The 57531-nt window shown below is 36.8% G+C and carries 60 protein-coding genes and 1 tRNA gene (1 of these 61 cut by a window edge); 9 read left to right on the forward strand and 52 right to left on the reverse strand.

Going from position 1 to position 57531, the window contains the following annotated elements; all coding sequences use genetic code 11:
- Window positions 1-386: 386 nt before the first annotated feature.
- The 6 genes from KJ562_02875 (at window position 387) to KJ562_02900 (ending at window position 5656) form a co-directional block, all read left to right on the forward strand.
- The gene (locus tag KJ562_02875; GenBank protein ID MBU3964634.1) at window positions 387-2096 is read left to right on the forward strand and encodes a DUF2207 domain-containing protein; all 1710 of its coding nucleotides are present in this window, start codon (window positions 387-389) and stop codon (window positions 2094-2096) included.
- 14 nt (window positions 2097-2110) lie between these two features.
- Window positions 2111-2830, forward strand: coding sequence for a class I SAM-dependent methyltransferase (locus KJ562_02880; GenBank protein ID MBU3964635.1), 720 nt, complete (start codon window positions 2111-2113; stop codon window positions 2828-2830).
- 18 nt (window positions 2831-2848) lie between these two features.
- Window positions 2849-3313, forward strand: a complete 465-nt coding sequence (locus KJ562_02885; GenBank protein ID MBU3964636.1) for a tryptophan-rich sensory protein — start codon at window positions 2849-2851, stop codon at window positions 3311-3313.
- Between the two features lie 352 nt (window positions 3314-3665).
- Window positions 3666-4052, forward strand: coding sequence for an FKBP-type peptidyl-prolyl cis-trans isomerase (locus KJ562_02890; protein ID MBU3964637.1), 387 nt, complete (start codon window positions 3666-3668; stop codon window positions 4050-4052).
- A gap of 13 nt (window positions 4053-4065) precedes the next feature.
- The gene (locus KJ562_02895) at window positions 4066-4860 is read left to right on the forward strand and encodes a DUF3298 and DUF4163 domain-containing protein (protein ID MBU3964638.1); all 795 of its coding nucleotides are present in this window, start codon (window positions 4066-4068) and stop codon (window positions 4858-4860) included.
- 127 nt (window positions 4861-4987) lie between these two features.
- On the forward strand, window positions 4988-5656 hold the full coding sequence (locus KJ562_02900) for a GGDEF domain-containing protein (protein ID MBU3964639.1): 669 nt from the start codon (window positions 4988-4990) through the stop codon (window positions 5654-5656).
- Window positions 5657-5784: 128 nt separating this feature from the next.
- On the opposite strand, the gene KJ562_02905 is transcribed toward KJ562_02900, so the two are convergent.
- The 12 genes from KJ562_02905 to KJ562_02960 all read right to left on the reverse strand — a co-directional run bounded on the left by KJ562_02905 (window position 5785) and on the right by KJ562_02960 (window position 18276).
- Window positions 5785-6720 carry a tyrosine-type recombinase/integrase gene (locus KJ562_02905; GenBank protein ID MBU3964640.1) on the reverse strand — a complete coding sequence of 312 codons (936 nt, stop codon included), beginning with the start codon at window positions 6718-6720 and terminating at the stop codon, window positions 5785-5787.
- A gap of 264 nt (window positions 6721-6984) precedes the next feature.
- Entirely contained in the window at window positions 6985-7347 is a 363-nt protein-coding gene (locus KJ562_02910; GenBank protein ID MBU3964641.1) for a hypothetical protein, read from the reverse strand.
- 8 nt (window positions 7348-7355) lie between these two features.
- A complete protein-coding gene (locus tag KJ562_02915; protein ID MBU3964642.1) occupies window positions 7356-8939 on the reverse strand; it encodes a glutamate--tRNA ligase in 1584 nt (527 codons plus the stop codon).
- A gap of 24 nt (window positions 8940-8963) precedes the next feature.
- On the reverse strand, window positions 8964-10118 hold the full coding sequence (gene murG, locus KJ562_02920) for an undecaprenyldiphospho-muramoylpentapeptide beta-N-acetylglucosaminyltransferase (GenBank protein MBU3964643.1): 1155 nt from the start codon (window positions 10116-10118) through the stop codon (window positions 8964-8966).
- A gap of 18 nt (window positions 10119-10136) precedes the next feature.
- A complete protein-coding gene (ftsW, locus tag KJ562_02925) occupies window positions 10137-11246 on the reverse strand; it encodes a putative lipid II flippase FtsW (protein MBU3964644.1) in 1110 nt (369 codons plus the stop codon).
- Window positions 11243-12610 (reverse strand): UDP-N-acetylmuramoyl-L-alanine--D-glutamate ligase, encoded by a 1368-nt coding sequence (gene murD, locus KJ562_02930; GenBank protein ID MBU3964645.1) that lies wholly within the window; start codon window positions 12608-12610, stop codon window positions 11243-11245. The genes ftsW and murD overlap by 4 nt, the downstream gene beginning before the upstream one ends.
- Window positions 12607-13863 (reverse strand): hypothetical protein, encoded by a 1257-nt coding sequence (locus tag KJ562_02935; protein ID MBU3964646.1) that lies wholly within the window; start codon window positions 13861-13863, stop codon window positions 12607-12609. Before KJ562_02935 ends, murD begins: the two co-directional genes overlap by 4 nt.
- Before the next feature lie 134 nt (window positions 13864-13997).
- Complete coding sequence (locus KJ562_02940; GenBank protein ID MBU3964647.1) at window positions 13998-14195, reverse strand: cold shock domain-containing protein; 198 nt, start codon at window positions 14193-14195, stop codon at window positions 13998-14000.
- 175 nt (window positions 14196-14370) lie between these two features.
- The gene (locus KJ562_02945) at window positions 14371-15462 is read right to left on the reverse strand and encodes a phospho-N-acetylmuramoyl-pentapeptide-transferase (protein MBU3964648.1); all 1092 of its coding nucleotides are present in this window, start codon (window positions 15460-15462) and stop codon (window positions 14371-14373) included.
- Window positions 15456-16469, reverse strand: a complete 1014-nt coding sequence (locus KJ562_02950) for a serine hydrolase (protein MBU3964649.1) — start codon at window positions 16467-16469, stop codon at window positions 15456-15458. Before KJ562_02950 ends, KJ562_02945 begins: the two co-directional genes overlap by 7 nt.
- 5 nt (window positions 16470-16474) lie before the next feature.
- Window positions 16475-17902 (reverse strand): aspartate--tRNA ligase, encoded by a 1428-nt coding sequence (gene aspS, locus KJ562_02955; GenBank protein MBU3964650.1) that lies wholly within the window; start codon window positions 17900-17902, stop codon window positions 16475-16477.
- A gap of 14 nt (window positions 17903-17916) precedes the next feature.
- Window positions 17917-18276, reverse strand: coding sequence for a response regulator (locus KJ562_02960; GenBank protein ID MBU3964651.1), 360 nt, complete (start codon window positions 18274-18276; stop codon window positions 17917-17919).
- A 134-nt stretch (window positions 18277-18410) separates the two neighbouring features.
- Here KJ562_02960 and KJ562_02965 point away from each other — a divergent pair, with 134 nt between their 5' ends.
- Complete coding sequence (locus tag KJ562_02965) at window positions 18411-20774, forward strand: valine--tRNA ligase (protein MBU3964652.1); 2364 nt, start codon at window positions 18411-18413, stop codon at window positions 20772-20774.
- A gap of 160 nt (window positions 20775-20934) precedes the next feature.
- On the opposite strand, the gene KJ562_02970 is transcribed toward KJ562_02965, so the two are convergent.
- From KJ562_02970 to trpS, 3 genes are read right to left on the reverse strand one after another with little or no spacing between them, the layout of a single operon-like run.
- On the reverse strand, window positions 20935-21288 hold the full coding sequence (locus tag KJ562_02970; protein ID MBU3964653.1) for a DUF86 domain-containing protein: 354 nt from the start codon (window positions 21286-21288) through the stop codon (window positions 20935-20937).
- A complete protein-coding gene (locus tag KJ562_02975) occupies window positions 21281-21574 on the reverse strand; it encodes a nucleotidyltransferase family protein (protein MBU3964654.1) in 294 nt (97 codons plus the stop codon). The genes KJ562_02970 and KJ562_02975 overlap by 8 nt, the downstream gene beginning before the upstream one ends.
- Before the next feature lie 18 nt (window positions 21575-21592).
- Window positions 21593-22579: a tryptophan--tRNA ligase gene (trpS, locus tag KJ562_02980; GenBank protein MBU3964655.1), complete on the reverse strand. Its 987-nt coding sequence runs from the start codon at window positions 22577-22579 to the stop codon at window positions 21593-21595.
- Window positions 22580-22839: 260 nt separating this feature from the next.
- On the opposite strand from trpS, the gene KJ562_02985 reads away from it, so the two are divergent.
- Window positions 22840-22911: transfer RNA gene (locus tag KJ562_02985), tRNA-OTHER, on the forward strand.
- A gap of 42 nt (window positions 22912-22953) precedes the next feature.
- Here the strand turns inward: KJ562_02985 and KJ562_02990 are convergent.
- From KJ562_02990 to KJ562_03090, 21 genes are all read right to left on the reverse strand, one after another.
- Entirely contained in the window at window positions 22954-23796 is an 843-nt protein-coding gene (locus tag KJ562_02990; protein ID MBU3964656.1) for a class II fructose-bisphosphate aldolase, read from the reverse strand.
- Window positions 23786-24730: a carbohydrate kinase family protein gene (locus KJ562_02995; GenBank protein ID MBU3964657.1), complete on the reverse strand. Its 945-nt coding sequence runs from the start codon at window positions 24728-24730 to the stop codon at window positions 23786-23788. The genes KJ562_02990 and KJ562_02995 overlap by 11 nt, the downstream gene beginning before the upstream one ends.
- Window positions 24731-24813: 83 nt before the next feature.
- The gene (locus KJ562_03000) at window positions 24814-25533 is read right to left on the reverse strand and encodes a transposase (protein ID MBU3964658.1); all 720 of its coding nucleotides are present in this window, start codon (window positions 25531-25533) and stop codon (window positions 24814-24816) included.
- Between the two features lie 15 nt (window positions 25534-25548).
- Window positions 25549-27963 carry a phosphoenolpyruvate synthase gene (gene ppsA, locus KJ562_03005; protein MBU3964659.1) on the reverse strand — a complete coding sequence of 805 codons (2415 nt, stop codon included), beginning with the start codon at window positions 27961-27963 and terminating at the stop codon, window positions 25549-25551.
- 9 nt (window positions 27964-27972) lie between these two features.
- On the reverse strand, window positions 27973-29343 hold the full coding sequence (locus tag KJ562_03010) for a CoA-binding protein (protein MBU3964660.1): 1371 nt from the start codon (window positions 29341-29343) through the stop codon (window positions 27973-27975).
- The gene (locus KJ562_03015) at window positions 29340-29966 is read right to left on the reverse strand and encodes an acetate--CoA ligase family protein (GenBank protein MBU3964661.1); all 627 of its coding nucleotides are present in this window, start codon (window positions 29964-29966) and stop codon (window positions 29340-29342) included. The genes KJ562_03010 and KJ562_03015 overlap by 4 nt, the downstream gene beginning before the upstream one ends.
- A gap of 108 nt (window positions 29967-30074) precedes the next feature.
- Window positions 30075-30260 (reverse strand): hypothetical protein, encoded by a 186-nt coding sequence (locus KJ562_03020; protein ID MBU3964662.1) that lies wholly within the window; start codon window positions 30258-30260, stop codon window positions 30075-30077.
- Window positions 30257-31219, reverse strand: coding sequence for a type I glyceraldehyde-3-phosphate dehydrogenase (gene gap, locus KJ562_03025; GenBank protein ID MBU3964663.1), 963 nt, complete (start codon window positions 31217-31219; stop codon window positions 30257-30259). The genes KJ562_03020 and gap overlap by 4 nt, the downstream gene beginning before the upstream one ends.
- Before the next feature lie 49 nt (window positions 31220-31268).
- Window positions 31269-31508: a glutathione S-transferase N-terminal domain-containing protein gene (locus KJ562_03030; GenBank protein MBU3964664.1), complete on the reverse strand. Its 240-nt coding sequence runs from the start codon at window positions 31506-31508 to the stop codon at window positions 31269-31271.
- A 29-nt stretch (window positions 31509-31537) separates the two neighbouring features.
- Entirely contained in the window at window positions 31538-32548 is a 1011-nt protein-coding gene (locus tag KJ562_03035; protein ID MBU3964665.1) for a hypothetical protein, read from the reverse strand.
- 67 nt (window positions 32549-32615) lie between these two features.
- Window positions 32616-33368: a 2,3-diphosphoglycerate-dependent phosphoglycerate mutase gene (gene gpmA, locus KJ562_03040; GenBank protein MBU3964666.1), complete on the reverse strand. Its 753-nt coding sequence runs from the start codon at window positions 33366-33368 to the stop codon at window positions 32616-32618.
- Window positions 33369-33401: 33 nt separating this feature from the next.
- A complete protein-coding gene (locus tag KJ562_03045; protein ID MBU3964667.1) occupies window positions 33402-34022 on the reverse strand; it encodes a hypothetical protein in 621 nt (206 codons plus the stop codon).
- Complete coding sequence (locus tag KJ562_03050; protein MBU3964668.1) at window positions 34012-35232, reverse strand: enolase; 1221 nt, start codon at window positions 35230-35232, stop codon at window positions 34012-34014. Before KJ562_03050 ends, KJ562_03045 begins: the two co-directional genes overlap by 11 nt.
- A complete protein-coding gene (locus KJ562_03055; GenBank protein MBU3964669.1) occupies window positions 35219-35860 on the reverse strand; it encodes a hypothetical protein in 642 nt (213 codons plus the stop codon). The genes KJ562_03050 and KJ562_03055 overlap by 14 nt, the downstream gene beginning before the upstream one ends.
- A gap of 36 nt (window positions 35861-35896) precedes the next feature.
- Entirely contained in the window at window positions 35897-36829 is a 933-nt protein-coding gene (gene trxB / locus KJ562_03060; protein ID MBU3964670.1) for a thioredoxin-disulfide reductase, read from the reverse strand.
- Between the two features lie 2 nt (window positions 36830-36831).
- Entirely contained in the window at window positions 36832-37719 is an 888-nt protein-coding gene (locus KJ562_03065; protein ID MBU3964671.1) for a UTP--glucose-1-phosphate uridylyltransferase, read from the reverse strand.
- A 53-nt stretch (window positions 37720-37772) separates the two neighbouring features.
- Window positions 37773-39182, reverse strand: a complete 1410-nt coding sequence (locus KJ562_03070) for a cell division FtsZ family protein (protein MBU3964672.1) — start codon at window positions 39180-39182, stop codon at window positions 37773-37775.
- A gap of 129 nt (window positions 39183-39311) precedes the next feature.
- A complete protein-coding gene (locus KJ562_03075) occupies window positions 39312-40556 on the reverse strand; it encodes an endonuclease Q family protein (GenBank protein MBU3964673.1) in 1245 nt (414 codons plus the stop codon).
- Window positions 40557-40638: 82 nt separating this feature from the next.
- A complete protein-coding gene (locus KJ562_03080) occupies window positions 40639-41193 on the reverse strand; it encodes an HDIG domain-containing protein (protein MBU3964674.1) in 555 nt (184 codons plus the stop codon).
- Window positions 41190-41972, reverse strand: a complete 783-nt coding sequence (locus KJ562_03085) for a hypothetical protein (protein MBU3964675.1) — start codon at window positions 41970-41972, stop codon at window positions 41190-41192. Before KJ562_03085 ends, KJ562_03080 begins: the two co-directional genes overlap by 4 nt.
- A 101-nt stretch (window positions 41973-42073) precedes the next feature.
- A complete protein-coding gene (locus tag KJ562_03090; protein MBU3964676.1) occupies window positions 42074-42367 on the reverse strand; it encodes a hypothetical protein in 294 nt (97 codons plus the stop codon).
- Between the two features lie 5 nt (window positions 42368-42372).
- Between KJ562_03090 and KJ562_03095 the strand changes: the two genes are divergently transcribed.
- A complete protein-coding gene (locus KJ562_03095) occupies window positions 42373-42642 on the forward strand; it encodes a hypothetical protein (GenBank protein MBU3964677.1) in 270 nt (89 codons plus the stop codon).
- Window positions 42643-42836: 194 nt separating this feature from the next.
- Here KJ562_03095 and KJ562_03100 read toward each other — a convergent pair whose 3' ends face one another.
- From KJ562_03100 to xth, 16 genes are all read right to left on the reverse strand, one after another.
- Window positions 42837-43460, reverse strand: a complete 624-nt coding sequence (locus KJ562_03100) for a hypothetical protein (protein ID MBU3964678.1) — start codon at window positions 43458-43460, stop codon at window positions 42837-42839.
- Between the two features lie 59 nt (window positions 43461-43519).
- Complete coding sequence (locus KJ562_03105) at window positions 43520-45946, reverse strand: type IV secretion system DNA-binding domain-containing protein (GenBank protein MBU3964679.1); 2427 nt, start codon at window positions 45944-45946, stop codon at window positions 43520-43522.
- A gap of 5 nt (window positions 45947-45951) precedes the next feature.
- Window positions 45952-46365, reverse strand: coding sequence for a hypothetical protein (locus tag KJ562_03110; protein ID MBU3964680.1), 414 nt, complete (start codon window positions 46363-46365; stop codon window positions 45952-45954).
- A 114-nt stretch (window positions 46366-46479) separates the two neighbouring features.
- A complete protein-coding gene (locus KJ562_03115; protein ID MBU3964681.1) occupies window positions 46480-46644 on the reverse strand; it encodes a hypothetical protein in 165 nt (54 codons plus the stop codon).
- Window positions 46645-46771: 127 nt separating this feature from the next.
- On the reverse strand, window positions 46772-47128 hold the full coding sequence (locus KJ562_03120) for a hypothetical protein (protein ID MBU3964682.1): 357 nt from the start codon (window positions 47126-47128) through the stop codon (window positions 46772-46774).
- Between the two features lie 34 nt (window positions 47129-47162).
- Entirely contained in the window at window positions 47163-50225 is a 3063-nt protein-coding gene (locus KJ562_03125) for an ATP-dependent helicase (protein ID MBU3964683.1), read from the reverse strand.
- A gap of 104 nt (window positions 50226-50329) precedes the next feature.
- On the reverse strand, window positions 50330-50581 hold the full coding sequence (locus KJ562_03130; protein ID MBU3964684.1) for an acyl carrier protein: 252 nt from the start codon (window positions 50579-50581) through the stop codon (window positions 50330-50332).
- Window positions 50582-50649: 68 nt separating this feature from the next.
- Window positions 50650-51849, reverse strand: a complete 1200-nt coding sequence (gene tgt / locus KJ562_03135) for a tRNA guanosine(34) transglycosylase Tgt (GenBank protein MBU3964685.1) — start codon at window positions 51847-51849, stop codon at window positions 50650-50652.
- Window positions 51850-52358: 509 nt separating this feature from the next.
- Window positions 52359-52736: a metallopeptidase family protein gene (locus KJ562_03140; GenBank protein MBU3964686.1), complete on the reverse strand. Its 378-nt coding sequence runs from the start codon at window positions 52734-52736 to the stop codon at window positions 52359-52361.
- Between the two features lie 470 nt (window positions 52737-53206).
- Window positions 53207-53998 (reverse strand): nucleotidyl transferase AbiEii/AbiGii toxin family protein, encoded by a 792-nt coding sequence (locus tag KJ562_03145; GenBank protein ID MBU3964687.1) that lies wholly within the window; start codon window positions 53996-53998, stop codon window positions 53207-53209.
- Window positions 53995-54624 (reverse strand): hypothetical protein, encoded by a 630-nt coding sequence (locus tag KJ562_03150; GenBank protein MBU3964688.1) that lies wholly within the window; start codon window positions 54622-54624, stop codon window positions 53995-53997. The genes KJ562_03145 and KJ562_03150 overlap by 4 nt, the downstream gene beginning before the upstream one ends.
- Before the next feature lie 59 nt (window positions 54625-54683).
- Entirely contained in the window at window positions 54684-55343 is a 660-nt protein-coding gene (locus KJ562_03155; protein MBU3964689.1) for a CDP-alcohol phosphatidyltransferase family protein, read from the reverse strand.
- 53 nt (window positions 55344-55396) lie between these two features.
- Window positions 55397-56026 carry a hypothetical protein gene (locus KJ562_03160; protein ID MBU3964690.1) on the reverse strand — a complete coding sequence of 210 codons (630 nt, stop codon included), beginning with the start codon at window positions 56024-56026 and terminating at the stop codon, window positions 55397-55399.
- Between the two features lie 23 nt (window positions 56027-56049).
- The gene (locus KJ562_03165) at window positions 56050-56640 is read right to left on the reverse strand and encodes a hypothetical protein (GenBank protein ID MBU3964691.1); all 591 of its coding nucleotides are present in this window, start codon (window positions 56638-56640) and stop codon (window positions 56050-56052) included.
- Between the two features lie 87 nt (window positions 56641-56727).
- Window positions 56728-57228 carry an NUDIX domain-containing protein gene (locus tag KJ562_03170; GenBank protein ID MBU3964692.1) on the reverse strand — a complete coding sequence of 167 codons (501 nt, stop codon included), beginning with the start codon at window positions 57226-57228 and terminating at the stop codon, window positions 56728-56730.
- Window positions 57225-57531, reverse strand: partial view of an exodeoxyribonuclease III gene (xth, locus tag KJ562_03175; protein MBU3964693.1) — the 3' end only. 452 nt of this gene lie beyond the right edge of the window; only the last 307 of its 759 coding nucleotides appear in the window; its start codon lies beyond the right edge, outside the window — the gene reads right to left on this strand; its stop codon occupies window positions 57225-57227. Before xth ends, KJ562_03170 begins: the two co-directional genes overlap by 4 nt.

The raw sequence follows: 57531 nt of genomic DNA on the forward strand, positions 1-57531 counted from the left end.
CTTTGGACAAAGAACTATTTGAAAAAATCTCCGATAAAATCAGAGAAATATAATTGGCTCAATGTTTAGAGGTTCAACCTCTAAACATTTTTCTCTAAACATCTCGAGTCAGAGAAGGGTCAGAGGGTGAATGCATAGCATCCACCCTCATTAACACGCGCGTTGCGCCGAAGCGCAATTCAAAAGAACGGTTGAGTCGGTCATGCCTCTCCAGGCAGTGGTAGATTGAGAAAAATAGGACAAAGGAGTTTAGGGTGAGGCAGGGGACCGATTCAATTATATTTTAACTTATCAACAACATCTGTCAAGCGGAATAATCCACAATAATGACCAATATATCTTTTTAGGTCATTTTTTGTTAGAATAAAGGAAATAATATTGGAATTATGAAAAAAGCGCTTTTAACAGCAATTATTTTTGTTTCTCTGTTTGGAGCAGGTTTTGTGATGGCTTATGAGGCAATAGATAGTTTTGATGTGATTATTAAAGTTAATTCTGACAGCACTCTTAATATTGAAGAACAAATTAAATATAATTTTGGACTTGCTGACAAACACGGCATTTACAGGGATATTCCTATAAAGTATCAGGCAAGGGGAGGAAATTATAATCTTAGAATTTCTGATATTGAAGTGGTCAATGAAAATGGGCAGCCATATAAATTTGCCATTTCCTCTGAAGGCGAATACAAGAGAATCAAAATTGGCGATGCAGACAAATATGTTACTGGGCAGAAGACATATATTATAAGATATAAGATTGGGAGGGCGATAAATTATTTTCAGGACTACGATGAAATCTATTGGAATGCCACAGGCAATGAATGGCAAGTGCCTATTTTAGAATCATCAGCAAAAGTGATTTTGCCGGAAGCAACTAATATTCAATCAATTAAGGCAGATTGTTTTGCCGGAGCAATTGGAAGCATAGAGAAATGTTCCAGCGTTATTATCTCATCAGAGCCATCAGGAATGATTGAGTTTTCCCAGACAGCGCTGTCCTCATATCAGGGCTTAACCATAGTTGTTGGGGTGCCGAAAGGAGTAATTACGCCACCTTCCAAGTTTTCTGGAGCAATAGAGTTTTTGCGAGATAATTTGATTTTATTCCTACCAATAGTAGTATTCATTATTTTCTTCACTATCTGGTGGAAAAAAGGCAAAGACCCGAAAGGCAGAAAAACAATTATTGCTCAATATTATGCGCCTGATAACTTGACTCCCGCAGAAGTAGGAACAATTATTGACGAAAGGGTTCATAATAAAGATATTTCAGCAGAGATAATACATTTGGCGATTAAGGGATATTTAAAAATTAAACGGAATGAAAAAAAGATTTTATTCGCCAAATCAATTGATTATGAACTTATCAAACTCAAAGAAGATGATGGCTTGCAAAATGATTTTGACCAAAAATTGTTCAAAAGCATCTTCAAGACAAAAAACGAAGTAAAGCTTTCTGATTTAAAGAAGGATTTTTTCAAAAGCGTTAAAGAAATCAGGGACTTGATTTACAAATCAGTTACAAAAAATGGCTATTTTGTAAGCCATCCGAATAAGGCGCGTATAAGTTATATTTCTATTGGCATTATTTTTCTTTTGCCCCTTATGTTCGGAGCTGGGCTTCTTAGCAAGTCCACAGTAGTTATCAGTTTGTTAATAACAGGTCTCTTAATAATGGTTTTTGGTTTGATTATGCCGAAAAGGACATTAAAAGGAGTTTTAGCCAAAGAACATATTTTGGGATTAAAGGACTATATAGAAACAGCAGAAAAAGAGAGGATTAAGTTTCATAATGCGCCTCAAAAAAATCCAGAATTATTTGAAAAACTTTTGCCAATGGCAATGGTCTTAGGAGTAGAAAAGGAATGGGCAGTTCAATTTAAGGATATTTATCTTAACCAACCAAGCTGGTATGAGGGGCCAGTTGGTACTGGTTTTAACTCTATCATTTTTGTCGGAAATCTTAATTTTTTCGCATCAGCAGTTCGTGGGTCAATGGCTGCTCCGGGCGGGGCAGCAGGTGGAAAGAGCGGTTTTGGGGGAGGTGGTTTTTCAGGAGGCGGATTCGGTGGCGGAGGAGGTGGAAGTTGGTAATAAAATAAATGCGTATGTTAGATAATAATTTCAGGCAGTTTATAAAAGAGCAAATTGCTTTGCCGGAAAAGAAATGGAACAGCGTTTTTGTTGATTATATTCAAAAAAAACATCAGGAATTACATAGAGAAGTGGAGAATTTTTCTTCGGAGCAGAAGCTGGAAAAAGAATTCCAAAGATATCTTGAATGTCTCGATATCAGCAAAGATGATTTGATAGGTAAGCGCATTCTTGATTTAGGTTGCGGGGAAGGGGATTTTATTAAGCATTGTTTGGGGCAAGGGATAAGTAAAGAGGCCTATGGTTTGGATATTCTTATTGAGCCAGAGGAGATAAATTCCGGCTATCGTCAATTTTTTCTAAAACACGATTTTGAGAAAGCAATTCCGCTTAAAGATTTTGACTATATTTTTTCAGTGTCAGCTATTGATGCTCCTTATTCTAAAGAAATAGACGGGAACTTAAGGGAAACAATAATTTTAGCATTGGTTGCCTTGAAGCACGAAGGGGAAATTAGGATTTTCTCTGTGCGCAAAGCTCCGCCATCTAGCGGTTTGACAGGAATTGATTTTTCCCGAAAAAAATGGATAGAGCTTTTAGATGATTTAAAAACGAAAAATTGGATTAACTATGAGCTAAGGCCGATTGATATTAGAGTGGCTGGCAACAAGCCGGATGTTTGGCTTGAAGAAGTTTTGATAATAAGAAAAGAGCTGGTGAAAATTGATTTTTAAAATAATTATCATAAAAATATGAAAATATATTTAATAATAATTCCATTAATTACTGTAATAGTTGCTTTGTCTGGAAGTTTTGTGACAAGCAGGGGAATGGATTGGTATAATCAGATTAACTTGCCTGCTTGGACCCCTTCTGGCGATATTATCGGAATCGCTTGGACCCTGATATTTATCCTTGCAACATATTCGGCTATTTTATTTTGGAACAGGGGATTTAGAAATAAAAGATTTTGGATAGTCATTGCTTTATTCTTGCTCAATGGGGCGCTGAATGCTCTTTGGTCGTTTCTTTTCTTTGGGTTGCATTTTGTGGGCGCGTCTATTTTAGAAATGATAGCGCTTGAGACAACCATTATTTGTTTGATATTTCTAATCAAGCCAACTTCAAGATTGGCATCAATTTTATTATATCCCTATGCCATCTGGGTTGCTTTTGCAACATATTTGGCTTATTCTATTTTAATGCTTAATATGTAATTGATTTAATAATATGAAGAAAAACTTTCTAATTTCTTTAATTGTTCTTTTCTCTTTAATCATCATTGCCTTTATTGTTTGGGCAATATTGTCAATGAATTCTTTGAAGTGTGGAGAAAACAGAGCCAAGGAGATAGCGGCCAATTGGATTTTAGAGAATTCAATGACATATAAGTTTGATGGTTATGGTCTGGCGCTTGATAGCGTAGAGGATATGGATTGTGATAAATGTTATGAGTTTTCGTTCTGGTTCAATGCTCGTCATTCCGGCTATGGCAACAGGATAAATATGGTTTTAGCTCAAATTATTACTCCGCATAAAATGGTAATTAAAATTAATCAATGCAAAATTATGGAAGCAATTACTGATGGTCAATTTGATGAAATTAAAAATGAGCCAATTATTCCTTCTTCGCTCGGGATAGAGATTTTAAAACAAGGACAAGGAGCGCAGGCAAAAACAGGGGATAAGATTAGCGTTAATTATTCTGGAAAGTTGTTAAATGGAGAGGAGTTTGATTCCAATTTTGGCAAGGACAGTCCTTTTGTCTTTACTCTCGGAGCAGGACAAGTTATTCAGGGTTGGGATTTTGGCCTGCTTGGTATGCAGATTGGAGAGAGGCGAAAAATCACAATCCCGTCGGACTTGGGTTATGGCAGCAGGGGCGCTGGCGCAGGACTTATTCCTCCTGATTCAACATTGATTTTTGAGGTTGAACTTTTAAACATTAATAATTAATTTTTACAAAAAAATGAGCGATAAAAATTTATTAATATTAGGAATAGCAGGCATAATTGCGATAATGGTTTTATCTTATGTCTTATTCCCCGGAGCCAAGCGGTTTGTTGACGAAGATAGCAATGGGCTTAATATTGCTAATCAAGTAGGGACGAGCGATAAGATATTGACCACAGAGAATCAGGAGATTATAAAAGAAACGCCTATTTATACTGAAAACATTTCTTATCCCAAAATTGTAAATATGCAGGATATTAATGCGCAGGAGAAAACGAATAAGGCCATAGAGGATTTTGTTCTTGAACGGGTAGCTAATTTTGAAGAGCAGATAATGTCAGAAGATGTTTTTGAAGATTTTCAGGATTATTTACAGATACAGTATCTTGTTACTCTTTTAAACGAATCATTGGTTAGCATAAGTTTTTCAGCATCAGAAAATTTTGGCGGGGCGCACCCCAATAATTATGCAATAACTTTTAATTACGATATTACTGGCGCTAAGAAGGTTGAATTATGGGATATTTTCAAGAAAGGAGTGGATTATAAGGGAGTTATAAGCGAAATTTGCCAAGAGAAACTATTGGTCCAATTCGGCGAGGATGAAGCGCTGGAATCGTGGATAAAAGAGGGGACAGAACCGAAAGAAGGAAGTTTTGAGAATTTTGTATTGACCAATGCTTCATTAGTAATTTCTTTTAATCCATACGAAGTCGGACCATATGCCATAGGAATCCAAACAGTAGAGATATTTTTCACTGACATAGAGCAGTATTTGGATACACAGGGATTGTTGGTAGATTTGATATAAAGACAACTCAACTAAAAATCACAGATTATAAAATGCCAAGTTGCTATTGACGCTTGGCGTTTTTAGTGTTATGATTTAGACATCCTTTGTGTATCTAAAAATCAGAGGACCATAAGGAGGTTGAACTTTGAAAATTGATAAGGTTATAGAAGAAGCGATATTGGGCGCATTAAGAGACCCCGAACTTTTTAAAAAGATGTTTCGGGCGTTTTTGCAAAAACAAAAGCAGGTAGTTGAGGCGCTGTTTGCCTTGACGGACACAGAGCCGGAATTCGTAGAAGAAGAACCAATGTTGGGAGTGTTATTGTATGCGTTAGAGCATGGCGAAGACCTGTTCAATGACCCTTTAACAAGGGTCCGAGACGGACGGCTTTTCAGGGATGGGGTCTATGATAAGCTCATTGCTGAAGCCGAACGATACAAGCATCCGTTGAGCGTAGTAATCATTGATGTAGATGATTTTAAGGCCATCAATGACACCTTCGGCCATTTGGCTGGAGATAGAGCGTTGGAACGAGTTGCTTCAATCCTTTCCAAGGAAGCGAAGCGTGGCATAGATATTGTTATTCGCCACGGCGGAGATGAGTTTTTGCTCATTCTTCCTCATACAGAGGCAACAGGCGCTGGAGTCCTGATGGGCCGAATAGAGAAAGTGTTATCAACGCTATCTCCGAGGGTCTCAATCAGCTTCGGAATTAATTCCTGGATTCCGGGAAGTGATTCGATTAGCCTGGGCGCGATGGTGAAGGCAGCAGATATGGCCATGTATAAGCATAAGCAGGGCAAACGCACATAGCGGTTCAACCCACACACAATGCGGCGGAAGAGATTTTATCTCCCGCCGCATTATTCTTTTACATATCTATATTATGCGACATCACTAATAAAATAGGTGGTCGAGAGTAGTGGGGAATAAGTCATATTTTATCCGTGATATTTTCTATGTATTTCTTTTAAATGAGGTCTGGTGACATGGGTATAAATCTGGGTGGTGACAATATTCCTATGTCCCAAGAATTCTTGCACAACCCTTAAATCAACGCCTTTCATTAATAAGTCAGTGGCAAAGCTATGTCTTAATGTATGCGGAGTCGTGGTTATTGGTAATCCTGCCAGCACAACATATTTTTTTATTATCCGCTCAATTGTTCTAGTGGTAATCCTCCCTTGGACTTTTGGCCCCCTATAGGTCACAAACAAAGCTCTTTCTTTGTCTGCTCGTTTCACAAGATATTGTTGAAGCCAATCAATTGTTCTTTGTGACAGGAAAACTGTTCTTGGATGGCCTCCTTTGCCAACAATGCCAATTTCCAAGTCCTTTGTGGTCGGTTTAATAGTTATCTGGTCCCGATTAAGAGCAACTAATTCAGCAACCCTTAATCCAGTGGAAAATAGTGTTTCTAAAATTGTTCGGTCTCTTAATCCGTTTATGTCGTTTAAATTAGGGATTGCTAAGAGTTTTTCAACCTGTTCTAATGTAAGAAAATTAACAGTCCGCTCCTGTGATTGTTTGGTTAATTTTATTTTTTCCGGTGGCAGGGAAATGATGTCCTTATCAGCGAAATAGGTTAAGAGTGAACGCAGAGCGATTAAGTAGTAGTTTTGAGTATTTCGCTTAAGCGGTTTTTTGTCTTTTTTTAGGTATTGGCGCGATAAAAATGTCTTATATTTGAAAATATGGTCAGGAGTCATTTGGTGGGGTTTAAGGTTTTCTAATTTGTTTATTTTTGACCATTCTAAGAATTTTTGTAAAAACCTAGAATAGTTTTCTTGCGACTTATATGCAAGTCCTTTTTCAATATCAGTCCAGTCCAAAAAATCATTTATATGTTTTATAATTGGTTTTTCTGAATTATGCATATGTGTTATTTTTAAAAATTATGATAGGGAAGTAATTTGCGACTCACAATCAATATAGAGCACATTTTGCGATGTCAGGGCGCCATATTTTGCGACGTTTTAATGAATGTCGCAAAATATGGCGAACCTTAACGGACAAGCATTGTCCGTTAAGGTATATTGTGCGACAACCATATATCTATAATAATCCCTTATGATAGGGGTTGTCAAGAAGCTTTATATCACTCCCCTTATAATTATCAGTTATTTTAAGTTCAAAGGGGATTATTGTATTCTGATTTCTTGATTTAAATAATTATTCAAATCATACCAGCTTTTATTAAACCATGGCTTTGCCTGAAGAGACCACCAAGCGCCAATTTTTTGCCCAATATTTTCAAAAAAGGACTTAAACCATCCATTCCCCTCTCCAAATCGCTTTATTGTTTCAAAAGTTCCTTTAAAGCTGTCTTTTATTTTTTGCCAGAATGACTGGGCATCTTCGCGACTTGGTGGAGACAAGCTTAACCCAGTAGTTGTTGCATTTTGGGCTGCTGACACGAAAGATACAAAATAAGCATTGCCGAATAATAATGCTGCGCAAAACAGCGCAAAAAGAGTAATTTTTAAACCACACTCCCCTTTCATATTTAAATTTATTCTAATTTTTCCTTTGCTTGTTTTAATCTTAGCAATGTTTTTTCTTTTCCCAAAATTTCTGCTATGGCAAATGGCGGGGCTGAGGATTTTTTGCCAGAAAGAGCAACCCTAAAAGGCCATAAAAGATAGCCCTTATCCCCTTCTGGACCCATTTCTGTCGCCTTTTCCACGAGGATTTCCTCAAGATTGTTTCTACCCCAATCATTGGGCTTTATCGCCTCTACGACCCCTTCTAGGGCATCTATTGCCTTCTTAGTGTCTGCCTTTGCCATGTCTTTCCAGAATAGCAATTCCATCTGGTAATCCAATTCTTTTTTAAAGAAAAAATCAACCAATTCTGGCAGTTCAGATAAATATTTTAACCGTTCTTGATATAAGGCAATAATATTCTCCAGCGCAATTGGGTCTATTTTTTCCTTGGTTTCTGTTACCAGATATGTTTCCTCAATTTCTATTCCGCCTATGCCTGCCAAATGTCCACCTGTCTCAAAAATTGGCTGAATCAAATTTGCCTCTATTAAATAAGTGGTAGATAATTCCGTAAGCTTTTTTGGCGACTTGTTACGGATATAAAAGCCGTTTATCCAATCAAGTTTTTGGATGTTAAAAACAGCGGATGATTTTTGACAGTGTTCTAAAGAAAATTCTTCTACCAAATGATTGATTGCGTATATTTCTCTATCAGTATCAGGATTCCACCCCAAAAACGCCATAAAGTTTATCATTGCTTCTGACAAATATCCTTTCTCTCTATATTCATTTACCGACACAGCCCCATGTCTCTTGCTCAATTTACTCCTGTCAGCCCCGAGAATAAGTGGCAAATGCGCGTAGTCGGGATGAGGCAATCCAAGAGCATCCTGTAAAAGAATTTGTTTCGGCGTGTTTGAAATATGGTCTTCGCCCCTGATTACATGGCTGATTTTCATTTCATAATCATCAATCACCGCAGCCAAGTTATATAACGGCGTTTTGATGTCTTTAGCAATAGCCATATCTCCCAATAGAGCGCTGTTGAACTCTATTTTTCCTTTTATTAGGTCTTGAAAAACCACATTTTGAGCTGGAGTTCTGAATCTTATCACTGATGGCCTTCTCTCTTTTAGATATTGTTCAGCAGTTTCTTTTGGAATATCGCTGCATTTTCCGTCATACTTTGGCGCTTGCCCAATACTCATCTGGTATTGGCGCTGGGCTTCTAAGTCCTCCTTACTGCAAAAACAGTAATAAGCAGTCCCCTGCTCCAACATTTTCTTAATATATGATTCGTAAATATCAATTCGTTCGCTTTGTCTATAAGGACCAAAATCCCCGATATATTCTTTAGCGTCATCAGGATTGACTCCTTCATCCCAAGGAATTTTTAGCCATTTTAATCCCTCAAAAACATCGTCTTCATATTCTTTTTGAGAACGCTCTTTATCCGTGTCCTCTATGCGCAAAACAAAACTGCCATTGTATTTTTTGGCAAAAAGATAATTGAATAGCGCAGTCCTGGCTGTTCCAATATGTAAAAATCCTGTTGGCGAAGGCGCTATTCTTACTCTCGGATTTTCAATTTTTTTAGCAATTGCTTCCATAGTTTCATTCTATTTGAATTATCGTTATTTTTCAAGCGCATCTGGATATAAGTATTTTGTCAAGTGTTCAGCGATCGTTTTTGCCGCATCTGGCTTAGCGAACCCCAGGGCTGCCTTGCTCATTGCCAGAAGTTTTTCCGGCTGTGAGAAGATAAGCATTATTTTCGAGAATAAAAGAGCTGGAGTAGGATTTTTGGGCTCCATAATAATTGTAGCTCCAGTAGAAGCATAAGCATTGGCATTTTTCGCCTGATGGTCTTGAGATGATTCTGGCAAAGGAATAATGATGCTCGGCTTTCCTGTTGCAGCGATTTCAAAAATAGCGCCCGAGCCAGCCCTACTGATTATCAAATGAGCTGATTTGTACGCTTGTTTCATCTCGTCTTCTGTTAGGAAATCAAAAAGATGGTATCTTTTCGCCAATTGTTGTTCTTTGATTATTATGTCTGCCATTACTTTTGCTTCTTCGTAATTTTTTAATCCGCATTGATGGATAATCTCAAAGTTTTTAAGCAAATCAGGAAGAGCAGTAAGAGCCAATTCGTTCATCTCCTTGGCTCCTTGCGACCCACCACATATAAATATCACTGGCTTATCTCCGGACAAATTAAATAATTTCTTACCCTCTTCCTTATTGCCTGAAAGCAAATCGCTTCTTATAGGATTGCCAACGCATAACACCTTGGACGGAATAACATTATCAATTTTCGTTTCTTGGAAAGATGTAAAAATAATTGTTGCTGTTTTGGCAAACAATCTTGTTGTTTTGCCAGGCACCATATCTGATTCATGCAAAAACAAAGGGATTTTTAATGCTCTGGCAACGATATTGACTGGTACTGCCCCATAACCACCTTTGCTGAAAACAATATCAGGAGATATTATTCTGACAAAAATAAAGGACTGGATAAATCCAATAGGAATTTTGAATATTAGGTCAATTATATTTTGAATAATGCTTTTTGGAGTGATATATCGTCTGATTTTCCCTGCCAAGATTGCTTTCATCTCAACATTTTCTTTTCTAAGAAGTTCCTGCGTGATTTTTCCATTAGGACCGATAAAATATATCTTGATTTTTTTATCCTTTAAAACAGGACTGTTTTTCAATTCTCTAATAATAGCGATTATCGGGAAAAGATGACCTCCAGTTCCTCCGCCAGTAAAGAGTATTTTCATGTTTTTTAAATTTTTAATTTAAAAATTATTTTTAGGTTGTTTTGATATATTCAACAACAAACCGATTGCTATTAGTTCCATTACTAAATGAGAGCTTCCATAACTCACTAATGGCAACGGAATTCCTGTGAGTGGCAAAATTCCTATCATAGCGCCGATATTAATAAATGCTTGGAGTGTTATCCAAAATGTAATACCTATCGCTATAAGCTTAAAAAATATTTCCGAAGATTGTTTTGCTATTTTAAAACCCTGCCAAGCAAATATCAAAAATAATGATATTAATATGATGGCTCCAATAAATCCTGTTTCCTCTGCAAATACAGCGAATATACTGTCAGTCATTGGAGCAGGAAGAAATCCAGATTTTTGAACGCTCAATCCAAGTCCCTGCCCTATTATGCTGCCAGAGCCAATAGCTATAAGCGCTTGTTTCATTTGGTACCCGATTCCTAATGGTTGGGCGTCAGGCCGCAGGAAAACCAAGAGCCGATTTAGTCGGTATGGCGCGGTCTTGATTAATATAGCCAAGGCCCCGATTCCAGACAAAATCAGCAACCCGGTTTGCCAAAAAGGGGTTTCAGCGCTGAAGTACATTACCAATGTAATCGCTGCGATTGTGGCTAATGTGCTGATGTCCGGCTGTTTGATTAATAGAACGCAGACAACAGTTAAAATTATTATGAATGGCAAAAACAATTGGACCCTTTTTTTATTTTGCTCCTTATGCTTAGTGAGCCAGGCAGCAAGATAGACAATAAAGATTAATTTTAATAATTCGGACGGCTGAATCGTAATTGGTCCCAAGGAGACCCAACGGTTTGCCCCGCCTATTGGTACGCCGATTTTTGGCACGAATACAAGCATCATTAATATTATCACCCCGAAGAGCGCTGGCAGGGATATTTTTCTTAATGACTTTAAATTGATTTTATACGCCAGGAAGCCCAGTATAAGTCCTGGAAAATATCCGTATTTTATTTGGTGCATCAGGTATTGGAAAGAATTTCCATAAACTTTTTGAGATACTGTTAAGGAAACGCTGGCAAGAATCGCAAATCCTAAAATCAATAAAAGAGAGATAGTGAGCGAAAGTATTAGGTCGGGCTTGTTTTTTTGTTTTTTCATTTAGCGAATTGCTTAACGAATTTTTGAAATTGGTCTCCCCTGTCTTTATAGTCCTTGAATATTCCAAAACTTGCGCAACCCGGAGACAGCGCGCAGATTCCTTTTCTGGCAGTATGTTGATAGCATGCCTTGACCGCATCTCTCATATTATCTACAAGAATAAATTTTGGTTTTTCATCTGTTTCACCCATTGTTTCCATAATGGCTTGCTTGATTCTCTTGCCTGCGGGCGGAAAAACAATAATTGTTTTAATGCGGTGTTTGATAATTATTTTGGCTAATGAAGAGAAATTCAGTCCCCTTTCATGGCCTCCCAATATAATGGTCTGTGGGTTGATGGCTTTTATAGCGCTTATGGCAGCGATTGGCTCGGTTGCAAAGCTGTCGTCATAAAAAATAATTTCTTTAAATTTTCCTATTTTCTGTAAACAATGCTTTTGAGTTCTGTAATCAGATATTGATTTTTTGATTTTTGAAAAAGGAATATTAAATAAGCGGGCAGCGCATATTGCAGACATTATATCATATATGAAATGTTCTCCTTGCAGATGAATATCCTTCACTTTTGTAACCTTTTTTCCTTGATAAAATATTGCCTCTTGATTAAAATAGCAGTCGTTTGAATCATCTTTGCCAAAAGTGATTTTTCTGGCTTTGGTTTTTTCTGCTAAAGTTTTCAACCGAGGAGAATCAGAATTGAAAATAAAAAAATCGTTTTTTTTCTGCCAAAGGGTAATATTCTTTTTTGCCGCAAAGTATTCTTCGGTGTCTTTGTAATAATCTAAATGCCCCTCATGAATATTTAAAAATATTGCGATATATGGACTCACTTTTATATCCTCTAATTGATGAGAAGATATTTCAAAAATAAATGTTTTTTTGGATTTTCCGTCTTTAAAATAGTTTAAAACCGGCTTCCCGATGTTCCCGATAAGCTCTGCCTCATGATTGCTTTCTTCAAAAATTTTATAAAGCAAGCTCACAGTAGTGCCCTTGCCTTTTGTGGCGGTTACGCCGATAGTTTGTTTTGAATAATTTTGTAGAAAAATATCAGTTTGAGAGGCGATAGTTTGATTATTAGAAATATATGGGGCGAATATTTTTCTAGAGATGCCCGGGGTTTTGATTATAACATCATAATCCCCTATTGATTTCAAATAATTATTCCCTAAATGCAGCTTTGTATTCTCATCTTTCTTGATTTTTCTTTTCAGAGTTTTTGATAATTCTCTAAACTCTAATTTATCTGCTAAGCCAATAATTTTATCAGGAAAAATTTTCCGTAGAAACTTAAAACTTGACTCTCCTTCTCGGCCAAGCCCTAAAATCAGAATTTTTTTGTTTTCAAGCTGTGTTAGCTTCATCTCTTTATTGTTTCGCTTATTTTTTTCAGAACAATAGGTAGGTTGTGCCTTTCTTTTTCAATACAGGACTTAATTATTTTCTTTGATTCAGAGATTGTTCCCACGCATTCAAATGGCTTAAACGCTTTTTCCCCAATCAATTGCTCCATCAATGGGACAAGCTTTTTGTCTTCAAAAAGGTTTTTTCCAAATATTTTTATCATGTCTTTTTTTTCCACAAAAGCATAAAGAGCGCTGAACACAAATAGGCATTTTGCGCACTTCCCGCACCATCTCTTGGATGCGTTTTTTGTTTTATACGCATTATTGCAACTTAAAAAAAATGGGTGATATTGTTTTAATCCAGCAAATTTTTTGATAATCTCTATTTCTGACAACTTCCTCAATGGGCTGTAAATCTTAATATTTTTCAAAAGATATTTTTTAGCGTAATTTTGCATCATTTTTTCAAATTCAGATGACTTTGACCATTGATGGTTTATCCATTTGCCTTGGTATTTTACATTTCCTTCGTCAGCGCTTTTTTCCCATGAAAAAGCAATAGTCCCGTAGTCAAATATTTCCGCCAAAAGGATAGACAAGAAAGAAAGAAACGCTGAAAAAGGCACATGGCCATTTAAGAGCCCTTTCTTGTTAAGGGCGAAGAGCTTGCTATCTAACTTTCTTTCAATAAAAATATTTTCTTTAAGCCGAGCGATTCTTATAATATCTTTTTGCGGTTTAATAGCATTGAGGACAAATGAGCCAATATTCTTTTTTTGTTTGTCAAGCATTTTTAGCGTTACTGGAGCGTCTTTTCCCCCGCCAATAGGAACCAGAACCCTTTTATTATTCAGCTTTTTCTCTAATGGTTTGAATTGTGGTTTGTTTTTATTTACTATTATTTCTAAAAATTTTGGTTTTCTGAAATCAATTTTATTTTCATAAAAATACTGGCCCATTCCATTGATAATGATTCTTTTTAAAAAAGTAATCTGTTGTTTATCAAGATTGCCTGCCTCAATCTTTATTATCGGAGAGCAGGTCAATTTCCAATAATTGAGCATTTCAATCAATCCAAGATGGAATACTAAATTATCAATATCTTTGAGTTCTGATTTCTCAATGTTCTTGATTATGATTTCTGTCGTAAATTTCAAATCCGGGTTAATTGAAAAATTAAACCAGATTTTCAAATCTGTTCCGACTGTTTTATAGTCAAATCCCTTATAAACAAATTCTTTATGCTTTTTTTGGATTTCTCCGGCGTTCATTTTGCCTTTTTATTTAGTTAACTATTTTTTAATTCTATCATTTTACCCCTAAATGTCTATTAAGATTGATATTAAAATAGAATTGCCCCGACCTTGCGTCGGGGCAAAACTATTTTCGTAACTTAGATTACCGATTAAATTCGGGTTACTTTCACCGCATTTTCTCCTTTTGGAGAATCAGCTTTTTCGAAAGATACTTTATCACCTTCTCTAAGCTCATCATAGCTTACGCCAACGAGCTCATTACCGTGAAAAAATAAATCTTTCTCTTCGCCTTCGATTGCAATGAATCCGAATCCCTTATCAGTAAGTTTTTTGATTGTTCCTTCCATATAAGTAAAGATTAGATTAATTTATAATTTTTTAAGAGTTCATCCAAAAAGGATTCACTCTAAAGATTAGCGTCCTCAAGAAACTCGACGACTTTTCACTAGACAACTATACTTGTACGTACAGGATAGCACAGCAATTAAATCTTGTCAAATTTTTTACAAAGAAATACCCTTTTTAGCCCAGCAAACGGATGGCGACTCCGATAATGGCGGCAATTAGGCCGATGACCCAGAACCTCATTGTGATTTTGTAATGTGGCCAGCCCTTAGCTTCAAAGTGATAATGAAGCGGAGCAGCCAGAAAAATTTTGCGTTTGAGAAATTTTTTTGATAATTGTTGAAGTATAACTGAACCAGCTTCTGCCACTAAAAGAAGTCCAATAATCGGCAAAACCAAAACCGAATCAGTAAGAAAAGCTACGACCGTAAGGGCAGTGCAAAGCCCCATTGTCCCTGACTCTCCCATATAGAATCTGGCAGGAGGGATATTAAACCAGAGAAATGCGAGTAAAGCGCCTGCAACTACTGCGCAAAAAGCAGCGACATCTATCTGCCCTCTGAAAAGAGCAATAATAGCGTAAGCCCCAAAGATTGTTGAAAAACTGCTTCCAGCCAGACCGTCTATTCCATCTATCACTCCCCCAGCATATACAGCCATCATTACAAACACGAAAAATGGAATATACCAAGCGCCTATTAATAATTCTCCATTTCCAGGGATGTGCAAACTTATCCATCCGAGCTTTGAGTAAAACCACCATCCGCCTATTAGCCCTATTAAAAAAACTGAACCTAAGCGGTATTTTAAACTTAATCCACCGCCAATGTATTTCCCTTTGCCCCTCACCTGAAGCAGGTCATCTACTAATCCAACGATTGATGCTGCTACCATTGCAAATAAAGGCAACCAGGTCTGGGAACGGCTTAAAAAATTTAATTTTTGGATAAATGTGCCGTTAAATTCAGTCAAAAGAAAAAATACAACTGCCAATATCGGCGGAATGGTCCAAATCAAAATTCCTCCCAACCGAGGAGTTTTTACTTCTTGGTCTGAATGAAATTTTTTAAATACAGGCATTTCTTTCCCATCAATAGATTTCTCCCTGCCTGTTTTTTTCCAAAGTTTGTACTTATAAAGAAAGTGAGTAAGAAAAGGCGTCGCTAATATTGCGACGATAAAAGAGATGGCTCCTAATGTTAAAATTTTAAGCACACTAAATGTAAGGTCAGCATTCTGAAGGTTTTGAATTATGCTTATCCCTACCATACGAAAGCAGTATTAATCCAATTAATAATATTTTCCATATCCTTGAATCGGTCGCTTGACCCTAATACTATATTTATAACATGCCCACCATTTTTCGGTTGAGGCATTATCACTAACAGGCATTGCCCGGCAATTGGAGTTTGCCCTGTTTTGGCTCCGAATGTATTGGGGAATTCGCTAAGTAATTTATTGGTGCTTATCGCTTCATGATGAACCCGTCCGTTAGCAAGAGTAATTGGGTATTTTGGGTTTCTAGTAATCTCAAATATTCTTGCTATCTCGGGATTCGTATCTGCTTCTTGAAGAATATGTCTTACCATCATTGCTAAATCATTCGCAGTTGAATAATTATATCCTCCTCCAAAAAAATCAGGGTCCAGACCAATCGGGTCTATAAAATGAGTGTATTTCAAGCCGATTTCCTTAACTTTTTTATTCATAAGATTGACAAACTGTTGTTCTCCCATAATTTCTGCTAAAGCTCTGGCAGCATCGTTGCTTGATTCAATAAGAATTGAGTGAAGCAATTGGTCAACAGTGAATTTTTCACCCACCCAGAATCCGCCAATAATTTCTTCAGTGTCAACAGCTCTTTGGGATATAACAACCTCTTGGTCAAGCTCATAATTCTGCAGAACAATATAGGCAGTGAGCAGTTTAGTCAAGCTGGCGATTGGCATTATTTCGTCAGGCGACTTATCAAATATCATTCGTGGGCTCCCAGAATCAGTCACTAAACTTATGGCTGATTTGGCTTTCAGTCCCTCCAATTCTCCTGTTTTCCAATTCCTAAACGGTTTTAAAAAAGAATAATCCACTGGCGCGCTCACCACGGCAGCAGTATAAATATCTTTCGTTTTTTTCCAATAAAGATATTCATTGGCAATTTTTCCCAAAGCAATACTCCCTGAAATTGAGGCGAGCAATAATCCTCCTGCCACAATATTTTTGGTTTTTGGTAGGTTAAACTTAAATTTTGCCTTTGGATACCAGGTTTCCAAATTCATTTGGTCTAATCTTTTTTTATTATTTTAATTCCGAGTTCTCTTAACTGGTTATCTGAAACAGAAGAAGGAGCGTCCATTACAGAGGTGATGCCAGAAGTAGCAGTTGGAAAAGCAACTGTTTCCCTGATGCTCTTTTCGTTGAGTATGGTTTGTAATAGCCGATCAAATCCCGCGGCAATTCCTCCATGAGGCGGAACGCCATATTCAAATGCTTCTAAAATGTGTCCGAACCTTTCTTCTACTGCTTCTGGTTTATGCCCCAAGACCTCAAATGTTTTCTTTAAAACTTCTCTCTCGTGGGTTCTTATTGAACCGCCCATTACTTCCACTCCATTTAATGCCAAGTCGTATTGTTTAGCAATCAACCCAAGAACCTCTTTTCTTCCTTTTGGGCTCCTCAATTCCTCAACGCTCATTGTTTTGAATTTTTTAAGGTCTTCATCGCCAAGCGCAGTAAATGGGTGGTGGACTGCGTCGATTGAACCATCTTCAAGAACCTCAAACATTGGAAAGTCCAATACCCAACAAAAAGCTAATTCTCCACTCTCCTTATCTTTCCTTAAATCCGGTTTATCGCTTTTATATTTTTTCATCGCTTCTGCGTATGTGATTCTTGGGAAAGGTTTTTCTTGTATCTTTTTATTAAAAATATTTTCTGCTAAATCAATCATCATTTCTTCTATTAGGGCAAAAACATCTTCTTGTTCCACAAAACTCATTTCTATATCCATTTGCGTATGTTCAAATAACCGGTCAGCCCTTAAATCCTCGTCTCTAAACACATGGGGAAATTGGAAATATTTTTCAACACCAGCCACCATCAGTAATTGCTTATATTGCTGTGGGCTTTGAGGCAAGGCATAAAATTTTCCTGACTGTAGGCGGGAAGGCACCAAAAAATCCCTTGCTCCTTCTGGCGTTGACTTAGTCAAAATCGGGGTTTCAATTTCAAGAAATCCCCTGTCACTCAAAAAGTTTCTCATAAAAATAGCTGTCTTTTGGCGGGCAATCAGATTGTTTTTCATTCGCTCTCTTCGCAAGTCAAGATACCTGTATTTTAATCGCTTTTCTTCTTTAATTTCATAGCCATCATTGTCAATCGGGAAAGGCAGTGTTTTTGCTTCAGACAAAACATTGATTTCTTCGGCACATAATTCTATTGCCCCTGTCTCAATATTCTTATTCTCGGTATTGCCTTCTCGTTTTTTGATTGTTCCAGTTATTTCAATCACCCATTCTGGCCTTAATTTTTTCGCTGTTTCTAAAATACTTCCGCTTAAGTTGGGCAAAAAAATCACCTGCAAAAGCCCAGACCTGTCCCGCAAATCAATAAAAATCAGTTTTCCGTGCGAACGGTATGTGTGAATCCATCCTGATACTTTCACTTTTTCGCCAATATGTTGCGAGGTCTCTGCAATAAGCGTCCTTTTCATATTGATGTATTATATTAAATTAATTTTTTAACTAATTCCACAAGTTCTGTCGGCGTATAATCGGTTTTTAGGAAATAATCAGTTGCGCCCAGTTCCTTGGCTTTCTGTCGATATTCCTTGCCTTCTAAATTAGAAAGAATGAGAACAGGGATTTTATTTCCGGACTTGCGTAATCTTTCCAGATACAAAAGACCATTTTCTGCTGGAAGAATGATGTCCAAAACCATTAAATCAATATCTTCATTTTTTAAGATTTCATCCCCGTCTTTGGAGGTTATCGCAGTGATGACTGTTATGTCTTTTGTTTCCCGAAACTTAGTGACATAAATATCTCTCGTCATCTTTTCATCCTCAACCAAAAGTATCTTCTTCATATTTTTGGACGCTCCCCCAAGCGTTTGCTAATGTTTATTTATTTTACACGAAATCAAAAAAAACGCCAGTACAATTAAGCAATGATATTGCGAAAATTAGGAGTTTTGCTATAATTGAATTACTTTTGAAAAATATGCAGAAACAATATGATTTTAAAAAACAGGAACTGAAATGGCAAAAGTTCTGGGAAAAAGAGGGCTTATACAAATTTAATCCTAAAAAATCAGGCAAGATTTTTTCCATAGACACAGACCCGCCTACTTTGAGCGGGAAAATGCATATTGGCCATGTTTCTTCATACACACACGAGGATATTATCGCCCGCTATCACAGGATGAAAGGAGAAAACGTCTTTTTTCCTTTTGGGGTTGATAATAATGGCCTGCCAACTGAAAAATTGGTTGAGTCTATTAATGGCGTTACTTTGTTTGAGGTTGGCAGGAAGAATTTTGTTCAGCTTTGCCAAAAAACGATTAGCAAGATTTTGCCGGAATTTGTCTCTGGTTGGAAAAGAATTGGCGCATCTTGTGATTTCTCAAACATTTACTCAACCATTAGTCCAGAAGTACAGAAAATCAGCCAACAGCACTTTTTGGAACTTTTTAAACAAAATAGGATATACCAGAAAGAATCCCCTACTCTTTTCTGCCCGTCTTGCCAAACCGCCATTGCGCAGGCAGAACTTGAAGACAAGGAAAAGCAAACTATTTTTAATGATATATATTTTGAACTGGAAAACAAAAAGAAAATAATAATTTCAACTACTCGGCCAGAGCTTTTGCCAAGCTGTGTTGCTCTTTTCGTTCATCCGCAAGACAAAAGATATATGGATTTAGTCGGAAAAACCGTTATTGTCCCGCTTTTTAAGCAAAAAGTTAAAATTTTACAAGATAACAAAGTTGATAGAGAAAAAGGAAGCGGAATTGTAATGTGCTGCACATTTGGAGATACCGCTGATTTGGATTGGTATTTTAAACATAATTTACCTTTAAGAATATCAATTACCAAGCAGGGAGAACTTAATGAGCTTGCCAAAGAGTTTAAAGGATTTTCTGTAAAGTCAGCGCGCAAGATGATTATAGAAAAACTTAAAGAAAAGGGACTGCTGGCTTCCCAGAAGACCATCAATCATTCGGTTAATGTCCACGAGAGATGCGGGACAGAAATAGAGATTCTGCCTACCAAGCAATGGTTCATAAAGTATCTTGATTTAAAGGAGCAGTTTTTAAAACAATCGGATAAATTGAATTGGTATCCCAAATATATGAAAATCCGATTGGATAATTGGATTAATGGCCTGCGTTGGGACTGGTGTATTTCAAGACAGAGATATTTTGGTATTCCAATACCAGCTTGGCATTGCAAAAAATGCGGAAAAGTTATTACAGCGTCAATCAATGACTTACCAGTTGACCCGCTTCACTCAAACCCTACAAAAAAGTGCAGCTGTGGGAGCAATGAATTTGTTCCAGAAACAGATGTTTTGGACACTTGGGCAACAAGTTCTCTTTCCCCGCAAATTGCCTTGTCTTTAGTAAAAGACAAGAAAACAAGAGAGAAAATATTTCCAATGTCTTTGAGGCCACAGGCACATGATATTATTAATTTTTGGTTATTTTATACACTTGCCCGTTCTTATCTGCATTACAAAAAACTTCCATGGCATGATGTTTTTATCTCTGGACATGTTCTTGATTCAAAAGGAGAAAAAATGTCTAAATCAAAAGGCAATACAATAGACCCTGAAACGATTCTGGAAGAATATGGCACTGATGCTGTTCGCTATTGGGCAAGCCAAGCAGGAATGGGAGATGATTTTAGATTCAGCGAAGAGGAAATCCGACAAGGCAAAAGGACTGCTACCAAGATTTGGAATGCTTCCAGATTCGCGCTTATGCATTTGACAAATTATTCATTGAAAAGCAGTGATGCCAAAAATTTGGAAGATGAGGATAAATGGATTCTCACAAAACTAAATACTACTGTTAAGGATTATGTTAGCAAAATGGATTCATATCAATATCCGAGAGCCAAGGAGATTATAGACAGCTTTTTCTGGAAGGATTTTTGCGATAATTATCTTGAAATTGTGAAAACAAGGGTTTATGAGCCGAAAAACGAGGAAACATTAAAAGCAGCACAATTTACGATTTATATCGTTGTCTTAGGAATATTAAAACTTTATGCGCCAATTATGCCTTTTGTAACAGAGGAAGTGTATCAGGATTATTTCAGAAAAACAGAAAAAACAAAAAGTATACATTTAACGCTTTTGCCGAATATAGAGAAACAGTTTAATTTCCCAACAGTTGCCAGCGATTTTGAAACAGCGGTTGATGCTATTGCCCAAATCAGAAAATACAAATCAGAGAACCAACTCTCAATGAAGGCAGAGATTGAGTCGGTGTCAATAAAAGTCAAAAACAAAACAAAAATAAAAAAATACTTGCCCTTGATTAGCAAATTAATGTCAGTTAAGGCGATAAAATTAGTATAATTTCCATATATTAATATTACAAAATAAAAACAGCGGAGGACCCGCTGTTTTTATTATTTCATCTTTTGATAATTCAGTATTTCATTTTCATTGATTGTTTGACAAGCGATAGGGTTTCTGTTGCTCTTTATTGATGTCTGTTGAGGAAATAAGGATATAGTTAAAGTAGTTTTTTCCTGCCTTTTTGGATTTGTGCCACAAGTGGTTTGAGCGGAGATAAATCTTCTTTGATCGTTTTCCAAAGAACTTTTTTATCCACGCCGAAATATTCGTGTACTAATTTATTGCGCATTCCGGTCATAATTTTCCATGGAATATCAGAATGTTGTTTTTTTATATCTGAAGGGATACGCCTTGCAGCCTCGCCTATTATTTCGAAGTTTCTAATAGTTGCGTCTACTGTCTTAAGGTCTTTTGAGAATTCGCTAAAATCTAATTTTTCCGTATATCTTTCTATTTTTTCTATTGCCTCAAGAATATCATCAATATATACTTTATAATCCCTTTCAGACATAAACAGTTTCTTTAATGATTCCGTCCTTGATTCTGGATTTAAGCGCATCTTTCATTACTAAATCAACTTTTAGTTTTAGTTGTATTTTTAGATAATTTTCAAGCCCGATGAAGCTGAACAAACTGATTGGTTCCGAGAACTCTACTAAGAGATCTAAATCGCTAGATTTTTTCTGTTTATTTTTTACATAAGAGCCAAAAACACCGATTTTTTTTACTTTAAACTTGTCTTTTAAAATCGGCTCTAATTCTTTAAGGTTTTTTTGAATCTGAATAAGCTTAGCCATACTACTATTATAACTTAATTAAAGGCGATAATCTATGCTCATTGCTTGTTTCACGAGCGCTAGTGTTTCTACTGCTCTTTTTTGGGTCTTTTTTCTCCCTTGTTCCAAAATCTCTTTTATCAAATTTGGTTTTTTGGCAAATTGGCTTCGCTTCTTGCGAATTGGGTCTAAAAATTCGTTCAACATCTCTGCCAACTGTTTTTTGCAGGCAACGCATCCGATTTTGCCTGTTTCGCATAAGGATTTAATGTCCAAAGCTTTTTCTGGGAAAAAAGCTAAATAATATTGATAAATATTACAAATTTCTGGTCTACCCGGGTCATCTATTCGTATTTTTTTAGTATCAGTAATTGCTTTCATCACTTTTTCTTCCACAATCTTGGGACTGTCAGATAAGAATATGGCATTGTTTCTTGATTTTGACATTTTCTGGCCATCTAATCCGGGTAAAGTTGGCGTTTGTCCGATTATTGCTTCTGGGACAGGAAACACTTTGCCGAATAAACGATTGAATGTTGTAGCGATTTCCCTCGTAATTTCAATATGTGGCAATTGGTCTTTGCCCACTGGTACTGCATCAGCTCTTACGCACAAGATATCAGCTGCCTGGGATACAGGATAACCAATAAATCCCAAACTCGCTTTTTTAGTGCCTGACGCTCTTATCTCGTCTTTGACGGTCGGGTTTCTCTCCACTCGCGCCATTGTTATCAGCATTGAAAACAAAAGTGTTAATTCCGCGATTTCCGGTATTTGGGATTGGATAAATATGGTTGATTTACTCGGGTCAATGCCAACAGATAAATAATCCAGCACAATTTCTTTGATGTTTTTTTCTATATTTTCAACCTTAGACAATTGGTCTGATAGAACCTGATAATCAGCAATGATAAAATATGAGTCGTATTTGTCTTGAAGTTCCACTCTGTTTTTAAGCGAACCGACATAATGGCCAAGATGTAATGGTCCAGTCGGCCTATCCCCTGTTAAAATCGTTTTTTTCATAAAATTACTTGACAAATTTTTATTTATTTATTAGGCTTATAACATTACGGAGGTAGCTCAGGGGTAGAGCACTCTTCTAACACCGATTAAGGTAGCGCAATTCTAATCCACCAAGACTGTTGGTGCGAGAAAAGGATAAGCGAACCTAGCTTGATGTCTGGCAGTCACCATGAAGGACTGATAGTCCCAGCTCAAGTTCGGAAGAACAAGAGAGGCCCGGGATTCGAATTCTCGCCTCCGCACCAGCACACTACTAAGAAGTGGCGATAGCTCGCTGGCAAGAGCACTCGGACATATCCGATAGATTGAAGGTTCAAATCCTTCTCGCCACTTCAGCGCATTACAAGGGATCTCTATGAGATCCCTTTTCTCTTTTATTTAAACAACTTAATTTTTTCTTCTACTTTTTTCTGAACTGCTTCAATGACTTTCGGATAAACTTCGTATGGCTTAATTGTTTTCTTTTTTAACTCCTTTTGCAAGGCCTGCTTCCAAACAATTCGCAATTCAGTATTGATATTTATTTTAACAATTCCATTTTTAATGGCTTTCTTGATATCGTTCTCATCAGTCCCTGACCCCCCGTGCAGAACTAAAAATACTTTAATCTCTTTATTGATTTTTTTCAACAAATCAATATTAAGCCTTATTTTATTCCGATATGTTCCGTGAACATTACCAATATTTATTGCCAATGAATCAATGCCAGTGGCTTTTACGAATTTCTTCGCCTTTTCTATATCCTCATAAAATGACTCTTTTGCCTTGAAGCTTTTTTTATGGGTTTCCGAGCTTCCTTTGATTGATTTTATCTCGCCCTCAACCAATACCCCTTTTCTATGCGCATATTCAACGACTTTTCTCGTTTGTTTTATATTCTCCTCGAATTTCAAACCAGACCCGTCAAAGTGAACAGAGTCATATCCGTATTGAATCGCCGTTTTAATGATGTTTATGCTTTTCCCGTGGTCTAAATGCAGAAAAAGATTAGGGTAAGGTTTTCTAAAATTGTCCATAAATTTTCTGATTCCTTCTATGCCCAAAAAATCCGCCTCGCTTTCGCTGGTTCCAAGTATAACAGGGACATTTTTCTTCATTGCTGCCTTGACTATTCCATTAAATTGAACAATTGAGGAAAAATTGAATTGACCTATCGCCCATTTCTCCTTATGAGCTTTCTGTAAAAAATATTTAAGAGAATTATTTTTAGAGCTCATATTTTTTGATTTTAATTTTCTGATACTTCTGACCCTTTTTCAATAATCCGTCTTTTGCTCCCCATTCTTTGACACAAGCAACAGTATTTGCGCTTCCAAATTGGATTGCTTCTATCATGTTTTTCTTTTTTATGAGCCATGCCACAAGGCCAGAACCAAAAGCGTCTCCTGCTCCAGTCAAATCAGAAATCTTACTTTTAAAAACATCCCCTTTATAAACAAATTTTCCGTCAAAAGCCATAAGTCCATTCTCCCCTCCTGTCACGAATAATCCCTTTAAAAATGGTTTGATTTCCCGGAATATATCCTCTGTCTTGCGGTTTCCAAAAAGCATTTTTGTTTCTTTTTCATTAGTAAGCAGGATATCAATTTTTGGCAACAGGGCTTTAAAAGATTTTTTGTACATTTCAATTTGTTCTCTGCTAGGGTTGATAGCCACCTTTATTTTATTCTTATGCGCAAAATCAATAATTTGTTTTGTCTTTTTGGCGCATTCGCCAGCAAGAGGGGCTAAATAAAACCAGTGCGCTTTCAATTTATCAAAATTAAAGTTTTTAGGGATATAATTTGAGGCATCCCTGTAAGCAAGAATGACCTTGCCCTTTTCTTTTTTACTAAGAATAACAGAATGATTTGTGGTTTTATTGTTTAAAGAATTTAGAAATTCTGTTGATATTTTTCGTTTTTTCAAGTCCAAAAGCACAGAAAAACCAGCATAGTCCTTGCCAACGCTCCCACAAAAAGCGACTTTCAATCCTTGTAGGGCAAAAGTCGCTGCAGTATTAGTCCCTCCTCCGCCAGTGCGAATAATCAAATTTTCTACATCCATCTTATCGCCCAATGGAAAGCAGAATTTCCGGTCAAAAAACTCCTTTGAAAAAACGAATATGTCTTCGCTGGCAGACCCAAATGTTATTACATCATATTTTTGCATAATCCTTATATTTATTCATAATCCTTTTTGCTTTTTTCTATTTCCGCCGAGATCGTTTCTCGGCGGATTTCAGTTAGATTCTCCTATTCTATTACTACCTCTTCAAAATCAACTAATTCTTTTTTAAACTTAAGCCAATTATTAACAAATTCTCGGCAACCATCTGCACCTTCCATTATTTTCTCTAAAAATTCCCTATTTGTCAAAGAAGGGAAATTTTTCTTTCCTAAATAATCTGGATAACTTGACCATTTATATTTATTTTCTAAAAAATCAATTGCCGCATCTATGTTTTCTATTTGCACTCCTTTGTTTTTCCATTCCAGAATTATTAATGACATTGGATTTGTGTGTATATAAACAAACACAGTTTCTAATCGCTCTTCTGTCTCGATACGAACTATCCTGTATCTTCCTTGAAAAAGATGTCCATTCCTCTCATATTTTTTATTATAGTAACCACTATAACCTGCTCCAATCTTATGCATTAATTTGCTGATTCCGTTATCGCAAGTTTGTTTTATTAACAAATGAATATGATTTGGCATTAGGCAAAATGCCAAAATTTCTACCAAAAGTTTCCTTTTCTTTCTATTCTCGCCGAGATCGTTTCTCGGCAGAGATAGCGGAGATAAGTTTCTTCTATAATCTCTGGATACTGGATTTTCGTCGTTAAATTCAAAAAGGTTGTTTATCATTCGAAAATAATCTTTATCGCCACGAAAAAGGTCTATCCCCTCTATTGTTCGGGTGACGATATGATATATTTCTCCATTTACTATTTCAGGTCTTTTTGATGGCATTCATCTATTATTGATTCAATCTTGCCGAGAAACGATCTCGGCAGATTGTTTTTTATCTTTTAAGCTTATCAGTGTTTTGACCACAGCGTCAGGGCTTAAAGACATTGATTCAATCCCCTCTTTTGCCAAAAATTCCGCGAAATCAGGAAATGTAGACGGCGCTTCTCCGCAAATGCCCACATATTTTTTCCTTGCCAAACATTTTTTTATCACTATTTTCAATGACTCCTTCACTGCCTCGTTTCTCTCGTCAGCAATATGCGCAATTTGGGCATTGTCCCTATCTATTCCCATTGTAAGCTGGGTCAAATCATTGGACCCAATGCTCATTCCGTCAAAAATATCCAAAAACTTATCAGCTAAAATTACATTAGACGGAATTTCACACATCACATATATTTTCAATCCGTCCTTTTCTTGCTTAAGACCGAATTTCTTCATCAACTCAATTACCCTTGCTCCTTCTTCTGGAGTTCGGCAAAAAGGAACCATCACTGAAACATTTTTTAATCCGAATATATCTCTTACTCTTTTGATTGCTTCGCATTCCATTCCAAATGCAGGCGCATATTTTTCGTCATAATACCGCGAAGCGCCTCTCCAGCCAATCATTGGATTTTCTTCTATTGGCTCGTACTCTTTACCACCTATCAATTGAGCATACTCGTTTGTTTTAAAATCAGAAAATCTAACTATCGCTTCTTGCGGATAAAAAGCAGCTGCAATTTGAGCAATGCCTTCTGCCAACTCCTTTACAAAATATTCCTTTTTGTCCTTATGCTCTACGGTTAATTCTTCAATTTGCTTTTTTAATTTTCCATCCCTTATTTTATTGAAATTATATAGCGCCATTGGGTGACATTTTATTTTCTGTGCGATAATAAATTCTTCTCGCGCCAAACCAACTCCATTTACTGGCAAAAAAGATGTCTTGAAAGCTAATTCTGGCGCTCCGATGTTGACGCTAATTTTTATTTTCGTTTTAGGCACTTTTTTAAGATTGTATACTTTGACTTCATAAGGAATCTTGCCAGCATAAATCCTGCCATTTAATCCTTGGGTGCAGTCAATTGTTATGTATTGTCCGTTCTTTAAAATCTTAGTAGCTTTTTCTGTTCCCACAATACAAGGTATTCCTAATTCTCTGCTTACTATCGCTGCGTGTGCGGTCTTAGAGCCCTCGTCTGTTACAATTGCTGATGCCATTTGCATAACTGGAACCCAATCAGGGTCTGTCATCTTAGTAACCAGAATTTCTCCTTTCTTAAATTCGCTCATCTTCTTTACATCAGAAACAATCCGCACTTTTCCTTCGCCGATTTTATCTCCAATAGCAATACCCTTGAGTATTGGCTCTACTTTGGCATGAATTGAATATTCTGTGTATGTTGTTTTCGTTTCCGAGCGATGAACTGTTTCTGGCCTTGATTGGACAATAAAAAGTTTTCCTGTTTTTCCATCTTTCGCCCATTCCAAATCCTGTGGCATCCATTTTTTATTTAACCCGGAATAATAATCTTCAATCGTGCATGCCCATTTCGCCAAAGTAACAATATCATTATCAGATAAAGAAAATTTTAATTGCTCTTCCTTTTTTACAGGAATTTCTTTTAGTCCGCCATTAACACTATAAATTAGTTTCTTCGTTTTCCTGCCAAGATTTTTGACAATTATGGATTTGTATCCTTCTTTGAGAGTTGGCTTGAAAACGAAAAATTCGTCAGGAGTTATTTGTCCTTTTACAATCATTTCTCCCACTCCCCAGATAGAATTAATTAATACCACATTAGGAAATCCTGTTTCCGTGTCCAATGTGAACATTACACCTGAAGAGCCGATTCCGGAATTGACCATTTTCTGCACACCAACGGATAAGGCAATCTGCAAATGGTCAAAACCCTTCTCCTGCCTGTAAGCAATTGCTCTGTCTGTGAAAAGCGATGAAATACATTTTTTGACTGCTCTTAAAACCTCTTGTTCTCCTTTAATATTTAAATATGTTTCCTGCTGACCAGCAAAACTGGCTGTTGGCAAGTCCTCTGCAGTTGCAGAGCTTCGCACAGCAACAACAACATCTTTCTCTTTGTATATTTGGCAGAGTTTTCTGTAATACTTAATAATCTTCCTTTCCAATTTTTTGGGGAGTTCCGCTCCTAAAATCAATTCCCGAGATTTCTTGCCAGTTTCCTGCAAGCTCTTGATATTATTGGGTTTAAAGTTTTTGAAAACTTTTTTTAATTGGTCATAAACGCCGGTCTCTTTTAAAAAGAGAAAATAGGCATGAGAGGTGAGCGCAAACCCATTCGGAATATTTATTCCTTCAGGAACCAAATGTCTAAACATTTCTCCAAGAGAAGCATTTTTTCCTCCGACTAAAGGAACATCCTTGATTCCAACATTTTTAAACCAAACAATATATTTTTTAAGCATAGATAATTATTAATTACTGATTAATGATTTTATCGCAATCACTGCCCTTCGCGGGTCAGGATAATTCGGGATATGATTCTTTTCCAAAATTTTCACTGCTGGCTCGGTTAATTCACCTCCTATAAAAGCAGCAACAATCGGTTTTTGGGGCCATTTCTTTTGCGCCTCTATTATAATTTTAGCATTTTTAATTGGTTCAGTCATTGTTTGCGGAGTTTGAATTACAATTAAACCATTAATATCTTTTTGAGCCATGATCGCGCTTATAGCAATTTCGTATCTGTTAGAAAGCGCATCCCCGACTATATCCATTGGATTGCTTTTAGAATATCCGGGGTGCATTAGTTTTGAATTCTCTATTTTTTTTAATGTTGCCTGATTTGGTTTAGGCAAATTTATTCCAAATTGATAGCAATAATCAGCAGCAAGGATTCCAGCCCCTCCGCCATTAGTTATGATAGCAATTCCATTTTTGCATTTTGCATGCCATGATAATACCTTGGCAATATCTAAAAGTTCTTCTATAGAGGAGACCTCTATAAGTCCAGCTTGTTTAAAAGCAACAGAATATATTTGGCTCTCTCCTGCCAAAGCGCCAGTATGTGAAGAAACCGCTTTTTTTGAATTAGGATTTTTTCCTCCTTTCAAGATTAAAACTGGTTTCTTTATGGCTGTTTCTTTTGCTGCTTCAAAAAATTGTCTGCCGTTTTTCAGTCCCTCTAAATACAGGGCGATTACCTTTGTTTTTGAGTCGTTTTTCGCCCAATTCAAAAAGTCCACCAAATTCAGGCCAGCTTCATTTCCATAAGATATTATGGCAGAAAAACCCCAGGACTTGCCATTTGAGGCATCAATAATAGCGTCTATAAGAGCCCCTGATTGGGATATAAGGGCGATGTTGCCTTTGCTCGGGGTTAGCGGCGCAAAGGAGGCATTGAGCCCTGTACAAGGCCTTAAAATGCCCAAGCAATTAGGGCCCACAAACGCTGTGTTGGCGCGGGTTAAGGCCTGTTTTACCTTATCCTGTAAAACAGCACCTTTTGTGCCTGTTTCAGCAAATCCAGAAGAGATAATAATGACTGATTTTACCTTTTTTTGAATGCATTGTTCTGTTACTTTCAACACGACTTGGGCTGGCACAGCGATTACTGCCAAGTCAATCTCTCCTTTTATTTCCAAAACAGAAGGCAATGTTTTAATGCCAAAAACTTTTTTCCTGTTGGGGTTTACTAAAAAGATTTTTCTCCTCGCCCCGGCTTTGGCGGATGTCTCTTTTCCTGATAATAGATTTTTCACCAATCCCCTGCCCACCGAGCCAATTTTGTCGGTTGCACCGATAACAGCGATTGTTTTTGGATTGAAAAGATAATTTAATTTCATAAGATAATTTTTGCATCAATAACCATTGCCCCTTTCTTGTTCGCTATTACAGGATTCAGGTCAATTTCCTTGATTCTTTGTTCTCTTGAAATCATCAAAGAAAGTGATAATAAAATCTCCTCTAATTTTAGGAGATTAACCAACTCTCTATTCCTATATCCCTTAAGAATTTTATTTCCTTGAATTTCGCTTATCATTTCTTTCGCCTCTTTCTTGTTAATGGGCGCGAGTCGGAACGAAATATCTTTCAATATTTCTACAAATATTCCGCCAAGACCGAAAGCCACTACTGGCCCGAAAACAGAATCTCTTTTGGCGCCAATGATAATTTGCTCTCCAAAAATCATTTTCTGAATAATAATTTCGGTTTTTTTGGCTTTAGCGATTTTCTCAATTTTTACCCACGAAGTTAATAAATCCTTTTCATTTTTAATATCTATAATCACTCCCCAAATATCTGTCTTATGGATTATTTTCGGAGAAAAAATTTTTAAAACCACTGGAAATTCATTCTGTTTTGAAAACAAAATTGCCTCCTTAACGGTTTTAACAATCTTGGCCTTAACTTGCGGAATTTTGTATTTCGCAAGCAGTTTTTTTGTTTCTTCAAGTCCCAGAAGCATATTTTAATTCAAGAGTATATTAATTTCTTTAATTGTATCTCATATTTCCAAAAATGAAAACAAAACCGCAAAATTAGCGGTTTTGTTTTTGTGTAATATAAATATAATTTAGGAAATCTTTTCTTTTTTTCTTTTTTTGTTTTCGGATTCTATGAATTTATGTTTTTCTAAAAATTTTAAAATGGGAGCTCCGCATTTTTCACAAAGTTCAACTATACGAAAAAACCCGACTCCAGCGGTCACCGGTGTTCCTTTAATTTGCTTTTTACATATGTCACATTTGATTATTCTCATAATTTTTTTCCCACAAGCTCCGCAAATTCGGCTAATCGAGCTGCGTAGGCATATTCATTATCATACCAAGCAATCACTTTTACCAAATTCTCATTAACTTTTGTAGATAAAGAATCAATAATTGCAGAATAAGGGTTTCCTTTGAAATCCATTGAAACCAACGGCTCATCTTCAACCGCTAAAATATTCTTTAACTCTTTTTTAGCAGCTGATTTGAAAACAGAATTGACATCCTTTGCTGTTGTCTTTTTATCCACAAGGCAAACAAAATCAATCAGAGAAACTGTTGTAGTTGGCACTCTTATTGCCATACCATCCAACTTGCCTTTCATATTTGGCATAATTTTGCAAATTGCATTTGTTGCTCCTGTTGTAGTAGGAATCATATTCATTCCCGCAGTCCTTGCTCTTCTTAAATCATTATGAACTAAATCAAGTATTCTTTGGTCATTGGTATAACTGTGGACAGTTGTCATAAAGCCCTTTTGAATACCAAAATTGTCATCCAGAACCTTAACAACTGGAGCCAAACAATTAGTAGTACAGGAACCCATATCAACAATATCTTCATCTCCTAAAGCATCGTCGTTCACTCCCATAACATAACCCTTGATATCATCTGTTTTGGCAGGAGCGGAAATAATTACTTTTTTAGCGCCTGCTTTTATGTGTTTTGAGGCGAGTTCTCTTGTCTTAAAAGCGCCCGTGCATTCCAAAACAATATCAACGCCCAAATCCTTCCAAGGAAGTTTTTCTGGGTCTGGTTCAGAAAAAAACTTGGCTTCCACTTTTTTGTCATAGATTCCGTAAGAAGAATCATACTTAAAAAGATGAAGCAAAGTTTCTCGGTCTGCCAAGTCATTTATAGCAACGACCTCAATGTTTAAATCGCTTTGCAGAATATGGCGCAAAGTAAGTCGGCCAATTCTTCCAAAGCCGTTTATAGCTATTTTTACCATGGGCGTTTTTACGAGACCCGGCCTCATCAACGAGGCCGGGTCTCGTTGATTAATCTTTAAGGCGGAGTAACTCCATTATTTTTTGCTTATCAAAACCAATCACAATCTCATCATCAATTTCTGTTACAGGCACTGCCATTTTGCCTGTTTTTTCAAAGATATAGTTTTGCGCCTCCTCATTGTCGCTCACATCAATAACTTCAAACTTTACACCCTTCTCATATAGGAATTGTTTCAATATCTCGCAATAAGGACAACTTGGAGTTGAATATATCTTCACAATAGCCATAACAAATAATTAATAATTATTTATCATTTTTATTCACAGCTTCCTGGGTCAACCGCATTCCCGGTTTCATCTATTATTTGACTGCATTCATCAGGAGCATTATTAAAGGCAGAACAAATAGCATTTTTGTAGTCCTCTGCGCCTCTGGCGCCATCATAAATTATTCCATTGATGACTATGGTTGGAGAACCCGCTATCTTATCTGTCTCCAAACCTTTATGACTAGCTGGATTTTGCACAGAATATTGCTGGCTTGTAAGCTCGCTCTCGTGCGCCAATATATCTGTTGCTTCATTCAGCTCGCATCGCTTAATCCTATCCACATCAACCCCTGCTCCTCTGGCGATTGATTCCCATTTGCTATCAACATCCTGATAAGTCGCTTGGTCATTAATCGCTTCAATAAAATTCCACAATTTATCTGGCTGATATTTCTGGACGCATAATTCTCTTATTCCCTGATTTAACTCCTGAATTCCATGCATTGAACAATACTGTTCTTCTTTATCATAGCAATAGTCGGGAAAATTATAACCTTGATCTTTACTATAAAGGATATAATGAAGCTGTATGTCCACCTTGTCCCCCAAAAGCTTGGCAACAGGACTCATCAGAGCTTCTGCCTGATTGCCATAAGGGCAAAATGACATCACAAACAAACCAACTTCCGGCTTGTCTGTTTGGGTGAGCTCCTTTTCTTCAGGAGGATTCATATCAAAAGAATTGAGAAATAAAATTTTTCCGTCTTTTGTGACATAGACCTTTTCGTTCTGTCCCATAACATCAAATCTTATTTCATAAACGCCGTTCTTTTCATCGCTCCCAGTCAAAGTAAATTCCGTGCCCGGAGAAGCTAAATTTTCTTCAATGTAGGTAATTGCTTTCTGCGCCGCATCATCCTTAGTCAATTCTCCGCTTACTCCTGTGCTATTATTGAAAGTTAGGGCGCCAGGAACGAAATTCTGATACAGCAAAATCGCTAACAAGATTGCCGAAATTCCTCCCAAAAAGATAGTTGATGACCCCTTTTCTTTGTCCATAGTATTAACAGTTAATGATTATTAATTAATTGTCGGTTAATTGTAATTGATAATTTTAACACAATACCTAATTTTTGAAAACCTTTCCTTGATTAATCACCTCTTTGGTGGCTTGCTTAATCTTTTGCGAATCGCCGAGATAGTAATGCTGAATCGGTTTTAGATTTTCATCCAATTCATAAACAAGCGGGATGCCAGTGGGGATATTTAATTTCGGGATTTCTTCGGGAGAGATATTATCAAGATGTCTTATCAATGCTCTCAAGCTGTTCCCATGCGCGCAGATTAAAACCTTTTTTCCTGATTTAATCGCTGGAATTATTTTCTCTTCCCAATACGGGAGCAATCTTTTCTCTGTATCTTTAAGCGATTCAGCTAAAGGGATTTCTTCTTCTTTAAGGTCTTGGTACAAAGGGTCTTTGCCTGGATATCTTTCATCCTCTTCTGTGATGGCTGGCGGTCTTTGGTCATAGCTTCTTCTCCATAACAGAACTTGTTTTTCTCCATATTTTTCAGCTGTATCCGCCTTGTTTAAGCCCTGCAATGCGCCGTAATGCCTTTCATTTAAACGCCAGGACTTTTCCACAGGCATATTTTCCAAACCCATCTCTGCCAAAACAATCTCCAATGTTTTAGTTGCCTTTTTCAAAACTGATGTGAATGCCATATCAAAAAAATATTCTTCTTGCTTAAGGATTTTTCCTGCCTCAATCGCTTCTTGCTCGCCTTTTTCTGTTAGACCAACATCAGTCCATCCGGTAAAGCGATTTTCCTTATTCCAAACACTTTCCCCATGCCTTAATAAAACCAATTTATACATTTTCATCGATAAATTTAAGAGTAAATCATTCTATTATTCTATTATTACATCGTCAACGGAATAAAGAAATTGAGAACTGTCAATCATCAGATTATATATGTCTATATACTGATTGTCTAAAAGCGTAATTTCTAAATAGCCGTTTTCCACGGGCACAATGACATCTGTAATGATATCCCCTGCCTTGAATCCCATAGACGCATCGCGGAGATATTCTGTTTTATACTGCGGAACTTCTACCTCTAAATCGCCGACCATAATTTTGTCTAAAACAACATTTTTGTCCTCATCTGTCTTGCGAAAAGGAACAATAATTTCCTCATATTGCTGAATTGTCCGGAAATTAATAGCAAACATCAAATCCTTTGCCATAGTAATACTACAATCATTGGCCTTCAGGGCTTCAACTTTTTCCTTGGGTCCGAACACTATGGTCTTGGCGCATTTATCATTTGCCCAGATTTCAGGATACTTTATTTCATACCCATACTCTTCATTGGTATATGTCTGCCAATTTGTAATATCTTCTACTATTGGCGCTGGTGTTGGATTTGGTGATAGAGTTTCTCCCTCTGGCCAAAACTGCCAAATTAAGAAAGCTGTAACAATAATTCCGAAAACAAAGACAAGATACAAAATGTTTTTACTTTTCATTTTCTTTTTCTTCAATTAATAATAATCTATTATACTTTGCCAGTCGTTCAGGCATAACTGGCGCGCCTGATTTAATGAAATCAGCGCCAACCCCGATTGCAAAGTCAGCAATGAAATCATCCATTGTTTCTCCTGAACGATGAGAAACCATTATTTTCCATTGATGCGCTTTTGCCAATTTTATTGCCTCTATTGCTTCGCTAACTGTTCCTATTTGATTTACTTTAATAATTACTCCGTTGCAAGCTGTTTTTTCAATCGCTTCTTGTATTCTCAATGGATTTGTGACCAATAAATCATCCCCGATAATTGTCATCTTACTCCCCATCTTATTATAAATCCCTTGAAATCCCTGCCAATCATCTTCTGCAAAAGGATCTTCAAAACCAATAATAGGATATTTTACAATCAAATTATTATAAAATTCAAGCAATGCGCTTCTGCTGAAAGGCAGGCCTTCAAGCTGATAATTTTCTCCATCTTGGAAATGAGTGGCAGCACAATCAAGAAGAAATCCAACTTCTTTTTTATTAAACCCAGCTTTAACCACCGCTTCTTGCAAAAAATCCAATGCTTCAATAGTAGAGGGAATCATCGGAGCAAATCCTCCTTCATCCCCTATCGGAAGTTTATCAAACTTCCTGCTTAAAATTCCTTTTAGTGATTGATAAATATCTTTTGCTGACTGAAAATTTTCTGAAAAACTATTCATTTGGGGAACAATCATAAACTCTTGAATATCTAAATCATTATTAGCGTGAGCTCCCCCATTGATGATATTAAAACAAGCTAAAGGCATCTTAAAATTTTCAATGTTTAGAGGTTCAACCTCTAAACATTGGGAGATGTGTTTGTAGAGAGGGATGTTTTTAGTTTGAGCGCCGAGCTTGGAAATTGCCATTGAGACCCCGACAATTGCGTTGCCACCAAGCACCGATTTATCAGCTGTTCCATCAATCTCAAGCATTAAATTATCTATTTCTTTTTGATTTGTTGGGTCCTTGCCAATTAATTGCGGGGCAATGATTTCATTTACATTTTTAATCGCTTTTGGAACATCTATGACTTTTGCTTCCAGCTTACCAGTGGAAGCGCCAGAAGGAACCCCTGCTTTAACAGAAAAATCAGAGGTTTCTGCTATAACCTCTATTGTCGGATTCTTTCGCGAATCCAATATTATCTGCGCTGTAATTGATTTAATCTTCACCATTTTCATTAATAAACTTAAATGTGGAAAGGATTTGTTCAAATGTATTAAGCTCCGGACTACAGTTTGGATAATAACTAATTTCAATTATATTAATGTCTTTTTTGAATAACACGATTATATTATCGTTGGGATATCCTCCTATTTGGTAAAATTTTAAAGCTTCTTGGTCACTAACGATTGTTTTTTCGAGTTGCGCTTCTTTAGAATTGAAATAAGATTTACCGCTTTCTTGATGCACATCGGTCCCAAATTCAGCCTCAGTAGAATTATCTGCGAACCACTCTTCTAAACTCTTATTTAATGGGTTTGACTTAATATAAATAATAAACTCGCATCCTCCAGATGGATTCTCTTTGTATTCTTCGTTTCTAAAAAGAACATAGTCAGATTTTTCGCTGATATAATAAAAGTTCGGATACCTTATCTCATATCCATATTCCTCGTTTCTGTATGTCTCCCAATCCGTGGTTTCGTCAATGGGCGGAGTTGATGTTGGTGTAGTTGCGGACACTGGTGGTGTTGGGGACGGTATTTCTTCTCCTGGCCCTGACCAGAACTGCCAGACCAAAATTCCGCCGATGATTACGACAAAAAGACAAATGATTAAAATGCCGATAGGTTTAATCATATTATTATTGATTATTGATAAATGATTATTTATTAATTATTTATTCAAGTCGCGGAGATAATCATAAACAGAAAGCGCTGCCTTGGCGCCTTCTCCTGCAGCAATAACAATTTGATTGTATTTCACATCCGTGACATCCCCGGCGGAGAACAGTCCTGGTGTTTTTGTCTGGCAGGTCTTGGGGTCAATAACAATCTCGTCTTTCTCATTGAAATCAACCATTTCTTTAATAAACGAAGTGGCTGGCTGAGTGCCGACTGACACAAAAACCCCTTCCACATTAAGATTTTTCTTTTGTTTGCTTTTCACATCCTGATAAGTTATCTTTTCAACCTTATTCCCTCCTTCAATGCTTTTAAGCGCAGATGAAGTAAGAATTTCAATTTTCTCATTATTCCGCGCTCTTTCCTGTTCCAATTCATCCGCAGCCAATTTGTCTTGAAATTCAAGCAAATAAACCTTGGAAGCGTAATTGGTCAACTCTATCGCTGCCTTAACCCCAGAGTTGCCTCCGCCAATAACAGCCACTGGCTTGTCTTTGAAAAACGGAGCGTCACAGGTTGTGCAATAAGTTACGCCCTTACTGATAAACTCTTTTTCTCCCGGAACTTCAAGCGGTCTTGGGTCTGCTCCTGTGGCAATAATCACAGAAAGAGAAATAAATCGGTCGCCTTTTTTGGTAATAAGTTCAAAAATTTGATTTTCCTTATCAATCTTGATAACTTCGTCGTCAATGATTTTCGCTCCATATTTTTTAATATGGTCTTCAAATTTCTTAGCCAAATCCATTCCATTAATATCAGGCATACCCGGATAATTTTCCACAGACACTGCCCACTTCATTTGTCCTTGAAAATCCTTGGAAATAATCAATGTTCTTAATTTCTTCCTTAGAGCGTAAATACCGGCAGTGACGCCTGCCGGACCTCCACCGATAATTATTAAATCATATAAAACCTGATTTTCCATATTTAAATTAAATTATTTTCTTTTGCGAATTTTTTAAGTTCCGCTCCGTAGCGCGGGTCTTTTAAGGTCAAATAAAGGTCGGTTTTCAGCCAAGCCATTTTGTTCCCGCACTCAAGCCATTTTCCCTCAAATTCATAGCCATATATGCTTTTGCCTGCTTGAAGCATTTTGTCAAAAGTATCAGCCAAAATAATCTCCTGTTTTTCATTGGGTTTGGCTATTTTTAGAAAATCAAAGACCTCTGGAGTTAATATATATTTCCCAACAATAGCCAAGTCAGACGGTTCTTCGCCTGGTTTGGGTTTTTCAACAATTTTCTTTACCTTATAAACCCGGTTAGCGATTTTTTCCACTTGGACTACTCCGTATGAAGGAAGTAATTCTTTCGGCAGACGGCAAAGCGCTAAAACTGGTCTTTGGCAGGTTGCGTAAACATTTATAAGCTGCTGTAAGCAAGGAACATCTGAATCAACTATGTCGTCGCCAAAAAGCACTCCGACTGGCTCTTTTCTTATTTTCGGAAGCGCCTGTAATATAGCATGCCCATCGCCCAACGGCCTCTCTTGTATTACTGAAGAAAATGTTATGCCTTTAATCAGTTCTTCTAATCCCTCCAAAGCGTCAATTGCTTCTGTTTTTTTTCTGCTGTGAAGAATCTTTTTTAATGATATTGGAGAATTCTTAAAATAATCAAGAATAATTTTTTTGTCTTTGTTGGTTACGAAAATTATTTCTTCAATTCCTGACGCTTTTGCCTCTTCAACAATAAACTGTATTGCTGGCATATCAACAACTGGCCAAATTTCTTTTGGCATTATTGTTGATAACGGTAAAAACCGTGTGCCTAATCCTGCAATCGGCAGAATCGCTTTTTTAATTTCGCTGTTCATATGTTCATAAAAGATAATTATTTATAAATTACAGAGGTCAGTCCTTTATTATGTTATCGATTATTGACCTTGCGGAGGAATGCTGGAATTTCCCACTTATTTTCTTCTTCAAGCATCTTTTTTTCATCATCAACCGCCTGCTTCTGCAAATCCAAAGCATTCCTGCGAATATTTGTCTTTTTGACAATCTGAAGCTTTTTAACCTTGTTCTTCTTTTTTATTATTTTTGGCTTCTCTTCTTTGTTGTCTGGTGCCTGTGGTATTTTTACTTCCTCTAATTTTTCCTTAGGTTTAGCGATACTTGCTTCAGAGGGCATTTTTTCTTCTTCCTTTTTCTGCTCCGACTCATTAATCGCCCCTGCTTTGATTTCATCTTTCTGTTTTCTTATTATTTTCTTTTTTGGCTTGGGCTTTTCCTTTGCGCCGCAACCAACAGCCATTAAAGTAATTTTTAATTTTCCTTGATGTTGAGCGTCCTGCATTACTCCAAAAATGATTTTTGCCTGCGGGTTATAGGCCTCAATTTTTTTGCAGATTTCCTCAACTTCGCTCATCTTCATATCTTTGGAGCCCACGATGTTGAATAGCATTCTTTCAACCCCTGAAATATCATAATTCATCAAAGGATTATTTAAAACCGCTTCTGCCACCTTTTCTGCTCTGCTTGCGCCGCTGAACTCTTGCGAATTGAGATAAGTTAATTGGCCTTCTTTTTCTAATACAGCCCTAAAATCGGAAAAATCAAGATTAATCAGACCAGGGAGATACAATGTTTCAATAAAGCCCTCTAAAATCTCGACTAATGCATTATTCATCACTGACAATGACTTATGAATCGGTGTTTTTTCGTCAATAATTTTAAAAATCCTTTGGTTTGGAATTATGGTAAAAGCATTTATGTTCTGCTTTATTTTCTCAAGAGAAGCCCTAGCTATTCTTCCCCTTTCATTGCCTTCAAATGCGAAAGGCATGGTAAATATCCCGAGTGATAAAATACTCAAACTCTTAGCAATTTCCGCAAACACTGGCGTTGCCCCAGAGCCAGTTCCTCCACCTAAGCAGGAAATGAATATACAAAAATCACAATTTTTTAAAAGTTTCTCTATTGATTTCTTATCTTGTAAAGCGGATTTTTCTCCAAGTTCAATATTCATTCCACAGCCAAGCCCTCTTGTTATCTCCTTGCCGAAATAAAAAGCTCCTGCTTGTTTAGGAACCATTTTGATTGCTTGATAATCAACATTAGCAACAATGAACTTAATCTTGTTTAAGTGAGGCAATTTTTTTCTGTATATTGTTTTGGCGATTTCTCCAACAATGGAACCGCCTCCCCCGCCAATTCCAATTATACCTATCCTTGGATGGAAAAATGTTTCCTGTTTCAGCTTCTTAGGCACGACACCCACAACCTTGGCCTTTGCTCTAATTTTGGATTTTTCGTTTTGGATTTTGGATTTGGACATTTATTTGGACATTTATTTGGATTTTGGGATTTGAAATTTCTATCTTCAATTTAACCCTAAAAATCAATTCAGTCAATGTTGTAGGCCAATTCGAGAAACCCATTTTGGAAACCTGGTTTCCAAAAGATATTAAATAAGGACTTTTTGCTTGATGAGATTCTTTTTTTCCAGTTCAGAGAAAATTCTGACTTTTCCGAACACGCCATCATAACCCGGTTCAATATTCACCCTTCCTTGTCTTGCCCTTATTATTCCTTCGGCGATATGAATTGAAGCAATGTTTTCCAAATCGCTTTGCTCAACATTAAGCAGGATATTAAATTCATTTTTAAACTCGTTTATCAGTTTGTCATATTCAATAACAACTTTCTTCGCGCTTACTCCGCAACCAAGGGCTTCAGCAATAACCTCTTTCAGTGGAATCAAGCTCTTGAATGGGACAGCTCCTTTAGGAATGAATCCTTCTTCTTTGTCAGATAGTTTGCTTATCCGGTTCACAACCCCAAGAGTAAGTGGCTTTCCGCAGACAGGGCAAACATTATTGTATTTTTTTGATTCTATTGGGGACAAAGAAATTTCGCAAGCCCTATGCCCGTCATAATGGTATTTTCCCTCTTCAGGGAAAAACTCAATGGTGTAGAGAAATTTTTTAGGGTCCTTGGATTTAATCGCTTCAATAATTCCGGCATAACTCAAATCCGTGTCAAAAACATTTGCCTCTCTGCCTAATTTTTCCGGCGAATGAGCGTCAGAATTTGAAATCAAAGCCACTCGCCTGCCATCAGGAATCCTCCATATCATTGAAGGGTCAGCAGACAGGCCTGTTTCTAAGGCGAAAATGTATTTAGAATAATCGTCAAAACATTCTTCTATTGAATCAAATCCTGATTTTGAGCCAAAAATAGCAAACCACGGAGTCATACAATGAGCTGGCACAAAAAGGCAATTCTCATCCGCTTCCAATACAATTTTTAAAAGTTCTTTTGAATTTAATCCCAAAATAGGCCTTCCATCTGAATGAATATTTCCTATTTTTGAAAGCGTCTTATTGATCTTCTCAACTGCTTCCAGCGAAGGAGCAAAAATAATATTATGGACTTTTCGCACCTTTTCCTTATATGAATAAATACAGCTTATTTCCGAACTTAATAAAAAACGAATCTCATCTTGAGATTTTTTTAACTTAAACAGACCTTGCTCTGCTGGTTCTAATTTTTCTTCAATTTCTTTAATCCATTCAGGATGAGTAAAGTCCCCTGTGCCAACAACCCGTATCCCCTTAATTTTAGCTGATTCAGCAATATGCTCTAAATCCGCGCTTGGAGAAGTGGCGCGAGAGTATTTTGAGTGGATATGGAGGTCAGCTATAAACATAGAATATGAATTTCTAATTTTTAATTTTTAATCAATGATTTAATGACTTAATGTTTCAAAATTCAAAATTCAAAATTGTAAATTATAATTCAATCTCTTTGCTTATTTCCTTCATCGCATCTAAAGAAATCTTTACAAACTCTTCCAGCGACAGTCCGAGAAGCAGTTCACATTTTCCAATTATCTCTCGGTTAGCTCCTCTGGCAAACGCCTTTTCCTTAAATCTATTCAGCACATTTTCCGTGGTAAGCTCTTTGATATTTTTTGACGGAAGAACCAAGGTAGAGGCAACAATTAATCCGCTTATCGGGTCGCAGACAAACAATGCTTTTGCCATAAGCCCTTCTGGCGCGATAGAGTGCGCTTCATTATGCGTTTTAACTGCCTCACAGATTTCTTCGCCGAAGCCCAAGTTCTTGAGCATTTCTGCGCCAATTAAAGAGTGCTTTAGCGGAGCGTCTTTTGTCTTTTCATAATCAATATCATGCAACAATCCAGCAATCCCCCATTTTTCAGAATCTCCGCCCAATCGCTTGGCAAGCCCTCGCATAATCGCTTCAACTGCCAAACAATGCTTGAGAAGATTGTTGTTAAACAAATTCTCTTTTAATAATTTATGCGCTTCCTCTCTGTTCATAATAATGACTGGATAATTTTTGTTTTTGGATAATTTTCTATTTGTTTAAGATGGCTCTTGTTGCACCATTCCCAAAGCCGTTTAGCGCCGATAAACCCATCAATATCGTGATTAAAATCCTTCAATTCCTTAAACTCAAACTCCCCTCTTGCTGGCGAAAATTTATGATAGCAACTTGTCTTGCCTCCTCTAATTAAAATTTTTCCTCCTTTTACTCTTTTCTTTGCTCCACAAAACTTACATTCCTCAAATTGGTCTAATCGAAGAATCCATCTTGTTTTTGCCATCCTTTTTGAAGGAACGGATTTGTTATAGGCGCCCATATATGCGGCAAGTTGCAAGGAATATTCGTCCCAAATGCCAGAACCGGTCTTAATATCTAAGACACCCAAAACACCTTTAATTTCAACTAATGCATCAAGAGTGCCTGCATACCGGTCTTCTAAATCATAAACCTTTCTTTCTACATCATTTTGGACATCCAAAATTTTTGCCTTGTACTCTTTTTTCCATTTTTTAAACGCTTGAATTGACGGAATAATTATCGGGTCAACTTCATATTCCTCCCCAGTTAAAAATTTTTCCACTGCCTGATGTGTAGCTGTCCCCCAACTGGCTGCATTATCAAGTGTTTGTTGCGCTGCCATAAAATTTGGCTGTTGGGCATAGTACCTTAAAAGCCCGGGCTTAAAGACCACATTCGTGATGCTCGTTACTCTTGGCAACCAATAACTCTCTATATCATATCCGTTTTTTTCTTTGAATTCCTGTAGGGACACGTTCCTTCGCTTCGCTCAGTCAAGCGCAAAGTGCAAAACGCAAAATGCAAAACTGCGAAGCAAAAATTAAAAATTAAAAACAAAAAATAAAAAAGAAAAATTTAATCTTTTTTCTTGATGATGATTTTATAAACATTGTCCAGAAAATCTCCGCCTGCGTAGCCGACCACAAAAGCAATGGAAGCGGAAAAACCAATGGTCAAAATATCGTTGCTGATATTATTGATTGCTATCGCGCACAATGTTCCCACTATTCCTGATAAAAACATCATTGAAAAAAAATAAGGCAGATTAAAGCCAACATTTTTATATGAATACTGGTGCTTAATATAGCCCATTAATCCGCGCACCACTCCCCCTCCAAACCCAGCAATGATAATTAAAAAATAATCCATAATCGATGGTGTTAATTATTAGAATATCTTATCATGGTTTCTCAAAAAGAAAAACCGCCGACTATTCTGTTTCCAAAGATTCAGAAATTGTCGGCAGTCAGATGAGGCGGAGTTGGCCTCTTTCTCGCGAGTATGCAATCGCTGCTGCTCGCCTGAAGGCGCTTGTAGGGATTTTGTACGACATGTTCCTTTTGCCACTATCTGCGCTACTTGCGACAGAGACAGGCCTAAGCTTCCTCCCCCACGGCTTCCAAAAGGTGACGGTTACAGGATAGGGGTTTTTATAGACCTCCATCTTGATGAGAATGCCTTCTTCCGTTTTATCAACAGATAAAACATCAGATAATGCCATGACGATCACCTCCTTCTGGATTTTTCCAGATATAGTCCCAATGATCTGTCTTCATTATACACCCAAAATCCCCATTGTCAACCAAAATTACGAGGCCAGGCCTCGTAATTTTATCTCTTATCTTAATGGTTTTTTGAAAAGATGTTTAGGATAAATTCTTTTAAGGAAATCTGTAAAGTCCTGCATTTCTTTTCTATAAGCTATTAATTTTTCTTGCGCTTTTTCTTCATTAAGCCCCTTAAAAACTTCTGCTCCGTTGCTCTCGATCTCAAAGCCATAACCAACTCCTCTGAATCCGAGCATATCTTCAAAATCACTTTTTCTTTCTCTATAAAAAAGGTTCAATAAATCTATAAGCTGTCCTTTCATTGCCATGCTTTGAGCTGTGACCCTTTCTCTAATCTCCTCATTGTCATACCAGTCCTCGATTTCAGGGGTTTCGGGCTGAACCATAATCCCAGGGGTAAGCCTTGCGCCTTCTTCCAAGTGCCCCTCACAAGATTGAGTGGTTTTTATATCAAAGGCGTTAAACATAACTACTGCTTCTTTGATTCCTTCGTCAATCGGCATTCCGAGTTTATCCGTCATTTTATCAATCTTCTCTCTGATGCCTTTTAGTTCCTTATCAGCTTCTTTTTGCTCGTGTTCTCCTAATTCTTCCTTGGTCATTGTAAGTTCAGGCTTGCCGTCGTCTCTGCTGCTCACACCCTCATATTGTGGTTTTTCTAGACTTCTTGGCATAAATATTATTTAATTATCCTCGTGTAATTTATTAAAATAATTATTTAATTTAATATTTCTTATAAGTTTGACCTTTTAGCAATCTCTCTTTCCACTAAACTTTTTAATTTCCCGTATTTTAAACTGGAGATCTTTTTTATGGACTCCACCTGTTTTAAATTACCATCTTTCGGCTTATAGGTCATAAACTTGAATGCATTAGAAACCTTACCGTCAATTAACATTTTAATTACTAAATTGAAATTATCTAAATTAACAAGGTCAAATCGTGAAAACTCTGGTTCAAACTGTTTTTCTAAAAGTTCTGCATCATCAGCGCTAATCCTGTATGCCCCTATCGTCCCCACATTACCAAGCACAGCGTCTCTAATCTTATCTTCTAATTGAGGGATATATTGATGCGCTAAAATAAGGTTTAGCCGATATTTCCGGGCTTCGGAAAGAATAGTGGTGATGCTGTCAGTGGTAAAATTCTGGAACTCATCAATATAAAGGTAGAAATCAGCTCTCTCCTCTTGTTTAACCCTTGCCCTTTTCATTGCTGCCATCTGCATCTTGGAAACCAATATTAAACCAAGTAAGGAACTATTTACTTCGCCTGTTAGTCCCTTGGATAAATTAGCTAAAAATATCTTCTTTCCATCCATGATTTCCCCCAAATCAAAGCCAGAGTGAGATTGCCCTATTATGTTTCTCATCATCTCGTTCTCAATAAAGCGACCGACCTTAGAGACAACATAGCCCAGCATATCTGAACGAGTGGCTCCTGTTGTTTGTTTCCATTCTTTCAACCAGAAATTTTTTACTATTGGGTCTTCAACCTTCATTAATTTCTTTTGCATAAAGTCATCATCTGTGAACATCCTCGGAATCTCCACCAAAGTTCCTGGGTTATCTTTATCAGCCATTAGGGCTAACATCGCATTTCTCATATAGTGTTCAAACATCGGACCGATTATTTCTGGCGGAAAAAGTTTGTGAAAAATAGCAATCATTTCTTGAACAGCAAAATCTTTCTGTTCCGGAGTATCGTATTCAAGCATATTAAGTCCAATAGGCCTTTCCATATCAGATGGCTCGAATAGCACCACATCATCTACTCTTTCTTTAGGAATGTTGGCTAAAGTGGCTTCAATAAGCTCACCATGAGGGTCTATTATTCCAAGGCCTTCGCCATTAAGAATGTCTTGGCGAATCATCTCCTGTAATAAACTGGTTTTGCCGGTTCCGGTTTGTCCGACAAGATAGAAATGGCGACGCCTGTCTTCCCTGGTTGAAAAATATATATCTTTTTCCTCGCCCCTGAAAGTGACTTGCCCAATCAGATTTAATCCCTTGTCCGGGAGCTCGCTTGGCGGAGCAGCCACCCCCGACTTAGCTGTTTTGATATAGGGGGTTTCAATATAATGAGTGGGAAAATGATAAATACTAGCTAACTCTTCAATATTGAGAATATTTCCTTGAATAGGACTAAAGTTTCTAAAACTAAAATCATAAATGAGCTTCTTCAGCCGCTTCTTTTTGGCCATTACAACATCAAAGCCATTCATAGAATAAAGAGAGAACTGTCCGAATGCTCCTCGAAGATGGCCTAAAATTTCTTCAGCCCTTATCTGGGTCTCGGCTGCAGCCATCAACCTTATATTCACATCAAAAACCTGTTTTTGAACTTTGCTCTGGATGGCCTCAATAATTTTTTCATCTACTGGCAGTTCTTTTTTATTGTCTTGTTCTGGTTTATTTTTTTTCTGGCCAGTGATAATACTGTTCAATTCAAATAAAAATTCCACCAACCAAGAGCGGGAGGATTCTGCGATAGCCAACTTGATAGGTTTTCCTTCTCGGATATTACCCAATATCTTATCGCCAACCTTGGACCATTTCTTTTTGGTAAACGGTCTTATAACCACCTGCACTGCCGCGCCTTCATCGTGGCGAATCTTGCTTAGGGTATTGGTTATTGTGGCTAATGCGTCTTTCTCTAAATTCTTATAAGTGCTAATCGGGAAAAAAGAAGGACCAGATAATTTCAAATAACAACCAGCTGTAGCGCCGGCAGGTTCAAATATAGTATAGTCCTGGGGCACTTTTTCCACCAAAGCCCTTGAATAAACTCCTTGAACATACTTCTCAAACGCTGTTTCTAAAAATGTAGGGACTGCGACATAAAAAGATATATCTGACCCTCCAATTTGAGAAGCTATTTCAAAAGCCATTCTTGGCGGTCCGTAAACAGTTCTTTTCCAAAAATTCGGTGTTTTCAAAGATAAAAAGGTGCTGAAAATCTGCTCCATTTGGGCAATCAATACTTCTTCTCCTTGCTCTATCATTTCCTCTTTCTTAAATTCGTATTTTGGCATAGTCACTAAAAAAAGAGCCATATCAAAGCTCTCTAAAAGTCGCCCTTTATTCTTTATCTTATTATAGAAAAACATTCCGACTCCTAACGCGATTATGGCTAAAATAAATATTATTAGAAAAACCATATCATTTACTTGGTAATTTTTTTATAAAAACCATCCTTGATTAGTAAATCATGAAAAATGTCAAGCATATAAGCGTCATCCATTGCCCGAGCAGTTGCAACTGCAAAAGGAATTCCCTTTGTTTGCGCCAAGCCGAAAAGGCCCCTTAGCTTACCCTCTGCATCAAGCTTCTTGATATCCTGCGCTTTCTCCTCGGCTTCATCCTGCAATTGCGGAGTTGACTCTATTAATTCTATTTCTTCTTCCAATTTTGCCATTATTGCCTTTTCTTCTTCCGGAGAAATCTTCTCTTTCTTTCCTTTTTCTATCTCCCTCTCAGCGGTCTCTATTTGTTCCGATTCAAAATCCTCGGCTAAACGCCTTTTAATTTCTTCTATATCACTAACTTTGCCCTCTCTTTTTTCAGGAATTTTCTCCATAAATTTAACAGCTTATAAACTATTCCTGCTCTCCTCCTTTTTCCTGTTCTGCCTGTCTCTTAACGACGCCTTCATTAAAAATCTTCAACACGACTTTATTCTTACTTTATACCATTAAAACCCTGGAGTCAATAATCCTATTAAGCCCCTGTCCCTAAGTCCATCTCTCACGCCTTCTGAATCAAAAAACTTAGACCCTCTTTCTTTTATGTCTGCCAAGATGCTCTCTGCGCTCATTTTCTCTTCCCTCGTCACCTCTTGACTGACATCTTTATCCAAAAATCGGAGCTTCTTTATCTGGATTAAATTGTTCTCTGTTTCTCATAATATGTGAATAATATGATTAAAAAATATAATTATTTATCTGTAAGTACTCGCTTCCCGAGCACTTGTTCAACAAGAAACCTTACGCGCTGGACATCAGTTTTATTCCGAGTCCTGCAATTTTGCCTCCACCCAATATTAATATCCAGGCAAAGATAGACCAACTTATCAAGTTCATTAATTTGAACAAAATCCCCGGAGGAAAAATCTTTGTCAATTGGTCGCTTATTGTCTGCTCCACCTGCTTTTGAATATCCTGCGCGCTCGTTGTGCTTAATGAACCATCCTTGTCTAATCCAAAATCAATCTCATCAGAACGGAACACCTGCGGAAGCGCCTGATTGCCTTTAAAAATATTATACGATGAATACAAACCCCAAGAGATAATAAGGAGGCCTAATATCAAAAGAATAATTCCAATAATTTTATTGCCTACCATAATTTTGATTTAATAAATGATTAATAATAAATAATTAGCCCGATTTGCGGAACTCGCAAATGTTTTTAAAGTCGCAGGATTGGCATTGCCAACCCGGAGCTGCCTTGAAATCGCTATTCTCAATCTTTTCAATTTTACATAAGACCTCTTGCTTGAATTTCTCTCTCTCTCGCTCATTGCTTTGAAAGGTAATTTTTTCGTTGTTCTGAAGATAATAATAACTTAAATATTCCGGCATTTTGCCAAAAATCTGTTCTCCTGCCAGTTGGTAAATAAGCAATTGTTCTTTCTCATCTTTCGTGAGCTTATCTTTGCCTTTGCCTGTTTTGTAATCAATTATTTCAAGTTCTCCATCAGGTAATTCATCAACTCTGTCTATTTTGCCTTTTATGCTATTATCCTTAATTTTCAAGAAAAAATCCAATTCTAAACATGGCTTACTATTCAAAGATAAAATCTTTGGCTGTTCTTTGAGAAATTTTTCCAAAAAATCTTTTAAAGTATCTTTCCCTAATTTAAAATATTCCTGCTTCTGTTTTTTATCCTCATACCACTCATCAATCCAATTTCTTTCATAAAAAACAATCATCTTCTTAAATTGCTCGGAAAAATCAATCTCTTTCTTAGCGCTTGGTTGAGCCGAGTTTTTGAAAAGCCCTTCTTGATTTTCTTCTTTGTTTTCAAGATAATCTCCTAAAAATTGGCGTAAAGTATTGTGTATTGTTTTTCCAAAACTGAAAAATGCTGTGCCGATTCGCGGAATCTTTAAAATGTGGGAAAACTTGTACTGTAGGGGACATTTATCAAAAGCAGCGAATTGAGAATAGGAAAAATGCGGAGGGATATTATATTTTGTTCTTCTCTTCTCTTTTGTTTCTACTTGTCCTGATTCTAATGATACTTTCTCTCCAGTTTGCTCTTCTGGCTTTTTAAAATTTATCTCTTCTAAAAATCTAGATAATTTTTTCTTTCGCGCTCCTCCATAATCATCCGCCGAGGTAAAGAACAGCCCTTTTTTCGCCCGAGTCATTGCTACATAAAACAATCTTCTTTCTTCCTGTAAATGGACATCTCCGCTCGGCACAATCTCTTTCACCAATTTACATGGAATTTCTATCGCCTCCTTTCTTTCATTGGTTGGAAATCTCCTATCCACAAGATTGATTATAAAAACGAATTTGAATTCAAGTCCTTTGGCAGAATGTATGGTCATTATTTTCACCGCATCAGGACCCTTCTCTATATCCATTTCCAACGACCCGGCTTCCCCTGATTCAAGCTCCATATTCATTGCCATCATAAAATTGGCAAGGGTTGGCTCTGGGTTGCTTTCTTCAAATGATTTTATCTTTTTATAAAATTGGGTTATCAAATTAATATCCCTCTCGCTCTCCTGTTTTACCATTTCCTTTAAATATCCTGAATCGTTCAAAAAAGCGAGAAAAACATCCCCTATGCTTTTCTCCCTTATCAATTTAGAATGTTTTTTAATCAAATCCATTAGAAATCCAATTTTCTGTACTGTGTTTTTTGAAATCCCTGACACCAAAGGCAAATCCTGCAATGTTTCGTATGTTGATTGGGTTTTTTTCTTGCTGAATTGATTTATTTTAACCAATTCTTCAATCCCCACTTCAAACAATGGCAAACTCAAAAGCCGATTCAAGGCAGAACTTTCATGATAATTATCAAGTAATCTGAAATAGGAAACAATGTCTAAAATAACTGGCTGGGAGTAAAGTCCTTTTGAAGCCAAAAATTCGTATGGAATTCTTTGTCTTTCTAATTCTTTGAAAAATGGAGTTGCCGAATCATTCGCCCTTACCAACACAACAAAATCAGAAAAACTTGTCTCTTTGTCTTTACGCATAATTTCAGTAATTTTCTTTGCAACGCCCTCTGCTTCTCTTCCAAGGGTTGCGAAATGAAGATGCTCAATCAGTCCCGCTGAATCATCTTTGGCTCTTAACTTTTTATCTATCTTTTTAAACGAGGAAAGCTCAATACCTTTTTCCTTTGCCTCAACAGCAATTTCTTTATCTTGATTCAATTGGTATTCAAGCCGATTTGGATTATTCAACTGGATAAAATTATACGCTAAATCAAGAATATTCTGGGTTGAACGATAATTCTCCACAAGGATTATTTCTTTTGACTCTGGAAAGTCCTTTTTGAATTGCAGGACATTATTGAAAGACGCACCCATGAAGCGAAACACACTTTGGTCATCGTCTGCGCAAACAGTAAGATTATTTTTCGGCTTAGCCAAAATTTTAATCAACTCATATTGCGCCCAATTAGTATCTTGAAACTCATCAATCAAAATATATTTAAATTGGCTTCTATATTTTTTCAAAATAGTTGGCCTCTCCTTAAATAATTTCAAGCAATAATTTATCAAATCCCCGAAGTCCAAAGCATTGTTTTCCAAAAGCAAGCGTTGGTAAATATGATAAGCGTTAGCCAGTTCGCTTATTCTCTGCTGTTCTATTTCTATTTCTTTTTGGGATTTTTTTTCTTTTTTATCCATTACTCTACTCCCGAAAATACCATCATCAAAATTCCTCTTAATATCATCTGCGTATTGGAGATAATCCTCTGGAAAAATAGCTTCGTCTTTGCACTTGGCAAAATGATTAATCAAAGAATGAATAAATTTTGAAGGATTCCCAAGAGGACGGTAATAATCAAGATTAAATTTATCTAAATTTTGCCTCACTAAAACCCAGCCCCCTGTTTGGTCAAGCAATTTGAAATTAGTAGGCAAGCCAATGTCTAATCCATGCTCTTTTAAAACTCTTTCGCAAAAAGAATGGAAAGTGGAAATCCAAAGGTCTAAATAACCAAAAGGCAAAAGCCGGTCAACTCTTTCCTCCATCTCGCCTGCTGCTTTTTCAGTGAATGACAGCGCTAAAATTTCCTGTGATTCTGCTAATTTGTTCTCTATTAAATTGGCTATGCAACGAGTGATTACTGTGGTCTTGCCAGTTCCTGCTCCTGCAACAATTAAAAGAGGCCCTTTGTTATGCAAAACCGCGTCTTTCTGCTCTGGGTTCAATTGCTCAAGATATTTTGATTTTTTGTTTTCAAGAGGCATATTATTGCTCAATATTACCTCAATTTCCCTTATGTTTCAATCAAAAAAAGTAGCGCTGCAGACCGGATGTCTGACAGCGCCATAGCAACCTCTTGCGCAGGCCTTCATGAGGATTTTGCGAGGAGAATCGTCTCCACGAGATCAACAATCTTCTTGAGCGTGGTACATTCTTGAGCCTGCTCATCAGGGAGATAGATAGAGAGCTCATCTTCAATCTCCATGATGATTTCAACCGCATCCAATGAATCAGCGCCGAGATTTTCTCTCAAGTCGTCTGAATCTCCTGGCTCCTCTGTGAGATACAGTTGAGCCATAACGATTCCCACAACTTTTTTTCGGATATCTTCTCTGGTCATCACTCACCTCCTTGGCCAATGGTCCTTGTTCTGTTTATACCCTAAAACAATTTTGATAATCTGTCAAATTAAATTCTTTTGCTTTTTATTTTATCCCTTATCCCCTCAAGCTTGGTTTCCAAAAAGAAAAGATTGTGTATTGTTAAAAGTTTTCCAGCCAACATCTCTTTTGCCCTGAAAAGGAAATTAATTTGGGCGATTGTATATTTTTGGCAAACAGGACATTCACAGTTCTTGTCAATTGGTTCAAACTTATTCTTCAGCTTTCCAGCATCAAGATTCAAATATCCTTTTGAAGTCATTGCTGTACCGTGCCTTGCAATTCTGGTTGGTAAGGCGCAATCAAATAAATCAATTCCCAATTTGACAATTTCTTCCAAAACATCCAAGTCCCCTATGCCCAAAAGATGATGAGGTCTCTGCCAGTCAATGTCCTCATTGACCCATGATATTGTTTTGTACATATCTTTTTTGCTTTTGCCCAATGCTCCGCCAATAGCAATTCCGAAAACAGGCAAATCATTTACAAATTTGGTTGATTGTTCGCGTAAGTCCTTAAAAACTCCGCCCTGAATAATACCAAAAATCTGTTGATTAGATTTATTGCCTCCCACGCCTGAGTTGGAAGCTGTTTTTAAAAACCTTTTAAACCATTGATGGCTTATTTCCATTTCTTTTTCCGCTTCTTTACGGCTATCCATTGGACTGCCACAAACATCTAAAAGATAAATAAAATCAGCCCCCAATTGCTTTTGAATTTTAAAAGAAAGTTCTGGCGTAAGCAAAATTTCCCTTCCATCTCTTGGGGATTTAAACCTTGCTCCTCTCTGGCTGATTTTCAAAAGATTTTTTCCTTTTTTGCGTAAAGCAGAATTTTCTTTCTGCCGAGAAACGATCTCGGCGGATTTTTCTTGAGGAAAAATAGAACCGATTTTCCCCAAACCAAACTCGCTTCCTTTGCCTAAAGAAAAAACCTGAAAACCGCCGGAATCAGTAAAAATCGGTTTATCAAAATTAAAAAATTTGTGGAGCCCGCCAATCTGCTCAACCTCGTTCGCCCTATCCAAGTCTAAAAAATGGAATGTATTAGTAATTTGGCATTGGGCTTTTGTTTGCTGTGTTTCCCCTGAACTCAAACCGCCTTTAATCACGCCCAAAGTTGCCACTGGAATAAATGCTGGTGTTTTTATCTTGCCGTGGGGCGTAATAATCTCTCCAATCCGCGCCCTGCTCTTTTTTGATTTCTCCTGTATTTCAAATTTGAACATAGAACTATTGACAAATTAAATCTCATGATATAGGATAATAATATCACAGCGGGAATCGATATGGGAGTTGCGGCGCTCGGAAGAACAGCGCTTGCGGGGTAGGCACTCGCTTAGCCGAATCTGGCAGGGGTTACGGCACCTCTTAAATAAAGCTGGCACACACAAGGAGCCAATGAGGCACCACACCGAGTCGGAGAGTATCCGGCCAACACCCATACCCGCTGCATCCGCGTCACCCTTTACAGGTTGGCGCGTTTTCTTTTATCTGAATTTCTTTTTTTCTAAATCTCTGACTTCTTTCTTAAACATTTTTTAAATGTGGATAACTGTTATTGACAAAAAACTGATTAATGATAAGGTATAAATAGTGCTTGTGGGCGTAAGCCCCGTTCAGCTAAGGTTTTCCTAAGCTGAAGGCAAGCACTACGAAGAAGCTGATACACATCGGCTTTTTTGTTTTTTATTGATCCTCTATCCCCTTGTCCGCTAATTGTCTGCATAATATAAAATTATTTGAATTTCTTTTTTTCTAAATCTCTGACTTCTTTTTCACTCATCCCGAAATGGTGGGCAATCTCGTGCCAAACAGTTCGCTTAACTTTTTCTTTTATTTCCTCTGGGGTTTTGGCAACTGTTTCAATACTACCCTGAAACAATGTAATCTTATCAGGCAAGACATTAGCGTAAAATGCTCCTCTTTTGGTTTGCGGAATACCCTGATACAAACCGAAAAGCAAACCGCCTGTTGGCACTCTCGCCTGCCTTAACTGCTCTGGAGATGGCCAGTCCTCAACCAAAATATCCACATTTTTCATTTTGTCTCTGAATTTCTCTGGAATTTCCGCTATCCCCTGCCTCACTAATTCTTCAAAATCTTCCTGCCTCATATTTATTTTATATTTTACATCTCATCTCTCATATTTCTTCGGTAATTCTAACCCAAATCCTTCCAAAAAGCAAAAATAGAAATTAATTTCTACATAGTTCTGTCGTAGCCAACATCTAATAAAAAATATCCGTGGGCGCCTCGAAAGTGAGGGAGGATACCTCAAGGCGCCCACGGATATTTCTTTTATGTTCTATTGGTTAAACAATCAAATAAACAAAAAACGCAAAGCCGAAGCTTGCGTCCAGAGACATTATCCCGGGAGTGATTTTATCAAATGACCTCCTCTTGCTTTTGTTTGTTGATAATAATGAAAAGTACTCCTTTGATTCGTATCATATATTGTATTGTATCTCCAAAACCAGTCAAGAAAGTTATCCACAACCATTCTGAATTCTAATTTAAGTAAACAATCGCAAGAAAAACCCGGCCTCTTTTGAGTCCGGGTTTCATTGCTTTATAAAAAAATGCTCATTCTATCGTTTTATCAAAAATATCCAAATAATCAATATTTTTGTCATCCAAAAGAAAGGGTTTTAATTTTTTCTTAAAATCCTTGATGTTTAATTTTACTTTTCTTTTATAAACATCAGTTAATTTTTCAAACAATTCTTTCTCTGTTTTAACTTTCATCTCAGAAAAAAGTTTTGGATGAGGTTTAACCCTATAAGACAGGAGCCAAGCAATATCGTAAAAATCTCTTGGCTGAATATCTTTTCTAGTGAGGGCGGCTCGAATCTTTTGAGATAAAAGAAAGCTTTTTGTGTTTGTAATAACAGGCCGAAGAAAGCCAAATCTTTTTAAAATAACGACTTCCGTCTCTGGTCTGGTCTTTGGTGTAGTGTAATTAATTTTAACATTTAATTTTTCATTCTTATCGGTGGTAATTCCTAAATCAAAAAGCAATTTGGGGAATTTAAAACTCCCAATTCCAGAATTATTTGTTTTCTTAAAATTGAATTCCGCTTCAAGATTCTCCTTTTTGAACTCCGAGGATATTTCCTTGAACAGCGACCTTATTTTCTCGTGAGAAAGACCTAAATTATCAAAATCTAAATCCTCGGAAAATCTATCTATATTCCTTAAAATTCTTAAACTAGTTTCTCCAATAAAAGAGAGCTTTTCCGATTTTGGCTGGTTATAGAGATGATAAATCGTCTTACATTGGAGATATTCTCTAATTAAAGCCCTTTTCTTTGTCTCGGGAACCTCTAAGCTTTTGCCTTCTTCTAAAATTGTTTGCCACAAAAATTCACTAATCATTTTTTATATTCTTTAAATAAGTTTTCCATAGATAAATGGAATTTTTTGTTATTTGAAGAAACTAATTTTTGCCACTTCTTTAAATCGCTCCATTTGAAATCCTCGCCAATATCCAGACGCATTTCCTTAAAACAATTCTTCGGATCAAAACCCTTTCCGAAGCTTCGTAGATATAAAAAATCAAATAGCGCTTTCTCCGGGACCGCTATCCTATAAGAGTATGGGGAATCAGCGTCTACCTTTCTATGACCAAAGAAAAGTTCTGGTTTGATATGACGATAAATAAATAAACCGTAGTTCTCCGTTTTGATTGTTAATGTTTTCTTAAGAGAGATAGAAGTGGTGGCAAAAGGAATATCTGGAATAATCCCATAATAATTTAAAGCGGTTTCGCAAGAGATATAAGAAGGAAAGAAAAAATCAGCCAAAACTAAAACATCTTTTATCTGATAATCGCTAAATTTATAAATCCCTCTTTTCAATCTTTCCAGATGCCCTCTTTTTGTCCAGACGCTCAATTGGAAAATTATGGTTCTCCTATTTTCATTGGCGAACCATTTAAAAATATCATCTAATCTAAAAATAGGATAATCTTGTAATTTTTTCTTTAATTCAAAATAGGTCATTTCTGAAAGTTATACTTTTTTATAACTAATAGAATTATATCTATTGTGTCAATATTAAACTAATTTTGGCTCTTTTTCTCCCTGATTCTAACCAAAAAATCCCCAATAACATCTTGGGCATAGACGATTTGACTTAACCAAGAGAGAAAAATCCCTGTGATAATCAATGAAAAGCCCAAATAAAGGGAAATCCCGTCAGCTCCTCTTAATTGCGAAATGGTTAATACTGTGAAACCGGATAAATAAAAAAGAAACTTGATTCTTCCCAAAATATTCGGCTCTGGAAGCTTCACTCTTCGGTCAAGCAAAATCCAGAGGCCGTAAATAACCAATAGTATCTCCGGCAAAACGATATGCAGTATTAAATTGGGAGCGATAATGCTTTTGGAAAATAAATACCACAAAACCCCCACAGCTAAAACTTTATCAGCAACAGGGTCAAAAACTTTTCCAAAATTAGTAATCTGATTTCTTTTTCTAGCTAATGACCCATCTATTAAATCTCCCAAAAACCCGGCTATTATTAGAAAAAGAACTAGACCTGTTCCGACTATTTTGGGGAAATAAAGAAGCCATGAAAAAGAAAAACGAATAGCTGTGATATGGTTTGGCCTTAACCAATAAGGGACAAATCCCAAGAACTTTATTAAAAAATCATCCCTTATTCGGGTTTCCGCAATTGTCCATCGCTTTATTGTTGAAAAACAATCATTAAACATAGCAACCCTGATTTTTTCTTAAATCATTGGCCATTGTTGTCGCTTCCGACAATTCAGGCATATTTATTATAATCCAAACTTTTTAAGATTGATTTTCTTAATTGGGCTATTTTATAGTCAGAAAGATTGAGTTCAGGCACTGCTCTCTGTAAAGAAACTATTTTTATCAATTCTTGGCCTAACTCCTGTAAATTATATTTTTTAATAATGCTTTTATATCTCTTCCAATCAATTATGCCAATGGATAGAAGCGAAAAAATATCAATCAAGTCCTTTTTGCCTTTATTGCTGCCTTGCCGCGAGGAAAAAGCATAAAGTTTTAACACAAGTAACGCTTCCGGCATTGGCACTGAAAATCCTTCAACATTGTGCGAATAATTTGATATTATGTCTTCAACGGGAATCGCTATTTCAGAAAAATGAGGAAGATAAATATCAATATCTATGTCTTCATTCTTTATCTCGTATTTTTTAAGCCGTTCGTTCTTAAAAATTTCAAACTTTCGTTTCAGCACCGCTAATTGGTCATAGTCAATAATAATATCAATGTCCTTTGATTTCAAATTTTTAGCATAAATAAAAATCGCCCAACCGCCAATGAGAATAAAATTAAATTTGCCCTTCAATTCTTGAAGAATCTTGAAACTCTTTTCGGTTATTAAATCGTGATAAAACTCAGGCATAATTTATATTTTTTACATTACATTTATGAATGGAAGAGCTTTTGTTTTAAAGCATTTAAAAAATCTTTAGCATACCATTCCGGTAAATTCCACAAATCAACAAATGTTTGGCAATCTGGCGTTATTTTGCCAAAATTCTCTTGCCATTCGTCAGATGATATGACTATAAGATTAGTTGTCCCTTTTTTGAATGGAAAGCGGGATTTTATATCAGCCAATTTCTCTTTTTCAGAATAAACATAGACCTTATCATAATCAGCAGGAGCGTCTTTGTATTTTTTTAAATAAGCCGTAAAAGCGCCGAACATTATATGAGGAGGCATTTCGCCTTCTATGTTCTTTACATTCTTATCTATGTGGGTTTGATAAATAATATCCTTTTGTAGGTTGCGGAAAGTAGCCCACAAATAAAGCCATTTTTCCACATCAACAACTTTAAATCCCCTGCCTCCTGTTTCAATACAACCAGAATTGCGAGGAACCTTTAAAGCATTAAAAACCGTACTCAAGGAAAATTTATACTTTTGAGCTATTTGTTTTTGGGTAAATTCAAATCTCTTGTTTTCTATGGCTTGAGATAGAATTTCCCGCCAAATTATTTCCTTTTTGTTCATCGTTTCGATAAAACAATCAATTATCAGCTTCGTTTCTATAATAATAGAAACGAGAATGGCTGTCAAGACCTTAAAGAGAGTTAGAATTTATCGCTGGTCTTTTAGCATTTCCCAACTTATGTGGAAAAATGGAGGCGTGTCAAACTTACTGATTTCTTCTGGCTTAATCCATTTAAAGCGAGTGTGTTCAAAATTCAATTTTATCCTCGGCTTTTCTTTCAATTCAACCAAGACCGGAAAACGGAGCCATAGCCGATGGACAGAATCATCTTTTATCTTATACGATTGCCCAAACTTAATATCAGAAATATTTTCTTCTGTAATGCTTGTCTCTTCATTTAATTCCTCCAGAATCTTTTCTCTAATTGGCTTTAGTTCGTCCAAATAACCTGCCACTACGCTCCATTTCTTCTGATAAGTACTTACTTTTTTGCTTCTCTTCAAAAGTAAGATTTCTCCTTGATATCTTACAAAAATAATCAAAACAGGCGCGCTGATGGAGTTTGTATAATCAATTCTGCCATCAGAAAACTTTGGTAAGCCCTCGCCTAATTTTTTAATAATCTCAAGAATATATTTTTCTTTCATAAAGTTATTTCAATTCCGACCGGACAATGGTCAGAACCCATTACTTTATTAAGAATAAAAGCGCCTTTGATATTGTCTTCCAGCAAAGCGGAAGCAAAGCAATAATCTATTCTCCAACCAATATTGCGTTCGCGGGCATTGGCAAGATATGGCCACCAAGTATAATTTCCTGCTGTATTATTAAATTTTCTAAAACTGTCTATAAATCCCAATTTTATAATCTCATCAATCCGCTCTCTTTCTTCTGTTGTGAACATTGTGTTATTTTTATTATCTTTCGGTCGGGCTAAATCAATTTCCTGA

It is taken from the genome of Patescibacteria group bacterium (assembly GCA_018900835.1).
GTDB lineage: Bacteria > Patescibacteriota > Minisyncoccia > Minisyncoccales > PEYH01 > PEYH01.

What these genes read in the sequence shown, in the direction of transcription:
- KJ562_02895 (MBU3964638.1), top strand. Translation starts at nt 4,066, where the DNA reads ATGAGCGATAAAAATTTATTAATATTAGGAATAGCAGGCATAATTGCG.
- KJ562_03075 (MBU3964673.1), bottom strand. Translation starts at nt 40,556, where the DNA reads ATGTTTATAGCTGACCTCCATATCCACTCAAAATACTCTCGCGCCACT.
- KJ562_02950 (MBU3964649.1), bottom strand. Translation starts at nt 16,469, where the DNA reads ATGAATTTGGAAACCTGGTATCCAAAGGCAAAATTTAAGTTTAACCTA.
- tgt (MBU3964685.1), bottom strand. Translation starts at nt 51,849, where the DNA reads ATGTTCAAATTTGAAATACAGGAGAAATCAAAAAAGAGCAGGGCGCGG.
- KJ562_02880 (MBU3964635.1), top strand. Translation starts at nt 2,111, where the DNA reads ATGTTAGATAATAATTTCAGGCAGTTTATAAAAGAGCAAATTGCTTTG.
- KJ562_02975 (MBU3964654.1), bottom strand. Translation starts at nt 21,574, where the DNA reads ATGGCTAAGCTTATTCAGATTCAAAAAAACCTTAAAGAATTAGAGCCG.
- KJ562_03170 (MBU3964692.1), bottom strand. Translation starts at nt 57,228, where the DNA reads ATGAAAGAAAAATATATTCTTGAGATTATTAAAAAATTAGGCGAGGGC.
- trxB (MBU3964670.1), bottom strand. Translation starts at nt 36,829, where the DNA reads ATGGAAAATCAGGTTTTATATGATTTAATAATTATCGGTGGAGGTCCG.
- trpS (MBU3964655.1), bottom strand. Translation starts at nt 22,579, where the DNA reads ATGAAAAAAACGATTTTAACAGGGGATAGGCCGACTGGACCATTACAT.
- KJ562_03000 (MBU3964658.1), bottom strand. Translation starts at nt 25,533, where the DNA reads ATGCCATCAAAAAGACCTGAAATAGTAAATGGAGAAATATATCATATC.
- KJ562_03110 (MBU3964680.1), bottom strand. Translation starts at nt 46,365, where the DNA reads ATGGAGAAAATTCCTGAAAAAAGAGAGGGCAAAGTTAGTGATATAGAA.
- KJ562_03165 (MBU3964691.1), bottom strand. Translation starts at nt 56,640, where the DNA reads ATGAACAAAAAGGAAATAATTTGGCGGGAAATTCTATCTCAAGCCATA.
- KJ562_02965 (MBU3964652.1), top strand. Translation starts at nt 18,411, where the DNA reads ATGCAGAAACAATATGATTTTAAAAAACAGGAACTGAAATGGCAAAAG.
- KJ562_02945 (MBU3964648.1), bottom strand. Translation starts at nt 15,462, where the DNA reads ATGGTAGGGATAAGCATAATTCAAAACCTTCAGAATGCTGACCTTACA.
- KJ562_03035 (MBU3964665.1), bottom strand. Translation starts at nt 32,548, where the DNA reads ATGGACAAAGAAAAGGGGTCATCAACTATCTTTTTGGGAGGAATTTCG.
- KJ562_03120 (MBU3964682.1), bottom strand. Translation starts at nt 47,128, where the DNA reads ATGGTAGGCAATAAAATTATTGGAATTATTCTTTTGATATTAGGCCTC.
- gap (MBU3964663.1), bottom strand. Translation starts at nt 31,219, where the DNA reads ATGGTAAAAATAGCTATAAACGGCTTTGGAAGAATTGGCCGACTTACT.
- KJ562_02885 (MBU3964636.1), top strand. Translation starts at nt 2,849, where the DNA reads ATGAAAATATATTTAATAATAATTCCATTAATTACTGTAATAGTTGCT.
- KJ562_03065 (MBU3964671.1), bottom strand. Translation starts at nt 37,719, where the DNA reads ATGAACAGCGAAATTAAAAAAGCGATTCTGCCGATTGCAGGATTAGGC.
- KJ562_03130 (MBU3964684.1), bottom strand. Translation starts at nt 50,581, where the DNA reads ATGACCAGAGAAGATATCCGAAAAAAAGTTGTGGGAATCGTTATGGCT.
- gpmA (MBU3964666.1), bottom strand. Translation starts at nt 33,368, where the DNA reads ATGTATAAATTGGTTTTATTAAGGCATGGGGAAAGTGTTTGGAATAAG.
- KJ562_03090 (MBU3964676.1), bottom strand. Translation starts at nt 42,367, where the DNA reads ATGGATTATTTTTTAATTATCATTGCTGGGTTTGGAGGGGGAGTGGTG.
- KJ562_02890 (MBU3964637.1), top strand. Translation starts at nt 3,666, where the DNA reads ATGGAAGCAATTACTGATGGTCAATTTGATGAAATTAAAAATGAGCCA.
- murG (MBU3964643.1), bottom strand. Translation starts at nt 10,118, where the DNA reads ATGAAAATACTCTTTACTGGCGGAGGAACTGGAGGTCATCTTTTCCCG.
- KJ562_03125 (MBU3964683.1), bottom strand. Translation starts at nt 50,225, where the DNA reads ATGCCTCTTGAAAACAAAAAATCAAAATATCTTGAGCAATTGAACCCA.
- KJ562_02910 (MBU3964641.1), bottom strand. Translation starts at nt 7,347, where the DNA reads ATGAAAGGGGAGTGTGGTTTAAAAATTACTCTTTTTGCGCTGTTTTGC.
- KJ562_03055 (MBU3964669.1), bottom strand. Translation starts at nt 35,860, where the DNA reads ATGATTAAACCTATCGGCATTTTAATCATTTGTCTTTTTGTCGTAATC.
- KJ562_02960 (MBU3964651.1), bottom strand. Translation starts at nt 18,276, where the DNA reads ATGAAGAAGATACTTTTGGTTGAGGATGAAAAGATGACGAGAGATATT.
- KJ562_03070 (MBU3964672.1), bottom strand. Translation starts at nt 39,182, where the DNA reads ATGTCCAAATCCAAAATCCAAAACGAAAAATCCAAAATTAGAGCAAAG.
- KJ562_02990 (MBU3964656.1), bottom strand. Translation starts at nt 23,796, where the DNA reads ATGAGCTCTAAAAATAATTCTCTTAAATATTTTTTACAGAAAGCTCAT.
- KJ562_03015 (MBU3964661.1), bottom strand. Translation starts at nt 29,966, where the DNA reads ATGCTTCTGGGACTTGAAGAAACAAAAAAACTGCTTGCGAAATACAAA.
- ppsA (MBU3964659.1), bottom strand. Translation starts at nt 27,963, where the DNA reads ATGCTTAAAAAATATATTGTTTGGTTTAAAAATGTTGGAATCAAGGAT.
- KJ562_02995 (MBU3964657.1), bottom strand. Translation starts at nt 24,730, where the DNA reads ATGCAAAAATATGATGTAATAACATTTGGGTCTGCCAGCGAAGACATA.
- KJ562_03045 (MBU3964667.1), bottom strand. Translation starts at nt 34,022, where the DNA reads ATGAAAAGTAAAAACATTTTGTATCTTGTCTTTGTTTTCGGAATTATT.
- KJ562_03020 (MBU3964662.1), bottom strand. Translation starts at nt 30,260, where the DNA reads ATGAGAATAATCAAATGTGACATATGTAAAAAGCAAATTAAAGGAACA.
- KJ562_03140 (MBU3964686.1), bottom strand. Translation starts at nt 52,736, where the DNA reads ATGAGGCAGGAAGATTTTGAAGAATTAGTGAGGCAGGGGATAGCGGAA.
- KJ562_02940 (MBU3964647.1), bottom strand. Translation starts at nt 14,195, where the DNA reads ATGGAAGGAACAATCAAAAAACTTACTGATAAGGGATTCGGATTCATT.
- KJ562_03030 (MBU3964664.1), bottom strand. Translation starts at nt 31,508, where the DNA reads ATGGCTATTGTGAAGATATATTCAACTCCAAGTTGTCCTTATTGCGAG.
- KJ562_03050 (MBU3964668.1), bottom strand. Translation starts at nt 35,232, where the DNA reads ATGGTGAAGATTAAATCAATTACAGCGCAGATAATATTGGATTCGCGA.
- aspS (MBU3964650.1), bottom strand. Translation starts at nt 17,902, where the DNA reads ATGAAAAGGACGCTTATTGCAGAGACCTCGCAACATATTGGCGAAAAA.
- murD (MBU3964645.1), bottom strand. Translation starts at nt 12,610, where the DNA reads ATGAAGCTAACACAGCTTGAAAACAAAAAAATTCTGATTTTAGGGCTT.
- KJ562_02915 (MBU3964642.1), bottom strand. Translation starts at nt 8,939, where the DNA reads ATGGAAGCAATTGCTAAAAAAATTGAAAATCCGAGAGTAAGAATAGCG.
- KJ562_03010 (MBU3964660.1), bottom strand. Translation starts at nt 29,343, where the DNA reads ATGAAATTAAATTATCTTTTCAATCCAAAAACAATCGCTGTTATCGGT.
- KJ562_03150 (MBU3964688.1), bottom strand. Translation starts at nt 54,624, where the DNA reads ATGACCTATTTTGAATTAAAGAAAAAATTACAAGATTATCCTATTTTT.
- KJ562_03160 (MBU3964690.1), bottom strand. Translation starts at nt 56,026, where the DNA reads ATGCCTGAGTTTTATCACGATTTAATAACCGAAAAGAGTTTCAAGATT.
- KJ562_02875 (MBU3964634.1), top strand. Translation starts at nt 387, where the DNA reads ATGAAAAAAGCGCTTTTAACAGCAATTATTTTTGTTTCTCTGTTTGGA.
- KJ562_03155 (MBU3964689.1), bottom strand. Translation starts at nt 55,343, where the DNA reads ATGTTTAATGATTGTTTTTCAACAATAAAGCGATGGACAATTGCGGAA.
- KJ562_03100 (MBU3964678.1), bottom strand. Translation starts at nt 43,460, where the DNA reads ATGCCAAGAAGTCTAGAAAAACCACAATATGAGGGTGTGAGCAGCAGA.
- KJ562_03145 (MBU3964687.1), bottom strand. Translation starts at nt 53,998, where the DNA reads ATGATTAGTGAATTTTTGTGGCAAACAATTTTAGAAGAAGGCAAAAGC.
- KJ562_02905 (MBU3964640.1), bottom strand. Translation starts at nt 6,720, where the DNA reads ATGCATAATTCAGAAAAACCAATTATAAAACATATAAATGATTTTTTG.
- KJ562_03095 (MBU3964677.1), top strand. Translation starts at nt 42,373, where the DNA reads ATGGTGTTAATTATTAGAATATCTTATCATGGTTTCTCAAAAAGAAAA.
- KJ562_02935 (MBU3964646.1), bottom strand. Translation starts at nt 13,863, where the DNA reads ATGAACGCCGGAGAAATCCAAAAAAAGCATAAAGAATTTGTTTATAAG.
- KJ562_03080 (MBU3964674.1), bottom strand. Translation starts at nt 41,193, where the DNA reads ATGAACAGAGAGGAAGCGCATAAATTATTAAAAGAGAATTTGTTTAAC.
- KJ562_03105 (MBU3964679.1), bottom strand. Translation starts at nt 45,946, where the DNA reads ATGGTTTTTCTAATAATATTTATTTTAGCCATAATCGCGTTAGGAGTC.
- KJ562_02970 (MBU3964653.1), bottom strand. Translation starts at nt 21,288, where the DNA reads ATGTCTGAAAGGGATTATAAAGTATATATTGATGATATTCTTGAGGCA.
- ftsW (MBU3964644.1), bottom strand. Translation starts at nt 11,246, where the DNA reads ATGAAAAAACAAAAAAACAAGCCCGACCTAATACTTTCGCTCACTATC.